The organism is Occallatibacter sp., from assembly GCF_049582745.1.
In the GTDB taxonomy this organism is placed as follows: Bacteria; Acidobacteriota; Terriglobia; order Terriglobales; family Acidobacteriaceae; genus Telmatobacter.
Map to the genome: position 1 here is coordinate 1 of NZ_JBAUUO010000019.1, position 56,943 is coordinate 56,943.

The 56,943-nt window shown below is 59.5% G+C and carries 52 protein-coding genes; 33 read left to right on the forward strand and 19 right to left on the reverse strand.

Annotated elements, in window-relative coordinates; genetic code table 11:
* Window positions 1-487: 487 nt before the first annotated feature.
* The 3 genes from lpxD to WCA10_RS02530 all read left to right on the forward strand — a co-directional run bounded on the left by lpxD (window position 488) and on the right by WCA10_RS02530 (window position 3,877).
* Complete coding sequence (lpxD, locus tag WCA10_RS02520) at window positions 488-1,540, forward strand: UDP-3-O-(3-hydroxymyristoyl)glucosamine N-acyltransferase (protein WP_472820911.1); 1,053 nt, start codon at window positions 488-490, stop codon at window positions 1,538-1,540.
* Complete coding sequence (locus tag WCA10_RS02525; protein ID WP_472820912.1) at window positions 1,537-1,917, forward strand: hypothetical protein; 381 nt, start codon at window positions 1,537-1,539, stop codon at window positions 1,915-1,917. The genes lpxD and WCA10_RS02525 overlap by 4 nt, the downstream gene beginning before the upstream one ends.
* Before the next feature lie 97 nt (window positions 1,918-2,014).
* The gene (locus WCA10_RS02530) at window positions 2,015-3,877 is read left to right on the forward strand and encodes a sensor domain-containing diguanylate cyclase (protein WP_472820913.1); all 1,863 of its coding nucleotides are present in this window, start codon (window positions 2,015-2,017) and stop codon (window positions 3,875-3,877) included.
* A 75-nt stretch (window positions 3,878-3,952) separates the two neighbouring features.
* Here WCA10_RS02530 and WCA10_RS02535 read toward each other — a convergent pair whose 3' ends face one another.
* The 4 genes from WCA10_RS02535 to WCA10_RS02550 form a co-directional block, all read right to left on the reverse strand.
* Window positions 3,953-4,906: a hypothetical protein gene (locus WCA10_RS02535; RefSeq protein ID WP_472820914.1), complete on the reverse strand. Its 954-nt coding sequence runs from the start codon at window positions 4,904-4,906 to the stop codon at window positions 3,953-3,955.
* A gap of 99 nt (window positions 4,907-5,005) precedes the next feature.
* The gene (ftcD, locus tag WCA10_RS02540) at window positions 5,006-5,956 is read right to left on the reverse strand and encodes a glutamate formimidoyltransferase (protein WP_472820915.1); all 951 of its coding nucleotides are present in this window, start codon (window positions 5,954-5,956) and stop codon (window positions 5,006-5,008) included.
* 56 nt (window positions 5,957-6,012) lie between these two features.
* Window positions 6,013-6,648: an acyloxyacyl hydrolase gene (locus tag WCA10_RS02545; RefSeq protein ID WP_472820916.1), complete on the reverse strand. Its 636-nt coding sequence runs from the start codon at window positions 6,646-6,648 to the stop codon at window positions 6,013-6,015.
* A gap of 216 nt (window positions 6,649-6,864) precedes the next feature.
* Window positions 6,865-7,611, reverse strand: a complete 747-nt coding sequence (locus tag WCA10_RS02550) for a YebC/PmpR family DNA-binding transcriptional regulator (protein ID WP_472820917.1) — start codon at window positions 7,609-7,611, stop codon at window positions 6,865-6,867.
* Between the two features lie 331 nt (window positions 7,612-7,942).
* Between WCA10_RS02550 and WCA10_RS02555 the strand changes: the two genes are divergently transcribed.
* Window positions 7,943-8,749 carry a hypothetical protein gene (locus WCA10_RS02555; protein ID WP_472820918.1) on the forward strand — a complete coding sequence of 269 codons (807 nt, stop codon included), beginning with the start codon at window positions 7,943-7,945 and terminating at the stop codon, window positions 8,747-8,749.
* Between the two features lie 72 nt (window positions 8,750-8,821).
* Here WCA10_RS02555 and WCA10_RS02560 read toward each other — a convergent pair whose 3' ends face one another.
* The 4 genes from WCA10_RS02560 to mazG form a co-directional block, all read right to left on the reverse strand.
* Window positions 8,822-9,274, reverse strand: coding sequence for a GNAT family N-acetyltransferase (locus WCA10_RS02560; RefSeq protein WP_472820919.1), 453 nt, complete (start codon window positions 9,272-9,274; stop codon window positions 8,822-8,824).
* Window positions 9,275-9,292: 18 nt separating this feature from the next.
* The gene (menC, locus tag WCA10_RS02565; protein ID WP_472820920.1) at window positions 9,293-10,423 is read right to left on the reverse strand and encodes an o-succinylbenzoate synthase; all 1,131 of its coding nucleotides are present in this window, start codon (window positions 10,421-10,423) and stop codon (window positions 9,293-9,295) included.
* Window positions 10,424-10,501: 78 nt separating this feature from the next.
* Window positions 10,502-11,302, reverse strand: a complete 801-nt coding sequence (locus WCA10_RS02570; protein ID WP_472820921.1) for a GNAT family N-acetyltransferase — start codon at window positions 11,300-11,302, stop codon at window positions 10,502-10,504.
* Window positions 11,299-12,195 (reverse strand): nucleoside triphosphate pyrophosphohydrolase, encoded by an 897-nt coding sequence (gene mazG / locus WCA10_RS02575; RefSeq protein WP_472820922.1) that lies wholly within the window; start codon window positions 12,193-12,195, stop codon window positions 11,299-11,301. The genes WCA10_RS02570 and mazG overlap by 4 nt, the downstream gene beginning before the upstream one ends.
* Window positions 12,196-12,355: 160 nt before the next feature.
* On the opposite strand from mazG, the gene WCA10_RS02580 reads away from it, so the two are divergent.
* On the forward strand, window positions 12,356-13,696 hold the full coding sequence (locus WCA10_RS02580) for a S41 family peptidase (RefSeq protein ID WP_472820923.1): 1,341 nt from the start codon (window positions 12,356-12,358) through the stop codon (window positions 13,694-13,696).
* A gap of 46 nt (window positions 13,697-13,742) precedes the next feature.
* Here WCA10_RS02580 and WCA10_RS02585 read toward each other — a convergent pair whose 3' ends face one another.
* Window positions 13,743-14,846 carry an SMP-30/gluconolactonase/LRE family protein gene (locus tag WCA10_RS02585; protein WP_472820924.1) on the reverse strand — a complete coding sequence of 368 codons (1,104 nt, stop codon included), beginning with the start codon at window positions 14,844-14,846 and terminating at the stop codon, window positions 13,743-13,745.
* Between the two features lie 134 nt (window positions 14,847-14,980).
* Here WCA10_RS02585 and WCA10_RS02590 point away from each other — a divergent pair, with 134 nt between their 5' ends.
* Window positions 14,981-15,889, forward strand: coding sequence for a prepilin peptidase (locus WCA10_RS02590; RefSeq protein ID WP_472820925.1), 909 nt, complete (start codon window positions 14,981-14,983; stop codon window positions 15,887-15,889).
* A gap of 134 nt (window positions 15,890-16,023) precedes the next feature.
* Here the strand turns inward: WCA10_RS02590 and WCA10_RS02595 are convergent, their stop codons facing one another.
* Entirely contained in the window at window positions 16,024-16,755 is a 732-nt protein-coding gene (locus WCA10_RS02595) for a tetratricopeptide repeat protein (RefSeq protein WP_472820926.1), read from the reverse strand.
* A gap of 50 nt (window positions 16,756-16,805) precedes the next feature.
* On the opposite strand from WCA10_RS02595, the gene WCA10_RS02600 reads away from it, so the two are divergent.
* From WCA10_RS02600 to recR, 6 genes are all read left to right on the forward strand, one after another.
* Entirely contained in the window at window positions 16,806-17,384 is a 579-nt protein-coding gene (locus WCA10_RS02600) for an SET domain-containing protein (RefSeq protein ID WP_472820927.1), read from the forward strand.
* Window positions 17,385-17,446: 62 nt separating this feature from the next.
* The gene (locus WCA10_RS02605) at window positions 17,447-17,842 is read left to right on the forward strand and encodes a hypothetical protein (RefSeq protein WP_472820928.1); all 396 of its coding nucleotides are present in this window, start codon (window positions 17,447-17,449) and stop codon (window positions 17,840-17,842) included.
* Between the two features lie 127 nt (window positions 17,843-17,969).
* Window positions 17,970-19,877 (forward strand): DNA polymerase III subunit gamma/tau, encoded by a 1,908-nt coding sequence (gene dnaX / locus WCA10_RS02610; protein WP_472820929.1) that lies wholly within the window; start codon window positions 17,970-17,972, stop codon window positions 19,875-19,877.
* 16 nt (window positions 19,878-19,893) lie between these two features.
* The gene (locus WCA10_RS02615; RefSeq protein WP_472820930.1) at window positions 19,894-20,226 is read left to right on the forward strand and encodes a YbaB/EbfC family nucleoid-associated protein; all 333 of its coding nucleotides are present in this window, start codon (window positions 19,894-19,896) and stop codon (window positions 20,224-20,226) included.
* Between the two features lie 77 nt (window positions 20,227-20,303).
* Window positions 20,304-21,248 (forward strand): MBL fold metallo-hydrolase, encoded by a 945-nt coding sequence (locus WCA10_RS02620; protein WP_472820931.1) that lies wholly within the window; start codon window positions 20,304-20,306, stop codon window positions 21,246-21,248.
* Between the two features lie 11 nt (window positions 21,249-21,259).
* Window positions 21,260-21,862, forward strand: coding sequence for a recombination mediator RecR (gene recR, locus WCA10_RS02625; RefSeq protein WP_472820932.1), 603 nt, complete (start codon window positions 21,260-21,262; stop codon window positions 21,860-21,862).
* 17 nt (window positions 21,863-21,879) lie between these two features.
* Here the strand turns inward: recR and WCA10_RS02630 are convergent, their stop codons facing one another.
* Window positions 21,880-22,251 (reverse strand): response regulator, encoded by a 372-nt coding sequence (locus WCA10_RS02630; RefSeq protein WP_472820933.1) that lies wholly within the window; start codon window positions 22,249-22,251, stop codon window positions 21,880-21,882.
* Window positions 22,252-22,703: 452 nt separating this feature from the next.
* Here WCA10_RS02630 and WCA10_RS02635 point away from each other — a divergent pair, with 452 nt between their 5' ends.
* The 3 genes from WCA10_RS02635 to WCA10_RS02645 are packed head-to-tail and all read left to right on the forward strand — an operon-like array spanning window position 22,704 to window position 26,968.
* Window positions 22,704-24,131 (forward strand): ABC transporter ATP-binding protein, encoded by a 1,428-nt coding sequence (locus WCA10_RS02635; protein WP_472820934.1) that lies wholly within the window; start codon window positions 22,704-22,706, stop codon window positions 24,129-24,131.
* Complete coding sequence (locus WCA10_RS02640; RefSeq protein ID WP_472820935.1) at window positions 24,128-25,873, forward strand: ABC transporter permease; 1,746 nt, start codon at window positions 24,128-24,130, stop codon at window positions 25,871-25,873. The genes WCA10_RS02635 and WCA10_RS02640 overlap by 4 nt, the downstream gene beginning before the upstream one ends.
* A 33-nt stretch (window positions 25,874-25,906) precedes the next feature.
* Entirely contained in the window at window positions 25,907-26,968 is a 1,062-nt protein-coding gene (locus tag WCA10_RS02645; RefSeq protein WP_472820936.1) for a Gfo/Idh/MocA family oxidoreductase, read from the forward strand.
* Here the strand turns inward: WCA10_RS02645 and WCA10_RS02650 are convergent, their stop codons facing one another.
* Window positions 26,969-27,196: an ATP-binding protein gene (locus WCA10_RS02650; RefSeq protein ID WP_472820962.1), complete on the reverse strand. Its 228-nt coding sequence runs from the start codon at window positions 27,194-27,196 to the stop codon at window positions 26,969-26,971. It lies immediately after the preceding gene.
* On the opposite strand from WCA10_RS02650, the gene WCA10_RS02655 reads away from it, so the two are divergent.
* From WCA10_RS02655 to WCA10_RS02685, 7 genes are all read left to right on the forward strand, one after another.
* Complete coding sequence (locus tag WCA10_RS02655) at window positions 27,086-27,346, forward strand: potassium-transporting ATPase subunit C (protein ID WP_472820937.1); 261 nt, start codon at window positions 27,086-27,088, stop codon at window positions 27,344-27,346. The two genes, WCA10_RS02650 and WCA10_RS02655, sit on opposite strands and share 111 nt — an antisense overlap.
* Window positions 27,347-27,430: 84 nt before the next feature.
* A complete protein-coding gene (locus WCA10_RS02660) occupies window positions 27,431-28,183 on the forward strand; it encodes a (Fe-S)-binding protein (protein ID WP_472820938.1) in 753 nt (250 codons plus the stop codon).
* Window positions 28,180-29,652, forward strand: a complete 1,473-nt coding sequence (locus tag WCA10_RS02665; protein WP_472820939.1) for a lactate utilization protein B — start codon at window positions 28,180-28,182, stop codon at window positions 29,650-29,652. The genes WCA10_RS02660 and WCA10_RS02665 overlap by 4 nt, the downstream gene beginning before the upstream one ends.
* A complete protein-coding gene (locus tag WCA10_RS02670) occupies window positions 29,649-30,287 on the forward strand; it encodes a LutC/YkgG family protein (protein WP_472820940.1) in 639 nt (212 codons plus the stop codon). Before WCA10_RS02665 ends, WCA10_RS02670 begins: the two co-directional genes overlap by 4 nt.
* A gap of 50 nt (window positions 30,288-30,337) precedes the next feature.
* Window positions 30,338-31,534: a sugar isomerase gene (locus WCA10_RS02675; protein WP_472820941.1), complete on the forward strand. Its 1,197-nt coding sequence runs from the start codon at window positions 30,338-30,340 to the stop codon at window positions 31,532-31,534.
* 65 nt (window positions 31,535-31,599) lie between these two features.
* Window positions 31,600-33,819 carry a bifunctional rhamnulose-1-phosphate aldolase/short-chain dehydrogenase gene (locus WCA10_RS02680; RefSeq protein ID WP_472820942.1) on the forward strand — a complete coding sequence of 740 codons (2,220 nt, stop codon included), beginning with the start codon at window positions 31,600-31,602 and terminating at the stop codon, window positions 33,817-33,819.
* Window positions 33,820-33,830: 11 nt separating this feature from the next.
* Entirely contained in the window at window positions 33,831-35,267 is a 1,437-nt protein-coding gene (locus WCA10_RS02685; RefSeq protein ID WP_472820943.1) for a rhamnulokinase, read from the forward strand.
* 157 nt (window positions 35,268-35,424) lie between these two features.
* Here WCA10_RS02685 and dnaE read toward each other — a convergent pair whose 3' ends face one another.
* Window positions 35,425-38,931, reverse strand: a complete 3,507-nt coding sequence (gene dnaE / locus WCA10_RS02690) for a DNA polymerase III subunit alpha (protein ID WP_472820944.1) — start codon at window positions 38,929-38,931, stop codon at window positions 35,425-35,427.
* 453 nt (window positions 38,932-39,384) lie between these two features.
* Complete coding sequence (locus tag WCA10_RS02695) at window positions 39,385-39,789, reverse strand: hypothetical protein (RefSeq protein WP_472820945.1); 405 nt, start codon at window positions 39,787-39,789, stop codon at window positions 39,385-39,387.
* Here WCA10_RS02695 and WCA10_RS02700 point away from each other — a divergent pair.
* The 3 genes from WCA10_RS02700 (at window position 39,739) to WCA10_RS02710 (ending at window position 41,069) form a co-directional block, all read left to right on the forward strand.
* A complete protein-coding gene (locus WCA10_RS02700) occupies window positions 39,739-40,134 on the forward strand; it encodes a hypothetical protein (protein ID WP_472820946.1) in 396 nt (131 codons plus the stop codon). The genes WCA10_RS02695 and WCA10_RS02700 overlap by 51 nt on opposite strands.
* 294 nt (window positions 40,135-40,428) lie before the next feature.
* Complete coding sequence (locus WCA10_RS02705) at window positions 40,429-40,776, forward strand: type II toxin-antitoxin system RelE/ParE family toxin (RefSeq protein ID WP_472820947.1); 348 nt, start codon at window positions 40,429-40,431, stop codon at window positions 40,774-40,776.
* Complete coding sequence (locus tag WCA10_RS02710; protein WP_472820948.1) at window positions 40,773-41,069, forward strand: helix-turn-helix domain-containing protein; 297 nt, start codon at window positions 40,773-40,775, stop codon at window positions 41,067-41,069. The genes WCA10_RS02705 and WCA10_RS02710 overlap by 4 nt, the downstream gene beginning before the upstream one ends.
* Window positions 41,070-41,087: 18 nt before the next feature.
* Here WCA10_RS02710 and WCA10_RS02715 read toward each other — a convergent pair whose 3' ends face one another.
* Window positions 41,088-41,786 (reverse strand): hypothetical protein, encoded by a 699-nt coding sequence (locus WCA10_RS02715; protein ID WP_472820949.1) that lies wholly within the window; start codon window positions 41,784-41,786, stop codon window positions 41,088-41,090.
* 260 nt (window positions 41,787-42,046) lie between these two features.
* Between WCA10_RS02715 and WCA10_RS02720 the strand changes: the two genes are divergently transcribed.
* From WCA10_RS02720 to WCA10_RS02730, 3 genes are all read left to right on the forward strand, one after another.
* Window positions 42,047-42,676 carry a hypothetical protein gene (locus WCA10_RS02720; protein WP_472820950.1) on the forward strand — a complete coding sequence of 210 codons (630 nt, stop codon included), beginning with the start codon at window positions 42,047-42,049 and terminating at the stop codon, window positions 42,674-42,676.
* A gap of 257 nt (window positions 42,677-42,933) precedes the next feature.
* The gene (locus WCA10_RS02725) at window positions 42,934-43,452 is read left to right on the forward strand and encodes a hypothetical protein (protein ID WP_472820951.1); all 519 of its coding nucleotides are present in this window, start codon (window positions 42,934-42,936) and stop codon (window positions 43,450-43,452) included.
* Between the two features lie 60 nt (window positions 43,453-43,512).
* Window positions 43,513-43,920 carry a VOC family protein gene (locus WCA10_RS02730; RefSeq protein ID WP_472820952.1) on the forward strand — a complete coding sequence of 136 codons (408 nt, stop codon included), beginning with the start codon at window positions 43,513-43,515 and terminating at the stop codon, window positions 43,918-43,920.
* 53 nt (window positions 43,921-43,973) lie between these two features.
* On the opposite strand, the gene WCA10_RS02735 is transcribed toward WCA10_RS02730, so the two are convergent.
* A complete protein-coding gene (locus WCA10_RS02735; RefSeq protein ID WP_472820953.1) occupies window positions 43,974-47,381 on the reverse strand; it encodes a WD40/YVTN/BNR-like repeat-containing protein in 3,408 nt (1,135 codons plus the stop codon).
* Between the two features lie 90 nt (window positions 47,382-47,471).
* A complete protein-coding gene (locus tag WCA10_RS02740) occupies window positions 47,472-49,019 on the reverse strand; it encodes a DUF5597 domain-containing protein (RefSeq protein ID WP_472820954.1) in 1,548 nt (515 codons plus the stop codon).
* Between the two features lie 219 nt (window positions 49,020-49,238).
* Here WCA10_RS02740 and murA point away from each other — a divergent pair, with 219 nt between their 5' ends.
* The 4 genes from murA to WCA10_RS02760 all read left to right on the forward strand — a co-directional run bounded on the left by murA (window position 49,239) and on the right by WCA10_RS02760 (window position 53,727).
* Window positions 49,239-50,516, forward strand: a complete 1,278-nt coding sequence (murA, locus tag WCA10_RS02745) for a UDP-N-acetylglucosamine 1-carboxyvinyltransferase (RefSeq protein ID WP_472820955.1) — start codon at window positions 49,239-49,241, stop codon at window positions 50,514-50,516.
* A gap of 75 nt (window positions 50,517-50,591) precedes the next feature.
* The gene (locus tag WCA10_RS02750) at window positions 50,592-51,239 is read left to right on the forward strand and encodes a DUF4097 family beta strand repeat-containing protein (RefSeq protein WP_472820956.1); all 648 of its coding nucleotides are present in this window, start codon (window positions 50,592-50,594) and stop codon (window positions 51,237-51,239) included.
* Between the two features lie 227 nt (window positions 51,240-51,466).
* Window positions 51,467-52,981 carry a phytoene desaturase family protein gene (locus tag WCA10_RS02755; RefSeq protein WP_472820957.1) on the forward strand — a complete coding sequence of 505 codons (1,515 nt, stop codon included), beginning with the start codon at window positions 51,467-51,469 and terminating at the stop codon, window positions 52,979-52,981.
* A gap of 53 nt (window positions 52,982-53,034) precedes the next feature.
* On the forward strand, window positions 53,035-53,727 hold the full coding sequence (locus WCA10_RS02760; protein ID WP_472820958.1) for an energy transducer TonB: 693 nt from the start codon (window positions 53,035-53,037) through the stop codon (window positions 53,725-53,727).
* A 123-nt stretch (window positions 53,728-53,850) separates the two neighbouring features.
* Here the strand turns inward: WCA10_RS02760 and WCA10_RS02765 are convergent, their stop codons facing one another.
* Window positions 53,851-54,261: a hypothetical protein gene (locus WCA10_RS02765; protein ID WP_472820959.1), complete on the reverse strand. Its 411-nt coding sequence runs from the start codon at window positions 54,259-54,261 to the stop codon at window positions 53,851-53,853.
* 209 nt (window positions 54,262-54,470) lie between these two features.
* Between WCA10_RS02765 and WCA10_RS02770 the strand changes: the two genes are divergently transcribed.
* Window positions 54,471-55,826: a diguanylate cyclase domain-containing protein gene (locus tag WCA10_RS02770; RefSeq protein ID WP_472820960.1), complete on the forward strand. Its 1,356-nt coding sequence runs from the start codon at window positions 54,471-54,473 to the stop codon at window positions 55,824-55,826.
* Window positions 55,827-55,899: 73 nt separating this feature from the next.
* Here WCA10_RS02770 and WCA10_RS02775 read toward each other — a convergent pair whose 3' ends face one another.
* Entirely contained in the window at window positions 55,900-56,916 is a 1,017-nt protein-coding gene (locus WCA10_RS02775) for a TIGR03435 family protein (protein ID WP_472820961.1), read from the reverse strand.
* Window positions 56,917-56,943 lie beyond the last annotated feature (27 nt).

Consider the following 56,943-nt stretch of genomic DNA (forward strand, 5'->3'; position numbering starts at 1 on the left):
CTCGTCATCTCGGTTCTTGTGCAACTGGCAGAACTGTGCAGACGTAAGGCCACGCCGAATTGATCCCGCACGAGAGTAGAATGACTGCCCATTCGATTGGAGAATAGGCATTGCGGTCGGATCACCGTCTATGCGGAAGTTTGGGTTGAAGCTTCCCTCAGGGGCTGAAGTCCGTCGTTTTTCGGTGCTTTGCGGCACGACTGAAAGTCGTGCTTTGACACAAAACCGATCTGGGCGTTGGATTACCGCCGATGCGGAAGTAACGAAGGGCAACGGCAGATCCTTCCGCTGCGCGTCAGGATGACAGCGCTAGAGAAATTCGAACCGAGCGAACGGCCGCTCAATCGGCAACAACGAAAAGTGTTCCGTCTGAGACCAACATCCAGCCTCCCCAGACCGCTTCGGCGCAAACTACTCTCGGGATTGCTGAATCGTCATCCCGCCGCACAATAGTTCCCTTCCAGCCCGCTCCGTTACAATCTCCTCGATGAAACTTGGCGAGCTGGCAAGTCGGCTGGGCGCGGAACTGCGCGGCGACGCGGAACTGGAAATCACTGGAGTGAAAGGGATTGAGGACGCTGGAGCCTCGGAAATCACCTTTGTCGCCAATCCAAAGTACGCCGGACTTGCGCGCAAGACAAGCGCCGCTGCGGTGCTGGTCGAGCCGGAGTTTCCTGAGATCGCCGCGGCGACCCTGCGAATCAAGAATCCTTACCACGCTTTTTCCCGCGCTCTTGCCCTCTTTTACCAGCCGCCCTCCTACCCAGCCGGCGTTCATGCCACCGCCGTCATCGACCCCACCGCGCAGATTGGCGAGGGAGCCCACATCGGCGCTTACGTCGTAATCGGTCCCAACGTGAAACTCGGGCCGCACGCCACTCTGCTGCCCCATGTCGTGCTGTATCCCGGCGTGAAGACGGGAAGCCATTTCTTTGCCCACGCGCATGCCGTCGTGCGCGAAGCCTGCGAACTGGGCGACAACGTCACGCTCGAAAATGGAGCGATCGTCGGCGCCGATGGCTTCGGCTTTTCAAAAAACGATCAAGGTCACTGGCAAAAAATTCCCCAATCCGGACCGGTGCGCATCGGCGACCGCGTCGATATCCAGGCCAACGCATGCGTGGACCGTGCCACCGTTGGCGCAACCGAGATTGGCGACGGCAGCAAGATCGACAACCTCGTGCAAGTCGGCCACGGCTCGCGCATCGGCAACGACACGCTGGTGTGCGCGCAGACCGGTCTGGCCGGCTCCTCCGTGGTTGGCAACAACGTGATTCTTGCCGGTCAGACCGGGATCGCCGGTCACTGCAGTGTCGGCGACGGCGTGATTCTCACCGCTCAGTCCGCCGTGAGCCACGATGTGCCCCCGGGCAAAACGATCTCGGGATCGCCCGGATTCGACAATCGCATCTGGCTGCGCGCCGTAGCCGTCTTTCAACGTCTGCCGGAATTGCTGAAGCGCCTGGACCGGCTTGAAAAACGCGTCGCGGCCTCAACTCCAGCCGACGAACCAGCCACCGAAGACAAGGACAAGGGATGAAGAGGAATGCGCGCCTGACGCAGAGGCTTGTCGCCGCATCGCTCGGCCTGCTTGGTCTAACCCTGATCAGCGGATGCCACTCGTATCACATCGAGGCTACCGTCGAAAATCACACCGGCGGCGCCATCACACTGCTTGAAGTTGACTACCCGAGCGCAAGCTTCGGAGCCGATACGCTGGCAGCGGACGCCGTATACCATCATCGAATTCAGATCCGCGACAGCGGTCCCATCAGCGTGCAATACACAGCCGCAGGCGGCCACCAGGTGTTGGTGAAGGGACCAACGCTCTACGAAAAGCAGGAGGGCAGCATTCAGATTGTTCTATTGCCCGATGGGAAAGCAGAGTTCTATCCGGCTCTCCAGCCTCGGAATTAATCCGGGAGATCCCTCCCACGTCGATCGAACCTGAGAGAAATGACGATTTCCTTGATTGTCAGGCGATTTGTGCCGATATATCTCACAAGGCACCGACATGGGGGACAGACCATCAGTTTGCGCGAAGGAACTAACGACAGGTCCGTCCCGACATTACAAACCGGCTCTGCGACTTGCCGGCTGTTTTGTGGGCATCCTGTCTGCCACATACTTCGTTGGGATTGAAGACGGTGCGGGCTTGGTCTGGATCGCCAACGGGCTGCTCCTCTCCTACCTGCTCCTTGCTCCGCGATGGCGCTGGAAGCACTACTTCGCAGTTGCTTTCTTCGCAATGCTCGCCGGCGGTCTCGCGGCGCATCCTCAACGGTGGCAAACCTGCCTCGCGCTGAGTGCGCTGAACATTCTGGAAGTAGCCATCGCCGCGTTCTTGCTGCGAGGACGCTCGGCACAGATGCCGCACTTTGCAGATTGGCGCTACCTTTTGCGCTTCTCTGCGTATGCGGTTCTGACTGCGCCGGTTATCGCGGGCCTGATATTCGGGCTGGTCTATTCGCGCTGGTCTGGCCTCTCGCCGTGGCATGTCATGACGGTTTGGACTACGACTGACTCGCTGGGGTACGCAGTGGTTGTTCCGACATTTATTTCTTTGCTCCAATCAGGGCTGAAGATGTGCTCCAACTCGAAAGCGCGTTGGATCTATATGGCGTCGATGGTCGCAGTGACCGTACTTTCATTCGCCCAGGTGCGGGTGCCCGTAGTCCTTCTCATCTATCCGCTGGTTGCCATAGGGTTGCTACGCTTTGGATTTGCATGCGCAAACATCAGTTCCCTCTTTGTGGCTGCGGTTGGCGGCTGGCTCACTCTGCAGGGAGAAGGTCCCTTCGCAAAGATCACTGCAATTACCCCCATCAGCCCGATGGTTCTCTTCCAGCTCTACCTGGCCTGCGGAATTTTCATGCTGTATGCGGCCTCGGCAGTGGTCGACACTCTTCGCTCCACTGAGGAGAAGTTGAGGGAGATTGTGACGCTTCACAATCTTGTCACCGAGAATTCGAGAGACGTCATCATCCTGGCCGATTTCAATGGACACCGCAGTTACGTATCTGCATCCGCGGCAATGTGGGGTGGATGGGGCCGAGAAGAATTACTCGGTATGAATAGTCTCTCGCTGGTGCATCCGGAGGATCGCAGCATGGCGGAGAGCCTGGTTCGCGATCTGCGATCGGGGGGTAACGGCGGCTTGCTGGAGTGCCGCGTAAGACACAAGGACGGAGATTTCGTCTGGGTCGAAGCGAATCTTCGTCCGGTGCGCGATCCTACCACGGGCGAACCGGTGGGGATCCTCAATATGGTGCGGGATATCGCCCGGCGCAAGAAAGCAGAACTGGAGTTGAAGGAGGCCAATGCCGCTCTCGAGGCGCTCTCGTTAACCGACGCCCTGACGCGTGTCGCCAACCGACGCAGATACGATCAGTGCCTCTTAAGCGAATGGCGGCGTGGCATACGTGAAAACCTGCCTCTGTCGCTGCTTGTGCTCGATGTGGACTGGTTCAAGTCGTACAACGACACGTACGGGCATCCAAGCGGGGACGGCTGTCTCAAGCAAATTGCCGAAGCTGCGCAAGTGGTTGTGAGCCGGACCAGCGACCTTGTTGCACGCATCGGGGGCGAGGAGTTCGCCATCATTCTTCCCAATACGCCTGCCGCCGGCGCGATCGAGGTCGCCGAACTAATCTGCTCGGCAGTACGCCACCGGAAACTCCTCCATAACACCAATCCGCTCGGTTGCGTCACGATCTCGGTCGGCTGCTCGACCATCATCCCTTCGCTTGGCCAGTCTCAATCCATTCTGATGAGTGGCTCCGATAAAGCTCTCTATGCAGCGAAACACGGTGGGCGCAACCGGGTTTGCAGCACCGACCTTGAAGTGCAACCTGAAGCCTCACTCAAGGCCAGATGACCAAGGTTGGTCAAAGCAAAACGGGAGCCGAGGCTCCCGTTTGCGAAACTGCTTTTCGCAGCGAAATTGTGAGGATCAGTGCACCATGCTCTGGAACAGCGAGGACTTCAGCAGGCTGTTGAAGTCGTTGTCCGAAGTGGCAAAGTGGACGCTCAGCTGTCCGGAACTCGAGCTGATATCCGTCGCCGCCAAGGCCGCCTTTTCCGTCTCGTCCCCGCTCATCTTCTTGTAGACGATGGCAGCCGAAAGCAGCGATGAAACCGTGGCCGCGGCAAACGAGTCGCCGGTAGAAATGGTCAAATCGAACTTCACGCCGTGTTGAAAATTCATGCCATACCACGATGAATCAAGGCGCTTGCGCACCGATTCGAAGTCCGCTACGGTCCCCGCTTCTCCCAGGACCGCCTTCATCATCGTCTGGGTTCCGGTCTTGTCGAGCACGCTCCACAATGGCGCGGAATCAACCGACTGCATCGCTTCCATGATGGGTCCGTTGGTCAGCAGTCCCGGCGCATATCCGTCGCGTACATCGAGAGCCGCCCTCACCGCCTCCATGCTTCCGAAAACCATGGTTGAAGGGTCGAAGAAGCACAGAACCATGCCGGTGTGCGCCAGGGGATACACGCGGTTGGTGCGAACAAGCTTGCCTTGCACTTTCTGTTTGCGGAAGTTGGCCATGATGCCCTGCACGTCAAACTGACCTTGAGCAATGCCCACTGTCTCCAGGCTGTCACTGGTGGGGCTGGTACGAAAAAGCGCAAACGCGAGTTCGTCAACGTCGTGATTGTCGTTCAGGCCGGACTTGCGGATTGCCTCGTCGAACTGTTTCAGTTCCGGAGGCATGACGCGATCGCGCAGTTCCATCGCCGTGTTGGAGTTCTGCATGGCGCGGTAGTCAATTACTACCAACTGCTGTACGTCGTGCGGAATGGCCGCGCGGGCATCACCGGAAAGCTGCGCCGCCTGTGCCGCAACTGTCACGGTTGCAAGCAGCGCGGAAACTGAAATCCTGACAATAAACTTGAGCACTCTAACCCTCCGGGAAGCCACGCGGCTCCCGTCTTTATCCGTTGTGGAAGCAGGAAAATATGCGTTGCCCTGCATTCTCATTTTACCTCTGCACAGTTTTTAGACGTTGACCAGTTTGGTATCGGTACTGTTACCTTCGCCAGGCCAGGACAACGGCGATTCAAGCCGGCGCTCCAGGATCCTGGTCTCGTCGTCGAACTCACTTAACTGACGCATCCACTCGCTTTCCCGCTCACAGGCGGCTTCTGGGATCAATCCCACGACCTCGCCCGCGATCGGCACAGTTTTGTGCTTTAAGGCCAGTCTTGATACCGTGCTGTACACCTGAGAGACGGGAGTCGCCTCAAAATCGGTGATGTTCAAAGTGAGCTGAGCGCGCCCGTGCGCCAGCACCCCGAGCGCCTTTACGCTTTGCAAACCGCCGAAGGCCGTCCGTACTTCGCGCGCAATTGCCCTCACCACCGCGACATCGGCGGAATCGAAATAAACGTTGTATGCCACCAGAAACCTGCGCGCCCCTACCGCGCAAGCCCCAGCCGTTGGGTGTAATCCCGGTCCGCCAAGATCCGGCCTTCGCGCGGGCTCTTTGCGCACAGCGTCGCGCAATCCTTCAAATTGCCCGCGGCGCACATCGTCGAGGTTCGCGCGATCAGGGCGCGAGGCGGCAGATTCGTAGAAGTAGACGGGAAGGCCGAACCGCCTCCAGATCTCAAGGCCGGCCTGCCGCGCAAGCATCACGCACTGCTCCAGCTTGATGCCGGAGACGGGAACAAACGGGACAACATCCGCAGCGCCGATGCGAGGGTGCAAGCCCTGCTGGCTGGTGAGATCGATCAGATCGACTGCCTTTCCGACTCCGCGCACCGCGGACTCAAGCACGGCAGCCGGTGCGCCGGCAATGGTGACGACCGAGCGATTGTGGTCCGCGTCCATCGACCAATCGAGCAGGCGCACGCCTTCCACCCGCATCGCAGCGACAATGGCTTCTACACGCCGGGCATCCCTGCCTTCAGAGAAGTTCGGAACGCACTCAACAACGGCATCTTTCATCTTTGTCTTTCAACTTGCGCGCGAACTTCTTTGTCTGATCGACGCACGGCTGCCTTTCACTTCCAGAATGTGTAACCGACTTGTACCTGGATGCTGGCGTTCACGCCCGGATTGTGGTCGCCGAGCGAAGCCGACGAAATGTGAACTGCGTTCACGCCGAGATCGATGGAACGCCTGGGGCGCGTGAAGTAGTGGACGCCGATTCCGCCCTGCGGTGAAAAATTCCAGACCGATGTCCCGCCTGGCGTTCCATGCGGCACCAGCACATCCGGCGGAAATTTGTGCGATGTGTAGATGAGTCCGCCTGCTCCTTGAAACCAGGGCTGCACCCGCTTCGAGTGCGTAAGGAAATTCCATCGGAAGATCACCGGCGTGAGGCTGGCGCCTGTGTAGGTTCCGCCTCCTACCGGCTCGTCGTACGTCACACCCTGAAAAACGAATGTCTGAGTGTGGGGAGCGGGCGTATACGCCTGCCAGAACGGCATGACATTCACCGCGAGTTGAAACTGCCCGCTCAGGATGCCGGCGTGAATCGTCGGCGTCAGTACTTTGCCTGCTTCAACACCGAGCGAGAGGAAATGATAGTTGGAGCGATCGCCGCCCATGCCGTTGCCGTAATTCACAAAGGGCGCATACTCCCAGCTCCGATTCTTGCGAACCTGGGCGACGGGGGACTCTTCATCGAGAGGCACTCTCTTAGCTGCATGGCTTTCAATAGCCACACCCGAAGAAGGGGATGACGACTGAGGGAAAGCTGTCATGGTTGTGCCGGTTATCGATAATGCCAAAATGAGAATCTTCGCAGTTGGGGTCAACGCTCTTCCCTTTTTTCCTATCTCTAGAATTCTGTATTCCATGAAAAAGGCCGCCATCTTCAGGCGGCCTTCGGATTGCCAGCCAGCCCGTTCTTATCCAGCCATCTGCGCCATTTGCTCGGCGTCCATATCGAAGTTCGAGTACACATTCTGCGTATCGTCGAAGTCCTCGAGCACCTCGAGCAATCGGAGCATCTGGTTGGCCGCCGGTCCTTCCAGCCTGGTGTAGGTTGAAGCCAGCATCGTAACTTCGCTCGAGGCCGGAGAGATGTTCGCGGCCTTGACCGCCTTCAACACGCTCTCGAAGCCATGCGGATCGGTCACGATCTCCCACACTTCGCCTTCGTCGCGCAGATCCTCGCCGCCGTGCTCCAGCACGATGTCCATCAGCTGTTCTTCGGTGGCGTTGGCCTTCTCGATGTCGATCACGCCCTTCTTTGAGAACATGTGCAGAACCGAACCTGTCGAGCCAAGGTTGCCGCCATTCTTTGAGAAGGCGTGGCGAATTTCGCTGACGGTACGGTTGCGATTGTCGGTCAGCGTTTCCACTACGATTGCCACGCCGCCGGGGCCGTAACCCTCGAAGGTGATCTCCTCGTAGCTCACGCCTTCCAGCTCGCCGGTACCGCGCTGGATGGCCCGCTTGATGTTTTCCTGCGGCATGTTTTCGGCCTTGGCCGCGGCAATGGCCGTGCGAAGCCGAGCGTTGCTGTCAGGGTTGCCGCCGCCCTTGGCAGCCATGGCGATTTCCCTGAGCAGACGGGTGAAGATCTTGCCGCGCTTGGCATCCAGCGCGCCCTTCTTGTGCTTGATTGTGGCCCATTTGGAATGCCCGGACATGGAAAACCTCAGTAAACGTGAAAATGCGGGTGCAGCAGGCGCACCCGCCCCTGCGAGTATACCACCGGGAAGGTACGGCGAAAACCGGCCCCGTAAGCCTGGGAACGGCCATTCCCGGGTTTTCCTAAGCCCTTTTCTCCGCCCCGGTCAATGCACTCCTTCACGGGCCGGTGCCCGCCCGCCGCCATATTCAAAAATGAAAAAGAGTTCACTTGCAGGGATTGTGCCGATCCCTGCCTCGCGACCGCTTACAATTTCGAGAGAATCGGAATCAAAGAAAGAAATCGCTCGCGTTCACCCGCCCCCAAACCTGCCCATCTCAGGAGACTGCTTGAAGCGCCTTCTTTCCGTCCTCTTTCTTGTCCTCGCCGCCGGAGCCGGTTTCGCACACGCCCAAGGCAACTACGAGATCCAAGTCTACGGCTCTGAAACGCAGGCTCGGCGCAGTACCATGGTCGAACTTCATTCGAACTTCACCGCGGTTGGCCAAAAGCGCTTCATCAATGGCGTCGATCCCACGAACCGCGCCGAGCACGAGACCATCGAAATCACGCAGGGATTGAACGACTGGGCCGAGGTCGGCTTCTATATCTTTACGAGCGAGCAGAGCGGCACCGGCGTGCAATGGGTCGGCGACCACATTCGTCCCCGTGTGCGCGTGCCCGAGGCGTGGCACTGGCCCGTGGGCGTCAGCCTCTCGATGGAAGCGGGATACCAGCGCGCCTTTTTCGACCGCGACACCTGGACGTGGGAGATCCGCCCGATCATCGACAAACAGCAGGGCCGCTTCTACTGGGCCGTCAACCCGGCACTCGAACGCACATGGCACGGTCCGGATGTAAATCTCGGTCTCGACTTCGCGCCAGCGGTCAAAGTGAGCTGGAACTTCACCAAGGCCGTCGCAGGCGGCGTGGAGTACTACGCCGACTACGGCAGCCTGACCGACATCGCCCCTCTGCACGATCAGCAGCAGCAGATCTTCCCTGCCATCGACCTGAACGTCTCGCCCAAGTGGGAGATCAACTTCGGCGTCGGTGTAGGACCCACTGCAGCAACCGATCACTGGATCGTCAAAGGCATCCTCGGCCGCCGCTTCGACTGGGGCCATCACGACCGAGGACCAATTGGGAACCATTAGCCCACTGCGCAGAGCCGTGCATCATGGAAATGGCGATTTCTAAAATCCGCCGCGCCGTCATCGAAACACACTCTACAGCCGATAGCGGCATTTGCGCGTCTTGTCCCCATACTTGCGGATGCCGCAGTCTTCCGGGATATCCACAATCTCAATCAATTCCGCTCCCGCAATCTCCAGGCTCCGCCGCGACGCCAAATTTTCCGGATCGCAGGTAATCCACAAAGGATCGATTCCCAGACTGCGCGCCACGGGCAGCAGCAGCTTGACCGAACGCGCCGCGTAACGATGGCCGCGAAACGCGGGATGAACTCCATAGCCGATGTGTCCCGCGTACCGCTCCAGATGCGGCGTTGAGCCGATGCGCAGATTCACGGTACCCATCTCTTCGGCGCGGTCGATGCTCATCATGCGGAAGAAATACGTGGGCACCCGGTGATACGCATGCACTGAGTAATCAGCCAGACGCAGTTCGAGGTCGCCGTGCCGCAACTCCAGCGACCGTACGACCTCGATGGCTTCGTTCATATCTGCCCGGATCGTTCTCTAGTTTTGACCCACCAGCTCGAAGGCGCGAATCTCCTCTTTGCGGACCGTGAGTTGTTCAACGAGGTCTGTGCGCACCTCGTACCCGCGTCCCGGCGCGTCCGAAACGAGAATCTCGCCCTCCGCAGTAACCGTGACCTCAGGCTCGATGATGTCCTCGTTCCAGTAGCGCGCTGACGCCGAGACATCGCCGGGCAGGCGGAAGTTCTCGAGAGTCGACAGCGCAATGTTGTGCGCGCGCCCCACACCCGACTCGAGCATCCCGCCGCACCACACCGGAATCCCGCGCTCCTGCGCCGCATTATGGACCGCAATCGCTTCGGAGAACCCTCCCACGCGACCCAGTTTGATGTTGATGATCTTGCACGACTCCATCTCGATCGCGGCCAGCGCGTCGCGCCGGTTGCGAATCGACTCGTCGAGACAGATCGGCGTATTCATGCGCTTTTGCAGCATCGAGTGATAGTAGAAATCGTCATGCCACAGCGGTTGCTCCACCATCAGCAAGTCAAAAGCGTCGAAGGTAACGAGGTGGTCGGCATCGCGCAGCTTGTACGCGGAGTTGGCGTCACAGCTCAGCATGATGTCGGGCCACTGCGTACGCACTTTCTCGAAGACTTCCACGTCCCAGCCCAGTTTGCATTTCAGCTTGATACGCTGGTAGCCAGAGGCCAGTTCCCTTTCGATAATGTCCATCAGTTCCGGAATCGATTTCTGAATTCCCAGCGACACGCCGCATGCGATGCGGTCACGCACGCCGCCAATCAACTGTGACAGCGAAATGCCGTCGCGCTGCGCCTCAAGATCCCAGATCGCATTTTCCAGCGCAGCTTTGGCCATGGGATTGCCGCGCACGACATTGAAAATCTTCGGGCAATCACCGCCGTGCTCCACCGTAGCACTTGCCAGCATTGGCCCCAGCTCGTTCACGATTACCTGCCACGCCGTATCCGTCGACTCGCCTGAAAAATGCGGCCGCTCGCCTGCCGTACACTCGCCCCAGCCTACGAGTCCTTCTGACCGGACCTCGGCCAGCAGAATTCTGCGGTTGCGGGTTACGCCAAAACTTGTCTCAAAGGGACGCACCAGCGGCAGGTGCAGCTCGCGGAGAACAATTCCATCAATTCTCATAAAATGTGGCTTCCTTCGGATGACAGCTTAAGAAGATGTTGGTACTTCCTTGAGCCGGCTCTGAAAACCCTTTCAGAGTTACGCCGGTTGGGCCCAGCGGCCCAGTTCGAAGACTCCGTTACCTTCCGCGTCCCGGCTAAACGAGACGACGGCTAATCCTTTGGAAAAGGCCTGTTGAAACTTCTGCCGATTCTGCAACTGGACAGCAAGCGCTTGCTCCCGGCCACCGGGGGAAGCCTTCCATTGGTAGATGGCGGCTGGGACCAGGATGCGTTCTTCAATCTCATAAACGACCGGGGGCCGGCCTTCCAGGATACCGTTGACTCGATCCGAGTCGAGATACCATTCCGCAACCAGACGGTCCGTGGGAAGTCCACCTTGGAGTCGAGAAGAGGATACACCATAAAAATTCACATAATAGCTGCGAACGATCGCGCCAAGCTTGTGTATGTTGAGATGCGCGTTCTTGATCTCCAGGGGATCGAAGGTCCATTCCATGTGCCGGATGCCGCGTGAAAGCGCCTCACGTCGTTGTTCCAGCTTGAGTTGCGCTCCAAGCCCCCGATTACGGTAGTGATCGCGCACCGCCAGCATATGCGAGTGGAGATAGGGCTGTGGATTTCCGTCTGTGGATTTCTTGCCCGTCTTCACGCCCGGCAAAGACATGGCGAAACCTATCATTGACTCCGGCGTTCCTTCGGGTCCTGCGCCCGGCAAATCGGTATCGAACGCGCCGAGAACCTGTCCGCCGATCTTCTGTGCCACCAGAAATGCCTTGCGCGGAATAATGTCGGTATCGTCGTAGCCCCACGTCTCAATCTGCATCTGGACGCAGGCTTCTAGCTCATCGTGCCCCGAACACGCGCGGATCAGGATCATCGTCCCATCTCCCGCGCGGCCGCCGCTTCCGCCAGTCTGCGTTTAGCCTCGGTCCAGAGAGCTTCAAGTTCCTCAGGTTTCAATTCTTCAAGTGGTTTCTTCGAATCCATTTCCATTTGTTTGAATCGACGTCTGAAACGCAGATTGCAGCCGCGCAGCGCCATCTCCGCATCGACGCCGAGATGCCGCCCGAGATTCACGACTGTAAACAGCAGATCGCCCAGCTCTGCCTCGACAGCAGATTTGATTGCGGGATCATTGGATACTTCTCCCGCCGCAGCCTCCGCTTCCAGCTCCGCCGTTTCCTCCGCCAGCTTGGGCAGCAGGTCGCGCCAGTGCGGCCAATCGAAGCCGGACTTCGCCGCTTTCGCGCCGATCTTCGCGGCCTCTGCGAGAGCCGGCATTGCTCGCTGCACAGAGTCGAGGCGCGACTTCGGTTCTTCTGTCGAAGACTTCGCGGCGTTTTCCGCGGCCTTGATCTCTTCCCAGTTGCGCAGCACCTTGGCCGACGATCCCTCAACTGCGGAATCAACAATCGCTTCATTACCGGCGGCACGGGAAGCTTCTTCGCCGAAGACGTGCGGGTGGCGCCGCACTAGCTTGCGGTTCAGGTGGTCGAGCACGTCTGCGATGGTGAAGTGGCCTTCGTTGGCAGCCATCTCCGCATAGAACAGCACTTGCAGCAGCAGGTCGCCCAGTTCTTCCGCCAGGTGCGGAAAGTCACGCCGTTCGATCGCGTCGAAGACCTCGTAGGCCTCTTCCAGCGTGTATTTGCGGATGGTGTCGAAGGATTGCTCGCGATCCCACGGGCAACCGCCTGGGGCACGTAGCCGAGCCATGATTGCGATCGACCGCTCAAATAGCGCTGCGGCCTGCGCCGGATCGGTCTGCATGATATCCGCGAGTGCTTTTGAATTTGGACTGGCAGGAGGGGCGTCCATGTGATTTCATTTTAACCGGCGGTCTCGCGGCGCCGTCTCATGATCAGAAGTACCGTCTCCCCCGCAGCACTTCCCTCTCCGCTTCGCAATTCAGCTCGCTGGAGGTTCTTCCATGCTTCACAAACTCCTTGGCCTTCTGCTCCTTTCTTCCGCATTCACCTTTGCGCAGGCGCCTGCCATTCCCGATACGCCCGCGGGGCACGCGCTGGCCGCATGGCTCGATGCCTTCAACAACGGTGATCGCGGGAAGATCGAAGCCTACATCAAGAAGTACGATCCATCGGAGAATGCCGACGGGATGATGGGCTTCCATAACCAGACTGGTGGATTCAATTTGCTCTCGATCGACAGCAGCCAGCCACTCGTCATCAAGTTTCATGTTCGCGAGAAAAATGGCACCACGGTTGCCCTGGGCTCCCTCAACATCAAGGAAGCGACCGCTGGCACCGTAGAAAACCTTGGACTGCGCGCCATCCCTCCAGGCGCCAAAGAGGAGGACATAACGCTGGATGCGGCGCGGCGCAAAGCTGTGATTGATGGAGCAATCGCGCAGCTGAAGGAGAACTACATCTATTCCGATGGCGCCCAGAAGATGGCCGACGCAGTGCTCGCGCATGAAAAGGCGGGAGACTACGACAAGATCACCGATGGCAGCACCTTCGCAACAAAGTTGACGGACGATATGCGGGCCGTGAGCCACGACAGGCATCTGCACGTGAATTATGCACCTTTCAAAATTCCACCGGAGCACGAGAGCGGTCCATCGCCCGAAGACGAGGCGCGGTTCCGCAAAGAGCTGGAGCACCAGAACTGCGGATGGGACAAAGTGGAAATCCTGCCGGGCAATATCGGCTATGTGAAGTTCGACGAGTTTGCACCGCCCGAGTGGTGCGGTTCGACGGTGGTCGCTGCCATGGGCTTCCTTGCACATACGGGTGCGATCATCTTCGATCTGCGCCAGAACGGCGGCGGCGACCCCAAGATGGTGGACATGGTGGTGTCGTACCTCTTCGACAAAGAGACCCACATTAACGATCTCTACTACCGTCACGGCGACAAGACAACGCAATACTGGACGCTGCCCTACGTGCCGGGAACGCGGCTGGCGACGCAGCCTGTCTACGTGCTGACGTCAAAGCGCACGTTTTCCGGAGGCGAGGAGTTCTGCTACGACCTGAAGACGCAGAAGCGCGCGACACTGGTGGGTGAAACGACGGGCGGCGGCGCGCACCCGGTGTCGGGACATCGCATTGACGACCATTTTCAAATAGGTGTGCCGGAAGGCCGGCCCATCAATCCGGTGACGCAGAAGGACTGGGAAGGGACTGGCGTGGAGCCGGATGTTGCGGTGAAGGCCGACGACGCCCTGACGACCGCCGAGAAGCTGGCCGGCGACAAGCTACGTGAAGCGCGGGAAAAGGAAAGCAAGAAAGAAGGCAAGAAGGACCAATAGCAGCCCGTTATACTGCAGGGACCGCAATCTTGAAGTGGACAAACGGTTACCGACCGCGGACCAGAGGAGCACCGGCGATCATGAGATGGATACGGTAGATACTGGTGCTCGCGGTGATGTACAACGTCTTGCGGTCAGGCCCGCCCCACGCGACATTCGCTGATTTTTCGGGCATGACGATTGTGCCCAGCGGCTTCCCTTCCGGTGAGAAGATCCAGACCCCTCCCGGTCCCGTGCTGTAGACATTTCCCTTCTCGTCCACCTTCATGCCGTCGGGAGCGCCCTGCCGCGTATCGGATGTCGCATCGTAGAAGAGCTTCGCGTCCGTGAGAGAACCGTCCGGCTGCACACGGTAGCGCATCCATATTTTTTTCGGCTCCGAATTGTCGACGTAGAGGACCTTTTCGTCAGGGGAGAACGCGATGCCGTTGGGACGGGGCAGGTCGGAAATAAGCAATTGAAGCTCGGAGCGCGTGGGCTCGGCGGACTTCTGATCGAATGCGTGCGGAATGCGGTAGACCCCGTTCACCTTGAGCTCTTTCTCCGGGTCGGTATCCTTTTGCGTGCGCAAGCCGTACGGCGGATCTGTGAAATAGAGCGAACCATCAGAGCGGTACACAAGGTCGTTAGGGCTGTTGAGCTTCTTGCCTTGATACGAGTCGGCAAGCATCGTCAACGGAAGGACTGTCCACGGACCTCTCATATAGGGCGAGTCAATCCGATAGACGTCGCGCCGCGCGTGTCCTGCGATGGTCAGCCGCCCCTCGACATCAAGGGTCATCCCGTTCGATCCCGGCTCCGGCCCGCCATAGGGGCGCATTCCTTGGTAGCCAGTCGATCCAAGAACCTTGCTTACACCGAAGCCCGGCGTCCACTTACGGATGGTATTGCTGGGGATCTCTGCGAAATAGAGCGAGCCCTCGATCCACACCGGCCCTTCGACCCATTTGAAGCCAGTCGCGATCCGTTCGAGCTTCGCGTCTTTGGGGACGATCTGGTCGATGGCAGGGTCGAGACGATCGAGCTTAACGGCAGTGGAGTCCAGCGGCACCCGCCCGGCCTTTTGCGCGGCCACCCTTTGCTGGCCGGCGATTGATCCGCCGCACGCGATCGTCAAAACAGCAAGCAACAGCAGCCTCGGCCAATTCACTCAATCCTTCCTTTCTGAACCAGCAGACAACGCTGTCCATTCTGAATGTCCGATGGGATGAACGGCAAGAACTTCCGCAACGTCTTACGCACACACCGTGTGGCCGTATACTCAACCTTCCCGGTGATTTTTAAATGATCCGCATTCTCGGCACGATATTGGCGGCGCTGCTGGGGCTGGCCTTCGGCAGCTTCCTGAACGTGTGCCTGAGTCGCTGGCCCGAAGGCGAAAGTGTCGTCAAGCCGCGCTCGCACTGCCGCAATTGCGGACGAACGCTCGCGTGGTGGGAGAACATCCCGCTCCTAAGCTGGATCGCGTTGCGCGGCCGCTGCCGCACGTGCAAGACGAAAATTAGCTGGCGGTATCCGCTGGTGGAGTTGGCTGTAGGAGCCTTATGGGCGGTTCCTGCCTGGCAGTTTATGCCAGAGCTTCTCAAGCCATCGATGCCAGTCACCATCCTCCTCTGGGATTTGGTGGTTGTCATCGCAATGTTCACGTTCTATTGGCTTCTCGTAGCGCTTGCAGCACTCGACTCCGAGCGTCTTTGGCTTCCTAACTGGATCACATTCCCGGGAATTGCTCTTGGGTTCCTGTTTGCAATCGCCAAAGCAACGCTCGATGCACTCTCTCCGTTTCACGACACCGTCAACAGATTTGAAGTGATTCGATATGAGATTGGACAGGCGATATTGAGCTCGATGGAAGGCGCCCTTGCCGCCGCTGGTCTGATCCTCCTCATCCGCTGGACCTACTGGCTCATTCGCCGCCGCGAGGGCATCGGCCTCGGCGATGCCAAGCTGATGGCGATGCTGGGGGCGTGGCTTGGGCTCTCAGGCGCGCTGCTGTCTTTCGCCATCGGCGTCATGCTCGGCGCAGTCTTTGCACTCGTCGTCCTCGCCATTCCCACGGCGCGACGTGAATCCGACACATGGCTTCTGTCGAAGATGCCCCTTGGCACCTTGCTATGCGTCGGCGGAGTCATCAGCGCCCTCTGGGGGCAGCCGCTGATCGCGGCTTACTTACGCCTTGTGGGATTGCGTTAAGTAAATCCAGCCCTCATCGTGTTCGTTGTGATGAAGATCAGCGCACGAGGCCCAGGCGAAAACAACTGCAGGTTCCTCCACTCCCTTCGGTCGGTTGGAATGACAGTGCTTTTGAAGGGTGTGCGGCTGGTCGATTACTGTGGCTGTTGGTTCACCGGCGCCGCCGGCGCATGCGCCAGATCCGGTTCCTTCAGCCACTTCTTCGCTTCCTTACTGTGTTTGCTGTCGGGATCGTACTCTATCACCTTGCGGTAGTTCGCCTTGGCATTCGCATAGTCGCCGATATTGCGCTGCGCCTCTGCCAGTCCCCAATACACATCAGGATTCTCAGCGTCGGTAATCACGGCTGACTGGTACCGCGACAGGGCGGCCCTCCAGTTCTTCCGGCTTAGCTCGAATGCGCCAACATCCTCATCTTCTTTCGCGGTTACCTGGTGGACCACCGGCTCGTCGCTCTTTTTCCCGTGCTTGCCCGGCCTGGGTTCATCCGGGATGTTCACATCGTTGGCTCCCGTCAGGCTCGAGCTGAATCCATCGCCGGAGTCCGATGCGCCGGGCGGTGGATCGTCGGGGCTGTGCACAGGATCGGTATCGTCATGCAGCAGGCTCGTCGTTCCCGCGCTTTCGCCGGTGCCCGGCACAGGCTGCGGAATCGCTGGCTCTTCGCTCATCGGCACCACCGGTACGTTGTTCGTATCTACCGGAAAAGGATTCGAATCGCCAGCCGGCTTCTGTGCGGGCTGCTGTTGCGTCGGGTTCGCCGGCGGCATCGGCTGCTGCTTGGGCGGTTTCGATTGCGCATATAGCGCCGTCGCCGCCATCAAGCCGCATCCAAACGCAAGCGCACTGTGAAATCTCAGATTCATTTCAATTCTTTTCGCGTCGCGCCATTATTTCTCATCACATCAATGGTACGATGCGATGCATACAGGACTTCAACCCACTCCAGGAAAAAGCCGCATTCCCCATGGCGCTCATCATTCGTTCTTCTGCCATCCATGCCGCCGGCTGCTATAGCACCACTGCGGTTCGCAAAGGCACGCGCGTTGCCGAGTACACCGGGCCACGTCTCAGTAAAGACCAAGCCGACTCGGCCAACGAAGACTCGCCCATTACCTACTTATTTGGACTCGGCGACGGCTCCATCGTCATCGACGGTCATTGCATGGCCATGTTCATTAATCACAGTTGCCGGCCAAATTGTGAGACCGAGGAGGTTCGGGGCCGCGTCTGGATCAAGGCCATCCGCAGCATCGTGCCGGGAGAAGAAATTACCTACGACTACTGCCTCTACGACGGGGGCGAAGACGAGGCCATCTGCAACTGTGGGGCAAAACGCTGCCGCGGCACCATGTACTCTCCCCAGGAGATACGCCGCCGCAAAGCCGCAGCCCGCAGAGCCGAAAAGAAGAAAGCGGCAAAACGCCGGTCCCGCGCCACCGAGATCCCCATTCCCCGCCAGCCCGCCGTCGTGGAAGAGGAAGACGCGGCCTGACGAAATGCGTCCCCGCGAAAGCCGATACACATTGAGGCGCTCGGGGGATAGCATAGGGCAGGATGACGCAAGAGCCAGAGCAGCCGCCCCTCACCGATGTGCAACTCGACCTATTGCGCCGCTTTGCCCTTTTCGAGGTCGGCCGGGACGAAATGCTGCAGGCTCTTGCAGGAGCCTTCGACATCAACTTCGATCCCAGGGAAGAGACCTCCAAAGGCATCACCCAGCGCCGTTCTGCCAATAACCGATTTCCCATCCCCGAGCCCGGCATCGTCATCACCCGCGAACACATCTCAAACGCCCTTGAGCACAAGCGTTTCGAGATGATCTCAGAACGCGACCTCGTCTACTGGGCCACGATTCTCCTGCTTAACGATGCCTACGTCTTCGATCCCGGAGACGAAGACCTGATCGCCGAATGGCTCAACGACATCAGCTTCAACCTCGACGCGAACTGAGCCGTTTCCCACATTCTGAAAGCTCCTGCGGCGACATTTTCCACCTCCGCCGTCGCTCGCCCCGGAACGATACAATCCCATCTAGCGCCCGCATCAAAAATCGTCGGGCTGGGGAGTCTTCGCTCGCATGGGTTACCAGGTTCTGGCTCGCAAGTATCGGCCACAAAAGTTTGCCGACGTCGTCGGCCAGGATCACGTTACGCGCACCCTGCTGAACGCGCTTACCCAGAATCGCATCGCCCACGGCTACATTTTTTCCGGCCATCGCGGCATCGGCAAAACCACCATCGCCCGCATCCTTGCCCAGGCGCTGAACTGCCGCACTGAGATTGGCTCCGCGCAGCGGCCAACGCCGGAACCCTGCGGCGTCTGCGACTCCTGCGTCGAAATCCGCCAGGGCAACGCCGTCGACGTGATCGAGATCGACGCGGCTACCAACCGCGGCATCGACGAAATTCGCGAACTGCGCGATGCAGCCCGCTACGCGCCCGCCCGCGACCGCTACAAGATTTACATTCTCGACGAGGCTCACCAGATCACCGAAGCCGCCTTTAACGCGCTGCTCAAAACGCTCGAAGAGCCGCCCTCGCACGTCATCTTCATGATGGCAACGACGGAGCCCGAGAACATTCCGCAAACCATTCGCTCCCGCTGCCAGCACTTCAGCTTTCACGCGGTCAAGTTCGATGACATCCTCGCGCAGCTCAAGATGATCGCCGCGGAGGAGAAGGTCGAGGCCGAAGAGGGAGCGCTCGCGTTACTGGCCGAAGCCGGCGACGGATCGATGCGCGACGCGCTCAGCATTATGGATCAGGCCATTGCTTCCGCCCCAGTCGACGCAGAAAGTCGCCCGGTCCTGTCTACAGCCCAGATTCGCGAGCTGATGGGATCTGTTCCCAACACCGTCTTTGAGCATCTGCTTGAGTCGGTCGCGGCGGGCGAAAGCGCACCCGTCATGACGCAGTTGAACGACCTGCTCAACTCAGGACACAGCGCGCAATCCCTGGCCCGGCAGATTGTTCGCTACCTGCGCAATACCCTGATGGCCAAGCTTGGCGGCGAGCAAACCGAGCTGCTGCAGATCTCTTCCGACGAGCGCGCCCGCGCTGCGCGCACCGCTTTGCTCTTCGGCGAAGAGGAGATCACGCGCAACCTGCAGATCATGCTGCGGACCTTCGACGATTTGAACTATCGGCAGGAGCAGCGCTTTCACCTTGAGCTAGGCCTGATGAAACTGGTCCATGCACAGCGCCTGCTTCCGCTCGAAGAACTGCTCAGTTCCGTGTCGAGTGGCAAGCCGGTTAGCCGCGGAGCATCTTCCCCGCGCACATCCACCGCGCCCGCACGAAGCGCATCGCCCGTATCTCATTCTTCGCCAGCGTCCAGCGCTCCGCCACCGCGCTCACCGTTCGGTTCCGGCCCCGTGATGCAGTCCGTACCCATCGCAGAAAGTCATGCGGTAAGCGGCTCGGTAGCGTTGGCAGCGGCTCTTCCCGAAGCCGCGCATGCCGGGTCGGTCATTCCGTTTCGCACTCCTCAGCCACGACCCAGCGATCTTGAACCGCTCGAGACAGCAAGCGATCCTGACAGCGTGCCTGATCCTGAGCCTCTCGCACCGGTATCAGCGCCGGCTGAAAATACCCCTTCCTCTCTTACTCCCGAATCCGTTCAACGCGCCATCGTTGCGGGCCTGGCCCAGAACGGACACGCATCCGCATCGCAACTGCTCTCCACGGCGCGTCTCACGCTCGAAGCCAGCAGCCTGCGTATCGAAGTTCCGGGAATCGGCAAGAAGATGCTGGCCCTCACTGTCAATGCCGCCGCCGAAAAAATTATCAAGCAGGAGTTGCAGCGCGTTGGTGCGCCCACTCGATTCATGGTGATCCCCGGCGAGGGCGTGGCCGCCACATCTTCCGTTGCCGCACCCGTCCAGGGCAGCATTCAGCAGGCCGCGCTCGAACATCCCATGGTGCAGCGTGCGAAGGAAATCTTCAAAGCCGAAGTGCGCAGCGTGGTCGACCTGCGCAGCAAATAGATCCGAGGAGGCCGCAATGGTAAACCCACTCAAGATCGCCGAAATGCTCTCCCAGGCCAACAAAATGCAGGAGGAGATGCAGCGCAAGCTGGCGGAAACGGTGGTCGAAGGATCGACCGGCGGCGGAGCCGTCACAGTGACCATGAACGGCAAAAGAGAGCTCCTTAAGATCAAGATCGACCCTTCGGCCGTCGCCAGCTTCAGTGGTCCCAGCCCCGATGTGGAAATGCTCGAGGCGCTGATCGTGGGCGCCGTAAACGATGCCGGCCACAAGGCCGACGAAGCTATCCAGTCCAGCGTGAAGGGCGCACTCGGCGGGCTGAACCTCAACATTCCCGGGCTCGGTTAGACTCGAATTCTTCGCTGCTTGTGCTGAGATTTTCCCCCATCGATTTGTAGGACCTGGAGGTCAGGATGTCAGGCGAGATGAATCGCAGAAGCTTTCTCTATCTTGGTACGGCAGGCGCAGCAGCAACGCTCGCGCCGCGTTGGATTTTTGCGCAAGCTGCGCCACCCGCGCCCCCAGCCGATCGTCTCGCGCAGATGCGCGCAACGGGCGCGTCGACGCCGATCAAGACCACCAAGCTCTACGACAACCTGTGGCTGCTGCAGGGCGCCGGCGGCAACATGGCCATCCAAAGCGGAAAAGACGGCAACATCCTCATCGATTCCAGTTTCGCCACCGCCGTTCCCCACATCCGCGAGGCCATCGCCGCAATCAGCACCGATGCACCTCATGCGCTGGTCAACACGCACTGGCACGTCGACCACGTCGACGGCAATGAAGGCATGCACGCTGCCGGGTTTCACGTAATTGCCCACGAGAAGACAAAGGTCCGCATGGCGCAGCCCGCCGAGATGAAGCTCTTTCACATGTCTCTGCCTGCATACCCTGAGAGCGCTCTTCCAGCAACCACCTTTGCAACCTCGATGCACAACAACCACAACGGCGACAGCATCGATCTTGTCCACTACGACCCTGCGCATACCGACACCGACATCTACATCCATTTCCACAATGCCGACGTGCTCCACTGCGGCGACATCTTTTTCAATAAGAGCTACCCGTTTATCGATGAAGGAAGCGGTGGTTCCATCGGGGGCACCATCGACGCGGCACAAAAGTCGCTCACACTCGCGGGCGACTCTACCAAGATCATCCCCGGCCACGGTCCGCTGGGCAACAAAGCCGATTTGAAGAAGTACGTCGACATGCTCTCAGCGGTGCGCGATAACATTGCCGCCCTCAAGAAGGCTGGCGCGAGCGAGCAGGAAGTAGTCGCTAAGAAACCGACGGCTTCATTCGATTCCGACTGGCTTCGTGGCGGCTCGCCCGACATGTTCGTGGGTATTGTCTACCGTACCGTTTAGGAGGGGTTGCTGTGGCACGCTATGCCGAGCCCATGGCCCGGCTCATCGACGAATTGAAGAAGCTCCCCGGGGTGGGAACCAAGACTGCCCAGCGCTTCGCCTTTCACATCCTGCGCTCCAGCGACGACGACGCCTCGGCTTTGGCCGAGGCCGTGCGCGGGCTCAAGGCCAGCCTGCGGCTGTGTTCGGTTTGCAATAACATTACCGATGTCGATCCCTGCGCCTACTGTGCCAGTCCCACGCGCAACCAGCGGCTGATCTGCGTTGTGGAGGAGCCAACCAACATCGATGCAATCGAACGGTCACGCTACAGCGGCGTCTACCATGTGCTGCACGGAACGCTGTCTCCGCTTCATGGCGTGGGCCCCGATCAGTTGCGCGGCCGCGGCCTCGTGGAGCGCGTGGAGCGCGGCGAAGTGGATGAAGTGATCGTCGCCACCAGCCCCACCCTCGAAGGCGAAGCCACGGCGAGCTGGCTGGCCGGCGCGCTACGCGAATTCAAGGTGCGCATTACGCGGATCGCCATGGGTGTCCCAGCCGGAAGCGACATTGAATATGCAGACGAGGTCACCATGACGCACGCCATTGAAGGCCGCCACGAGATGAAACCCTGATCGACTGAGGTTTTTGGTTAGCTGCGTAGCCGGGTCAACAGGTCCTGCGGGTGCACCGGCTTGGCCAGAATCTCAAATTCATAGCCCTGCGCGCGTGCCTTCTCCAGCAGATCGGCCGTCGCGGCCTGCCCTGAGAACAGCAGAATCTTGATCTTCGGCAGCAGTGCTCGAATCTTGATTGCGGCATCGATGCCGTTGAGATCGGCCATGATCACATCGGCGATCAGCATATCCGGCTCGTAGCTTGAGGCGGTTTCAAGCGCGGTCTCTCCGGAATAAACGGCCCTCGCCTGAAAACCGCTCTGATTGAGAATCATTGCCAGCGTATCGGCAATGACGCGCTCGTCATCTACCACTAGAACTTTGGGTTTAACGTGATTATCGGGCATATACTCCTGGTCGCCATAGGGAATGGCGCAAAAGCCTTTCAGTCGAGCGCGCCGCACAGCGAAGCCGAAAAGCACCGCTTACGGTACGATCAGCTCGGTAAACACCTGGTTAGGATAACACCTGCGGAAAAGACAACGAGCAACCCCCTGGGGCCCGGCTCTCCAGTTTACGGATGCTTCCGGGCTTGCGCAAGATGGATGCTATTTCTCAAGATTTGCACTATCCCTTTGACGCTCCCCGGACGGGGGTAGTGCCCGATTCGATCCGATTTGCTTTGGAAAACCGTCACCTCGCGGCATGCCACAGGTTCCATAGGACTGCGTTACTCTAAATCGGCGGATACTTCCCCTCCCGGCAGAAATTCATCGGGAAGCAACGCGAGCGTCATAAGCTTCTGAAACACCAGTCCCCCGCCTGATTTCCCGGCGAATCTTAAGGCGAAGAGGCACGCATGCAGCCTGCAGGCATCCAGAACGAGGCCCTGAACCCTGCCCCAGACGCGGCGAGTCGTCCCAATGGCGAATCCACTCCCCGCGCCGGGGAAGCAATCATTCGCGCGGAAAAGATCGAGAAGTATTATGCGCAGCCCAGCCAGAATCGCATCCAGGTTATTTCGCCCACCGACCTGACCATCGTTCCCGGAGAGATCGTAGCCCTGCTCGGCCCCTCCGGTTCGGGCAAGTCCACCATGCTGCGCATGCTTTCCGGCCTGTCGCGCCCTTCGGCCGGCCAGGTTTACTGGCACGAAAAACCGATCGCCGAGGCCGAGATCAACGTATCCATCGTTTTCCAGAGCTTCGCCCTCTTCCCCTGGCTCACCGTGCTTGAAAACGTCGAAGCCCCCCTCCAGGCGCGCGGTGCAGACCCGGAAGAGCGGCGCACGCGGAGCATGCGCATGCTCGACACCGTCGGTCTCGATGGCTTCGAATCCGCCTATCCCAAGGAGCTCTCCGGCGGCATGAAGCAGCGCGTCGGCTTTGCGCGCGCCCTCGTCGTCGAGCCCGAGGTTCTTTTCATGGACGAACCCTTCAGCGCTCTCGACGTCCTGACCGCCGAGAACCTGCGCAGCGAACTACTCGAGCTCTGGGCGAAGAAGACGATGCCCACGCGGTGCGTCTTCATCGTGACGCACAACATCGAAGAAGCCGTCCTGCTCGCCGACCGCATCATCGTTCTCGGCCGCAACCCCGGACACATCCGCACCGATTTTCGCAACCAGCTTCCGCAGCCGCGCGACCGCAAATCCGAGGCCTTCACCCAACTGGTGGACTACATCTACAAGGTGCTCACCCGGCCCGACGTCGCTCCCACCGAGGCGCCGGAACATCAGCATCCCGGCCCCCGCATCCGCGACCAGCGCCAGATGAAGTACCAGATGCTGCCCCACGCACGCCCCGGCGGCGTGGCCGGACTGCTCGAGCTCCTGCTCGACAAAGGCGGCCGCGACGACATCTATCGCCTGGCAGACGACCTTGCCTTCGAGATCGACGACCTGCTACCCATCGTCGACGCCGCGCAGTTGCTTGGCTTCCTCAAGGTGGAGGAAGGCGACGCCTCGATCACCGAGACCGGCACCGAGTTCGCCAACTCTGAAATCCTCCGGCAAAAGGAACTCTTCCGCGATGCGGCGCTCGCAAATATTCTCCTTTTGCGCCAGATTCGCCGCGCCCTCGACGCGAAGAGCGACCACACCGTCCCCGATGAATTCTTCCTCGACATGCTCGATGAACAGTTTAGCGACGAAGAGTCGCGCCGTCAGATAGAAACCGCCGTCAACTGGGGCCGCTACGCCGAGCTGTTCGATTTCGATGCCGCGCAACGCCGCTTCGTGATGCCCGATGCCCTTGAAGAAGCAGCCGATGCCGGAGGCGGTGAGTGACCCTGGAGCGCACCTTCGCGCGGTCGCTCGTCACCGTGCGCACCTGGCCCTTTGTCATCGACATGGGGGTAGGCCTTTGCGCCCTCGCGCTCTTCATGGCCATCGTGCACATGGCCGCCTATTGGATGGGCACCGCTGTCCCCACCTCTCCCATCTCTGAAAATGCGCGCTCGCTCCCGTTGTATGCCCTCTACTCCGTGATGCGCATCGCCATCGCATATGTCCTCAGCCTGGTCTTTGCCGTCGCCTACGGTTACATCGCGGCCCGCAACGCCCGCGTTGAAGCATGGATGATCGCGGTTCTCGACATCCTTCAGTCGATCCCCGTTCTCAGCTTTCTGCCGCCCGTATTGCTGGCCATGATTGCCCTGGTCCCGCATCATCAGCTCGGCATCGAACTCGGGGTCATCCTGCTCATCTTCACCGGCCAGGTCTGGAACCTTGCCTTCAGCTTCTACTCCTCAATGAAGGCCATTCCGCGCGAGATGATCGAGGCCTCGCGCATCTACCGCTACTCGGCGTGGCAGCGCTTCTGGCAGCTTGAAATGCCCTACGCCGCCATCGGCCTGGTGTGGAACTCCATCGTCTCGGTTGCCAACGGCTGGTTTGCGCTGATGGCCTGCGAGATGTTTCCACTGAACGGCATCAACTTTCAGCTTCCCGGCATCGGCAGCTACATCCAGACCGCAACCTACTCCGGAGACGTCCGCGCTTTACTCAGCGGAATTGCCGCGATCGTTCTCATCGTCGTAGCCACCGACCAGCTCATCTGGCGCCCGCTGATTGCCTGGAGCGAGAAATTCAAATTCGAGCAGACGGAGTCATCGGACCACGTCACATCGCCGATTCTCGCGCTCCTGCAACGCTCAGCCATCATCAGCACCTTGTCCGGCCGCATCTGGTCCGCCATTGAAGAGCCGATCTATCGCCGCATGGCCCGCACCCGTGAGTGCCGCGTGATACAGCCTATCGATCAGGATTCAAAGCAAGGCAAGCCTTCGATTGGTTATTGGGCCGCGGGCATCGCATTTGCGCTTGCCGTCACATGGGGAGCGATGCAGTGCGCTCTGATGCTGCGCCACATCACGCTGGCAGATCTGAAGGGATTGTTCGAGGGCGCCGCGGCAACGTTTCTTCGAGTGAATGCCGCCCTGCTGATCTCGGCGCTATGGACGGTCCCCGTGGGAGTGGCGATCGGCTTCAACCCGAAGTTGGCTAGAGTGGTGCAACCGGTGGCGCAGGTGATGGCGTCGGTTCCCGCAACGGCCTTCTACCCTATTCTGCTGATCGCGCTTTTGCGAATCGGGCAAGGCGTCGGTCTGGGATCCATGGCCCTGATGCTCCTGGGCACGCAGTGGTACATCCTGTTCAATGTGATTGCCGGAGCCATGTCCATTCCGTCGGACCTGCGCGAAGCCGCTTCACTCTACAAGTTCACTCGCTGGCAGCGCTGGACCACCCTCATTCTGCCCGGCATCTTCCCCTACCTGATCACCGGAATGGTGACGGCTTCGGGCGGCGCCTGGAACGCCTCTGTCTTCGCCGAGTACGCCAATATCCAGAACCGCACTATTCAGACGATCGGACTTGGCGCCCAGATTGACGCCGCCACCGCCGACGGCCGCTTCCCCATCCTGCTCCTCGCCACCATCATGATTTCCCTCATGGTCGTTACTATGAATCGACTCATCTGGCGCCGGCTCTATCGCCTTGCCGAAACCCGGTATAAACTTGAGGGCTAAAGAATCCACATACAGTCGCGATCGGGGGACGAAATGATTCGCGTTGGACTGATTGGTTTCGGCATGGCGGGACGCGTGTTCCATGCGCCCCTCATCTCCTCCGTCGAAGGCCTCGAACTCGCCGCCGTCGTCGAGCGCACGACAAACAAGGCCGCCGAACGCTACCCCGGCATCATCACCTATCGCTCCGTCGAAGAGTTGCTGGCCGACGCAAGCATCAAGCTGGTCGTCGTCGCCACCCCCAACAGCACCCATTTCTCCATCGCGATGCAGGCGCTTGAGGCGGCCAAAAGCGTTGTCGTTGACAAGCCTGTTGCCCTCAGCGCCGCCGAAGTCGGTCAACTCTCCGAACTGGCCGGGGGCATCGGCCTGCATTTCTTCCCATTTCATAACCGTCGTTTTGACAATGACTTCCTGACGATTCACAAACTGATACATGAACACACCCTCGGCCGCCTCGTTCACCTTGAATCGAACTTCGACCGCTGGCGTCCCGGACTCTCCACCCGCGCCTGGAAAGAAGATACCGACGAAGGCGGCATTCTCTACGATCTCGGCACGCACATCGTCGACCAGGCGCTCACACTCTTCGGCCAGCCGGCATCCGTGGGTGCAGAGATCCTTCGCGAACGCGATGGCGAAGGCTCGAACGACGCCATCACCATCCGCCTCCATTACTTGACCGGCTTCTCCGTCACCCTCGGTGCCAACTGCCTTTCCTCGCTGGCCCGTCCGCGTTTCCACCTGCGCGGCACGCGCGGCAACTTCTGGAAGTGGGGACTCGACCCGCAGGAAGACGCGTTGAATGCCATCACGAAAATCACAGACGCCAACTGGGGACAGGAGCCAGCCGATCGATGGGGCACGCTCAGCATCGACACCGACGGCAATCTGGTAACTCGGCCGGAACCCTCAGCGACCGGGGACTACCGTCTCTTCTATGCTGGCGTCCGCGACGTCCTGCTCGGCAATGCGACCGCGCCGCCCATCACTCCCACCGAGGCCTGGCGCGTGGCGCGCATTCTCGAAATGGCAAAGCAAAGCTCCAATGAATCCCGCGACATCGAGTGCGACTGGAACGGAGAGCCGGCCTGATCACCGAGGCGCTTCGGCCGCCTGCTTCTCCTCCAGCGGCACCCAGAATCGAAAGATGCTGCCATGCTCCGGATGGCTCTCGACCGCGATCCCGCCGCCGTGCACCAGCATAATCGCATGTGCAATGGCAAGCTCCATGCCTGTTCCTTTGCCCAGCCTCGCGCCTTTCTTGCCACGATCGCCAAAGTGCGCGCATTGACCGAGGCGCAGGTCAACCAGCTCATTCAGCCGCACACCGCCGCTTGCACCCTTAGCCTGCTCGGCGAACCGCGCGTCAATGTCCTAGAGCCGATCTCGCTCTCGACAATCTCTCCAAATACGTTTCCCTGGAAATGGGGGGAGGAGCAATTTCTTCCCCGCCTTTTTCCCGCTTTGTAAAAACTCTGCAGCGCGCGATTCGACAAGCCTCTCCCCGCGAAATATCATCGACTTTCACACGCTCTTACTCGATGGGTCTCGCGGATGCGCGCATCGCTCTTCATTACCTGCTACAACGACACACTCTTTCCCGAAACCGGACGCGCCGTGGTGCGTCTGCTCGAGCGGCTCGGCATCGAGCTCGACTTTCTGCCGGCGCAGACCTGCTGCGGTCAGATGCACGCCAATACCGGTTTTCGCGGCGAAGCTTTTTCGCAAGCCAAACGCTTTGTCCAGCTTTATCGCGATACGGAATGTGTCGTGATTCCCTCCTCCTCCTGCGTCGCCATGATCCGCGACCAGTACCCCGGCTTGCTTGAAGAGTTGGGAAGTGAGCAATTGCAGGAAGAATTCACGGCACTCCTGCCGCGCGTCTTCGAGTTGAGCGAGTTCCTCACCGACAAGCTCGGGCTGGACGACGTCGGCGCATATTTCCCGCATCGCGTTACCTATCACGCCAGTTGCCACGGCCTTCGCGGGCTGCATGTGGGCGATCGGCCCTTTCGCCTGCTCAGCAAAGTCGGCGAACTCGAATTGCTCCCCCTCGCCAACCTTGAACGCTGCTGCGGTTTCGGCGGAACCTTCTCCGTGAAGAACGCCGAAGTCTCCACCGCCATGCTCGATGCCAAGCTGGTCGACGTGCTCGCCACCGGCGCGGACTATTGCACCGCCCTCGACAACAGTTGCCTAATGCACCTCGGCGGCGCGCTGCATCGGCAAAAGAAAAGTATTCAGACCATCCACATTGCGGGAATTCTCGCCAGCACGGCGCAGCATCCGCACGAGGCCGGCCAGTGAGGACGTCCACGCACAATCACCCCATCATGGACCCGTGCATTGCGCCTCCGTTTCCCACTGCGGCGCTTCCGATCCTTCAGAACACCCAACTCCGCGCCAACGTCGCCCACGCCACCGACATTATTCAGGCCAAGCGCGACAAACTTGTTCGCGAAAAGACCGACTGGCAGCAACTGCGGACATCGGCTTCTGCCATCCGCGCCCATGTGCTTGCGAACCTCGGCCACTATCTCGAGCAGTTCGAATCGAGCTGCACCGCAGCAGGTGGGACCGTTCACTGGGCAACCGACGCCGCAGAAGCGCGTGCCATCCTTCTTCGAATCCTGCGTGAAGAGAACGCCAGTGAGGTCATCAAAATCAAGACTATGACCTCCGCTGAAATCCAGCTCAACCCCGCGCTCCAGGCCGCAGGCATTGCGGCTATCGAGACTGACCTCGCGGAACTGATTCTGCAACTCGGCGACGACGAACCCTCGCACATCGTGGTGCCCGCGCTGCACGTCAATCGCCGCCAAGTGCGCGAAATCTTTGCCGAGCGCATGGGCCTGCCCCAGCTTTCCGACGATCCCCAGGCCCTCACCGCGGCGGCCCGCACTTATCTGCGCAGGAAGTTCCTCAGCGTCCCCACAGCCATCAGCGGCGCAAACTTCCTCGTCGCTGAAAACGGTTCGGTCGCAATCGTCGAATCCGAAGGCAACGGCCGCATGTGCCTCACCTTGCCCCGCACGCTCATCGCGCTTGCCGGCATTGAAAAACTTTTGCCGCGATTCGCCGATCTTGAAGTGATGTTGCAGGTCCTGGCGCGTTCCGCCACCGGCGAGCGCATGAACCCGTACACATCGCTCTGGTCGGGTGTGGTGCCCGGGGATGGACCGCAACGCTTTCACGTCGTACTCCTCGATAACGGCCGCTCCCGCATTCTCGGGCGGAAAGTGGAGCGGCAAACCCTGCAATGCATTCGCTGCGCCGCCTGCCTCAACACCTGCCCCGTCTATCGTCAAACTGGCGGACACGCCTATGGCTCCCCCTATGCCGGCCCCATTGGCGCAATTCTCACTCCCCAGCTTCAGCAGATGCAGCACGCGCAATCTCTGCCTTACGCGTCGTCGCTCTGCGGAGCCTGCTACGAGGTTTGCCCCGTCAAAATCAACATCCCTGAAGTTCTCATCGAACTCCGCGCGCAAGTCGTAAACCAGCAGCGCGCGCAGAGCGGCCGCTGGTTCGATCCAATGTTCCTCGGCATGAAGGGCGCGGATTTCGCTTTTGGCAACGCATCGCGTTTCCAGTTCGCACAGCGCCTCGGACGCATCAGCCTGCGCGTATTCACCGCTCGCGATGGCTGGATCCATCACCTTCCCTCTCTCGGTGCCCGCTGGACCCTCTCGCGCGATCTCCGCGCACTTCCGAAACAGACCTTCCGCGAATGGTGGGCAGCACGCGAGCCCGTCCGAAAGCAGGCCGGCCAATGACCACGCCCTCTGCGCGCCAGGCAATCCTCGATCGCGTTCGCGCCGCCACACGCGCCGATGCGAACGCCTACGCCGACATTCCGCGAAACTACACGCGCCGCGGCACGCTCGATACGTCAGCCCGTCTCCGCCTGATGACCGAGCGCCTGCTCGAATATGGTGCCGAAGTCGTCGAATCCTCTACCGCCGATCTTTCCGCGATCATCGCAAGTCAACTTCAGTCCAGTGGCCGCCAAACCTTCGTAGCGCCAATCGCCACTCCCTCCGATTGGCTGGCTCCCAACATCCACTGGAAACTCGACAACGATCTCTCCTTCGACCAGATCGAGCGCTGTGACGGCGTTCTCACAGCCTCCTTCGCGGGTGTCGCAGATTCAGGCACGATTGTCCTCCACCACTTGTCCACTGAAGGTCGCCGCGTTCTCACCCTGCTACCCGACTTCCACCTCTGCATCCTCCGCGCCTCCGACGTCGTCGAAACCTTGCCCGAATACTTCGCCCGGTTCACCGTCGCACCGCGTCTCGCCACCTACATTTCCGGTCCCAGCGCCACCGCCGACATCGAGATGACCCGTATCAAGGGCGTTCACGGACCCCGCTTCCTCAGCGTGATCATCGTCCGCGACGATCTCTAGCCGCGCCGCCTGCCCGGTTCCAGCGCTACACTTGCAAAGCAGAGGCAGCCATGAGTCCATCCGATTCCGCTCTCTTCGAAACTGCGGCACACATCCTCGACCGCTTCCAAATTGAAATCCCTTCCTGGGGATTCGCCAACACCGGCACGCGCTTCGGCAAGTTTGTTCAGGCTGGCGCCGCATCCACGCTTGAAGAGAAATTCAAGGATGCCGCCGAAGTGCATCGCCTCACGGGAGCCACTCCCACGCTGGCCCTCCACGTGTTGTGGGATCTGCCCGGCGGACTTGCGGATGTGGAGCAGGTTCAGGCGCTCGAGCGCCCCACCGGCATCCGCGCAGGTTCCATCAATCCCAACCTCTTTCAGGATCAGCAATACAAGTTCGGCTCGCTCTGCAATCCCTCTGAAGAAGTCCGCGCAAACGCACTGCGTCACATTCTCGATTCCATCGAAATTGCACGCCACCTGCATGCGCGCGATATTTCCCTCTGGCTCGCCGACGGCTCCAACTACCCCGGCACGCAGTCCATCTGGCGCCGCATCGAGTGGCTCCAGGAAGCTCTTTGCGCCGCGCACCAGCATCTCGATCCCGATCAGCGTCTTCTCATCGAATACAAACCCTTCGAGCCCGCCTTTTACCACACCGACATTGCCGACTGGGGCATGTCGTCGCACCTCTGCCGCACCGCTGGGCCGCAGGCTTTCGTGCTTGTCGATACAGGCCACCACTACCTCTCGCAGAACATCGAGCAGATTGTTGCCTGGCTCCTGCATCTGAATCTTCTGGGCGGATTCCACTTCAACGACCGCCGCTACGCAGACGACGATCTTACCCTCGGCTCCATCGACCCTTACCAGGTCTTCCGCATCTTTCATGAGTTGCATTACAGCCAGTCCGAAACGCCAGACCGCGGAGCGGCCGCGTTCATGATCGACCAGAGCCATAACCTCAAAGGCAAGATCGAGGCCATGGTGCAGACCGTCGCCACCGCGCAGGAATTGTGGCTCAAGGCGGCGCTCATCGATCGCGAACAACTTGAAGCCCTGCAACAGTCCTGCGACCTTGTCGCGGCAGAGGAACTCTTCCGCGGCGCATTCTGGCGTGACGTTCGCCCCCTGCTTGCTTTATGGCGCGAGTCCCGCGGGCTCGCCGCCGACCCGCTCACCGCGCTCCGCGAAGACGGTTATGTCGAACGCATCACGCGCGAGCGCGCCTGCAGGCAGTCGACTGTCGGCAGCTACGCATGACCTCGTACGTTCGGCGGTAAAATTGAACCCGGGCAGTTCGATGAATTCCCGTATGGTGGTGCACTATGTCGCAGGCAACTCTCGCAACCGCAACTCTCCGCTTCCTCGAAGACCGCTGGGACGCCGCCGTCGCCGCTTCGCTGGACGAGCCCGAACTTCTGCGCTATCGCTCGAACCTGCTCGGCGCGGACCTGCGCATCACCAACTTCGCCGGCGGCAACACCAGTTCCAAGGTCACTGAGACCGACCCCCTCACGGGCGAACCGGTTGAAGTCATCTGGGTCAAGGGCTCGGGCGGCGACCTCGGCAGCATCAAGCGCACCGGCTTCGCCACCCTCTACCAGGAAAAGCTGCTTGCGCTCGAGCGCAGCTACAAAGGCGTCGACACCGAAGACGACATGGTGGCGATGTATCCCATGTGCGCCTTTCGCAACAACCCCGTCGCTGCGTCCATCGATACGCCGCTGCATGGCTTCCTTCCCTTCCCGCACGTCGATCACCTTCATCCAGACTGGGGCATCGCACTTGCCGCGTCTGCCAACGGCAAGACAAAGATGGAGGAGTTCAATCGCGAGTTCAACCACACGCTGATCTGGATTCCGTGGCAGCGCCCCGGCTTTGAGCTTGGCCTCATGATGCGTGATGCCCTCCGCGCCAATCCCGGCTGCGATGGCATCGTCCTCGGCGGCCACGGCCTCTTCACCTGGGGCCAGACGCAACGCGAGTGCTACCTGAACACCCTCACCATCATCGATCAGATCGGCCAGTTCATCGCGCGCCACGGGGAGACGAAAGGGTCAGTTCGATTTGGTGGCGAAGCCGTTCCCTCGCGCAACGATCGCCACGCACTCGCCATCGAGGTTGCGCCGTATCTTCGCGGTCGCGTGAGCTCACAGCATTGCTGGATTTCCAGCTTCACCGACGCGCCCGACGCCCTCCAGTTCGTCAATTCGGCAGAAGCCGAAGAGCTCGCCTACCTCGGCACCAGTTGCCCCGACCACTTCATTCGCACCAAGATTCGACCCATGTTCGTCCCCTGGCCGAAGAACGGCAGCGTAGCCGATCTCAAGGCGCAGATCGATCGTTCGCTTACCGAATATCGCGAACAGTACTGCACCTACTACCACTACTTCGCTACGCCCGATTCGCCCTCGCTTCGCGATCCCAGCCCCACCGTCGTCCTCATCCCTGGCCTCGGCATGTTCAGCTTCGGAAAAAACAAAACCGAAGCCCGCATCGTCGGCGAGTTCTACACCAACGCCATTCACGTCATTGAGGGGGCAACTCTCCTCTCCGAAGGCGCTTTCTCCGGCACTCTTCCCCAATGTGGTGAAGGCATGGAGCCATCGAGCTTCAAGACCTTCAGCAACTATGTCGCGCTCCCGCCCATCGAAGCTTTCCGCATCGAATACTGGGCCATGGAAGAGGCTAAGCTGCGCCGCCAGCCTCCCGAGAAAGAACTCAGCCGGCGCATCGCTCTGATCGTTGGCGCAGGCAGCGGCATCGGCCGCGAAGTTGCGCACCTGGCCGCCGCGCGCGGCGCGCACGTCATGATCGCCGACTACGATGGTGCCGCCGCCACCCGCGTCGCAGACGAGCTCGCGCACATCACGCAGAAGGAATTTGTCGCCATCACCGCGGTCGACATCCGCAGCCGCGATGCCATCCACGACGCGATCCGCGCCACCATCGCCGCCTTCGGCGGCATCGACATCCTCATCAACACCGCGGCGCTGTTCCCGTCATCGCCCGATGGGAAAATCGGAGACGATCTCTGGTCCGCGACGCTGAACATCAACGTCACCGCCAACTACATCCTTGCCGACGAGGCGGCTAAAATCTTCGCCGAGCAGAATCTCGACGGCTCTATCGTGCTCACTAGTTCGGCAAACGCCGTGGTGCCCAAGCGAGGCAGCGAAGCCTATGACGTCAGCAAGGCCGCTCTCTCGCATCTTGTTCGCGAACTCGCCGTATCGCTTGCCCCCAAAGTTCGCGTGAATGCCGTCAGTCCCGCGACCGTTGTCAAAAGCAGCACCATGTTTCCGCGCGACCGCGTCCGCGCTTCGCTCACCAAGTACAACATTCACTTCGATGATTCCAAATCCGACGATGAATTGCGTGCGCTGCTCGCGGGCTACTATGCTCAGCGAACACTTACCCATCGACCCATCGATCCGGCTGACTGCGCCGAAGCCATTCTTTTCCTCGCCGGCCCCAAGTCACATTGCACCACTGGACACATCTTTCCCGTCGACGGTGGTTTGGCCGAGGCATTTCTGCGGTGATCTCGGGCGAAATGCCGCGCATCGATGACCGCCGCGCCCGCATCGCCATCGACCTCGGTGCGGAAAGCTGCCGCGTCTCACTCCTTCGTTGGATCGATGACCGTCCCGAGATCAGCGAAGTCCATCGCATCCCCAACGGCCCGGTCCCCCACGGCTCGTCACTCGACTGGCCTCTCGGCAATATTCTCTCTGGAATCGAAGGAGGACTGCGCAAAGCCGCGACCGAGGCCCCGGAAGGTGTTGCCTCCATCGCCGTCGATGGCTGGGCCGTCGACTACGTTCGCCTCGATCCCGCCGGACATCCGCTCCACGATCCATTCTGTTATCGCGATGAGCGAACCGTAGCAGAAAAACAGAAGGCGGACGCCGTTCTACCACCCGCGGAAGCCTTTCGCCGCACCGGCGCGCAGCCGCTCCGCATCAACACCATCTACCAGCTTCTCGCCGATCCCGTAAGCGAACAGCATGCTCCCTGGCTCTGCCTGCCCGAGTATGTCCTGCACTGGCTTGGCGCGCCGCGCGTTGCGGAATACACCAACGCCACCCATAGCGGCCTGGTCGATCTCGCCACCGGCAACTGGGCGCGCGACATCTTCGCCATGCTCGGTCTGCCCGTCGAAGCCGCGCCTCGCATCGTTCATCCCGGCACGCGACTCTGTCGCCTGCAGGGTCCGCTGTCTACGCTAGCGGCCTTCCGCGATACCGAACTCATCGCTCCCGCATGCCACGACACCGCGTCCGCCATCGCCGGCATTCCTGCGGAGTTGGATTCAACCGCATACATCTGTTCCGGAACTTGGTCGCTGATCGGCACGCTTGTTTCCGAACCCATCGCTACCCCTCAGGCCCTCGCTGCCCGCTACACCAACCAGGGCGCGGCCGCCGGGGGATTCTGCTTCCACACGAATGTCAATGGCATGTGGCTCCTCAAGCAGTGCATGGAGCATTGGGCAAGCGCCGGCCGCAATCTCACCATCGCCGATCTCGTCGCACAAGCCGCTGCCTGCGCGCCCACTCAAATCATCAATGTCGATGCCGAGCCACTGCTCCTCGCTGAAGAAATGCCTGCGCGCATCAACGAACAACTAGCTGCTGCCGGCCATCCTCCCATCCCGGACGTTCCCGGCAACGAGCCGCTGTTTGCGTGTCTTATCTTTGAAAGCCTCGCCGCGCGCTACGCCAGGGCAATCGCCGACCTCGAACAGATGCTCCAGCGAAAACTCACCCGCATCCACATCATCGGAGGCGCCAGCCGCAACCGCCTTCTCGCCGATCTCACAGCGCGGCGCACCGGCCTTCCTGTCGATTGCGGACATCCCGAGAGCTCCACCGTCGGCAACTTCGCCGTGCAGTTGGCCTCAAGCGAGACGCCGGGCAGCCCGATCACACCAGACAAGCTCCGCCACTGGGCACGCCTGCTCTCAAGCGCTGAAATGCCAACTCAATAAACTAAGCCATAACTGGAAGTCAGGTATCTGGCCCTGACTTTAAAACTTTAGTGGTATTTGCGTTCTCCAGAATCCGTACTAACTTCAGTACACAAATCCTTTCTTGCGAACCAAAGCAGGCCAGATTCGGGGAGGCCCCGCAGTGCTGCGGCCGCACTCAACCCAGGGGCTGCACAGTCCCTTTTCCCGTCAATTCCTCCACACGCTCCACCCAGCACCGATCCGCCGCTACGCTCATCTGCTCCGGTTCAAGTATCACTTGAAATTCTCCCTTCTTCTCAAGGAAAATCATGACCTTGCCGGGGCCGGGTGCAGCGTCGGCGGCGCTCTTCACGCTTGCCATAAGCTCCTCTGTCGCCCGGTCGAGACTGATGCGGATCCGTACTCCCGTGGGCAGCTTCACCTGCACTGCTTCCAGCGATTGGATGTTGCTCACTGAAATCTTCGGAGCCGAATCCTCGTCGCCCATCAGCGTGCCGCGCACCAGCACCGGCGCCTCAATCCTCCACTGCTCCGAGAGTCGCTCATAATCACGGGAGAAAGAAATCAATTCGATCTTCCCGGTTGCGTCTTCAAGCGATCCGACAGCATAGAGTTTTCCATCCCGCTTGCCCTTCTGCACCCTGATGCCCTGAATGATGCCCGCCACCTGGATATCGTCTGCCGGGTCCGCATCCTTGCCCCAACGCCGCTCGGCAGGCCTGCGCTCCAGTGCTTCCGCGGTCGAAATCACGCCGGTAAGATTCTTGATCTTGTCTGCATACTTGTCCAGCGGGTGGCCGGAGACAAAGAACCCCAGCACTTCCTTTTCGTTCGCGAGCCGCTCACCCTCTTCCCAGTCCGGCACGTTGGGCAGATCGTCGCCGCGCCTCCCATGCGCGGGTTCCTCGTTGAACAATCCGAACAGGCCCGCCTGCCCCTGCGCTGCATCCTTCTGCGCTTTCTGCGCGCGCTCCATGGCCTTGTCGATCGCGGCAAACAGCGGCGCACGCTTGCCCAGCGAATCCAGCGCGCCGGCCTTGATGAGCGACTCGATCACCCGCTTGTTCATCACGCGCAGGTCAACCTTCTCGCAAAACTCCCAGAATGTCTTGAAGCGCCCCCCGGCCTCCGCGCGCGCCTTCGTGATCGATTCAATCGCATTGCCGCCGACGTTCTTCACCGCCGCCAGTCCAAACCGAATCGCCGCCTCCCCATGGGGCGTAAACTGCGCGCCGCTGACCTGCACATCCGGCGGCTCGACGCTGATGTTCATTTCCCTGCACTCGCCGATGTACTTTACGATGTTTTCCGGCTTCGATGTTTCGCTCGTCAGCAGCGCCGCCATAAACTCCACCGGATAATGCGTCTTCAAATACGCCGTCTGGTACGCCACCAGCGCATACGCCGCCGAGTGAGATTTGTTGAATCCGTACTCTGAGAACTTCGCCATCTTCTCAAACAAATCTTCTAACAGATTCTTCGGATGTCCCAGCTTCGCCGCGCCATTCATAAAGCGATCGCGCATCTCCGCCATCTGTTTCTGATCCTTCTTCCCCATCGCGCGCCGCAGCAGGTCGGCCTCGCCCAGGCTGAAGCTCGCCAAGACCTGCGCAATCCGCATCACCTGCTCCTGGTAGACGATCACACCCAGCGAGTCCTTCAGAATTTCCTCGAGTTCCGGCAGCAGAAACTCCACCTCGCGCCGTCCCCACTTGCGCTCGATAAAGTCGTCGATCATGTTCATCGGGCCCGGCCGGTACAGCGCATTCAACGCCGTCAGTTCTTCCACCGTGTCCGGCTTGTAACGCCGCAGAATGTCGCGCATCCCACTTGACTCAAACTGGAAGATCCCCGACGTCAGCGCGGTGTGAAACACACGCTTGAAGGTTTCGGGATCATCCCCCGGAACCATATCGATGTCGATCTTCTCCCCGCGATTCAGTTCGATCAGCTTCAGGCAATCGGTAATCACCGTTAGCGTTGCGAGACCCAGGAAGTCCATCTTCAGCAGGCCCATTTTCTCGACAGACTTCATGTCGTAGGCCGTCACGATTTCATCGTTCTTGGTGCGGTTCAGCGGCACCAGTTCCGTCAGCGGACGCGGCGCAATCACCACCGCCGAAGCATGCACGCCGGCCCCGCGCACCAACCCCTCCAGCTTCTTCGCCGTATCAATCAGTTCGCGCACCTGCTTGTCGTTGTCATACGCCTTGCGCAGATCGGGCGACTCCTCCAGCGCCCTCTCCAGCGTCATTCCCACGGTCGGCGGAACCAGCTTCGCAATCCGATCCACGTCGCCATACGGCATATCCATCGCGCGCCCGCAGTCCTTGATCGAAGCCTTCGCCGCCATGGTGTTGAACGTGATGATCTGCGCCACCTGCTCGCGTCCATACTTCCGCGTCACATAATCGATTACCTCGCCGCGCCGGTTCTGGCAGAAGTCCACGTCAATATCCGGCATCGTCACGCGCTCCGGATTCAGGAAGCGCTCGAACAGCAGCACGTTCTGCATGGGATCGATGTTCGTAATCTCCATCGCATACGCCACCAGCGATCCGGTTGCCGAGCCGCGCCCCGGGCCGACGGGAATGCCGTTGTCGCGCGCGTACTTGATGAAGTCCCACACGATCAGGAAGTACCCCGAGTACTTCATCTGCTTGATAATGTCGATCTCGAAATTCAGGCGCGCTTTATACTCGTGCGTGGGCGAACGGCGCACCCCGCGCAACTCCAGTTGGCGAACGGCCGTCTCCAGCCGCTTCTTTAAGCCCTCGCGGCACACTTCTTCGAAATAGCTATCGATGGTGTGTTCCGCCGGAACCGCAAACTCGGGAAACGGATTGTCCACGGCGTGCAGTTTGAAGTTGCACCGCTCCGCAATCTCCATCGTTGTCGCGGTCACGCCGGGCGAGTCGGGAAAAATGCGCCCCATCTCGTCCGCGGACTTCACGAAGAATTGATCGGAATCGAAGCGAAAGCGCTCGGCATCATGAATCTTCGAGCCGGTCTGAACGCAGAGCATCACGTCGTGCGCATGCGAGTCTTCCCCGCACAGATAGTGCGAGTCATTCGTGAGCACCAGCGGGATGTCCAGTTCCTTTTCAAGCCGAAACAGATCCGCCTGAATCTTCTTCTCCTGCTCCAGCCCCTGGTCCTGGATCTCAAGATAGAAGTTCCCGCGTCCGAAGATGTCCTGGTACTGCATGGCCGTGCCCTTGGCCTTCTCGTAGTGACCGGCCATCAGCTCTTCGCACAGCTCGCCGCTGAGGCAACCGGAGAAGCCGATCAGCCCCTTGGAATTGTCCGCAAGGAACTTCTTGCTGACGCGCGGCTTGCGATAGAACCCATGCAGGCTGGCCTCGCTCGTCAGCCGGATCAGATTGCGATACCCCTCTTCGCTCTCCGCCAGCACCAGCAGGTGGTTGTTGGTGTCATTCGGGGTATCGGCGCGATGGTCGGCCGCCTTGCACACGTACAATTCGCATCCCAGGATCGGCTTAATCCCCTTCGCCTTGGCCGCGTTGAAAAAATGAACCGCGCCGTAAATATTTCCGTGGTCCGTCATCGCGACAGACTTCTGCCCCAGCGCCGCCACTCGGTCAATCAGCTTGTGAATGTCGCAAGCCCCGTCCAGCAGCGAATACTCCGTGTGCAAATGAAGGTGAGTGAATTCAGACATGGCCTGCCTTTGATTTTAGTCGGCCTATGTAAATGGGAAAACGCCACTGGCGGCTGGAGCCATATCTACTGAGGAAAAGCCGTACAAAAATCGGAATCAACCACGAAATCTTGGGAATGAATGAAGGGATTGTTTCCACTAAGGCACGGCCTCGCTTAGTCATCGCCAGGACATAATGAGCAAAAGTGGACAGTATCCCTCTGGCAGAGGGTTCAGAGTAGACAAGAGAAGTCGCCCGTGCGCTCTCGCAGAATCCGTCTGCCTCGTCCGGAGAACATCATGCCACGGCAGACCGCTTGCCGGCCCGAATCGAATACGGCAGAGCAAAGTCCTCCATCGTCGCTCAACACCGTCGGAGTAGCAGGCAATTTCGAAGGTTGTCGTTGATTTGAAGTCTGCAGGAAGGTAACACCCATGAAACGAGTTGGGTTCGTTTTTCCAATATTCATTTTGTCAGCGGCTCTCGCGGTCGGTAGCTTTGGCTACGCCCAGGAGAAGCAGGACAAGAAGCAAGAGCCGAACAAGGGTCAGCAACAAAAGCAGCAGGTTCAGCGCGAGCAGCAAAACCAGAACAGGCAGCAGCAAGTTCAGCGCGATCAACAGAACCAGAACAAGCAGCAGCAGGTTCAGCGCGATCAACAGAACCAGAACAGACAGCAGCAGGTTCAGCGCGATCAGCAAAACCAGAACAGGCAGCAGCAGGTTCAACGCGACCAGCAGAACCAGAACAGACAGCAGCAGGTTCAGCGCGACCAGCAGAACCAGAACAGGCAGCAGCAGGCGCAGCACCAGCAGCGTGGGCAACAGATGCAGCGTTCGCAGCAACAGCAGCGCGAACAACAGGTCCAGCAGCAGCAAGTCTGGCAGCAGCACCGTTCAAACAACTGGGATAACGATCACCGCACCTGGCAGCAACGCGGCGGCTACAATGGCTACCGAATTCCCGACAATGATTTTCGCGGCCACTACGGCAGGGGTCACTCGTTCCGCATCTTCAGCCTTCCCTTCATGTTTCAGGGCGGCTATCCGCGCTTTCAGTACGACGGATATTGGTTCACGGTGTTGGATCCCTATCCCGACTATTGGGGCAATGACTGGTATGAAACAGACGATGTTTACGTGGATTACTACGGTGACGGATACTACCTTTTCAACCGCAGATATCCCAACCGTCCCGGGATTGCGATCAGCATCTCGTTCTGAACGGATACTACGAATCAAGACGGCGGGCATCAAGCCCGCCTTCTTCATTTCCGCCGGAGTACGCTCACTTGCAGCGAGCGGCCCATCGGGAACCAATGCTCCCAGCACTCCCCATTTTGCTCCGAACGCTTGACAGGTGTTGTCAAATTTGACTACGATAAAAAATGAATCCGGTCGATCCGCGTTCTGATGGAACTATGTTCTGAGGGTGTTTTGGCCCGTTGCGTGACGCCAAGCTGCGCCCAATGAAGACGCCTACGGGGGTCAGTCAAGATCCGACAGGAGGCTGCTGCAATGGCTCAGGTTACCCGGCCCATTTCCTGGCTCAAGGTCGCGCGAAAGGATTTCGAGAAATTTCCAGCCGATGCACAAACGATCTGCCTCAACGCTTTGATAATCGCCGCTGAGGGCGCGAAAGCGGATCTCGCGAAGCCGCTCGCGGGGTTTGGTTCAGGAGTATTCGAGATTGCGTTACCGTTTCGGGGAAACGCATTTCGGGTCGTCTATGCCGTCCAGATTGGGGATGAGATTTGGGTAGTTCATGCATTTCAGAAGAAGTCGACGCAAGGCACCAGGACGCCGCGACATGAAATTGAACTGATCAAGAACCGCTTGAAGCAACTCAAGGAGATGCTCAGATGAAAAGGGACAAGGTCGAAACCGTTCGCGGTAGCGGGAACGTCTTCCGCGATTTCGGTCACGTCGATTCGGACATCATGCAACTCAAAGCGATTCTCGCTGCTGAGATCATCAAGATGATGGATCGGAAAGGCCTCAGCGTCCGAGCGGCTCATGCTCAGACCGGGATCGCCGCTGCCGACTTTTCCCGGATCCGCAATGCCAATCTGAGCCGCTTTACTTTGGACCGGCTGATGTCGATCATCAACCGACTAGGCTCCAGAATCGAAGTTAAGGTGAGACTTCGCTCACCCTAACAAGGCCGAAGCTTAACGCTACTTGTATAAATTCTTCTCAGGCACCCCAAAGTGCGGCGCCGACGGCACGCAATCATCAATCGACTTCAACACGATATTGTTCTCATCCCCCACGTTCATTCCGGAAATGATGTACGGGCGGTACTTTTCTCTGGGCGTGTGGTTGTCCACGTATCCCTTGATCCAGCGCGGGCAGCCCATGAACCCCGCACCTTTTTGGTCCGTCCACCAAACAACGTGAATCCGAAACGCTCGCCCGCTCTCGGCCACTCCTGAGATCACGGAGTAGGAGGTATCCGCGCTGTTCGTAATCGACTTAAACTCATCAATTTTGAAGACCAGCCAGCTGCCTTTCTTGCTGCCGTCGAAAAGCTTACAGGCCTCGGCATCGCAGGTCCGTTCCACGAGAAACACGTCAATCGTCACTGGCTCCTGCGAAACGTTCTTGTATTCCACCACGAGTTTTCCGTTCGTCGGCGTGTACTTCCCCGTCGCCCCCATCGCCGCCAAGAAGGGCTGGTGCCAGGTGCCGCTCATCAGGGTCATCTGCACGCAATCCATGGTGCACTTCTTCGCCTGAACGGCCGTCCATTCAATCTCCACGGGCTTCTGGCTTGTCACTTGTGCCGTGTACACCTCGCCCGGTTTCAACACCACTCCCGATCGGATGGGGATATGCTTCACGGCGCCATAGACAGTGCCGGTGCAGAGAATCATCAAAAACGTCATCCATCGGAACATGCGCGCAATTATATCGCTGGGTTCTCTGCGACGTGCAGGCATAGTGGATGGCCCACATCCCTAAAGTCCAAACGCCGCGGAACTTTGGATTTGGCTCACGCAAGACAAACCGACGCGTCCCTCCCAATGCGCGTAGCATGGACTGCAGCAACTGTTCCCGGACGGCCACTCAATGCTGTCGGCGAGGCAAGCCTGCGACAACGAGAGCATTCGGAAACCGCACAGAGGGAGCACGCATGACACGCTTTCGCATCGCCGCTTCCGTCTCCATCCTGTTCCTCACTCTCGGCGCCTCCGCTTTTGGACACGCCCAGGACAATCAGGACAAGAACAAAGACAAACGGCAGACTCAGGACAAACTCGCCGGGGCCGGCAACCATCCGAAGCGGCAGACTGACCAGCGTGGGCCTCAGAGTGTGCGCCCGCAGAACCCCGGCGATCATGGCCTGCATCCTGGGCAACAGAAACAACTGGAACGCTCCCAGGATCAGGAACGCGATCAGCAAAGGACGCAGGAACGTGCCTGGCAGGAGCGGCGCGCGAATCATTGGGAATACGAACATCGCAATTGGCAGCAGCGAGGCGGTTATAACGGCTACCGGGTTCCCGATGATTATTTCCGCGACCATTACGGCAATGGACACGCGTTTCGCATCTATGGCCTCCCTTTCATATATGAAGGTGGTAATCCGCGCTTTCAATACGGCGGCTACTGGTTCACGTTGCTGGATCCATGTCCTGAGATGTGGGGTGGAAGATGGTACGAGACCGATGATGTCTACGTCGCCTACCAGGGTGATGGGTACTATCTGTTCAACCGCAGATATCCCAGTCCTCTCGGAATTGCGCTCAGCGTTTCCCTCTGAATTGCCGGCTTAGCGAGACTATCCGCCCCCTGTCGCCGGGTTCGCATGTCTTGCCTTTGAGAACTGGGAAAACGCGAACCCGCCTCTTAACCGCCTTTGGCGGCTTTCGGAAGAATTCCGATGTCTCCGCCACAAACAGTGAGGGGGAGGAAGCTCTTCTGTCACGTTACCTGCGAGTGACAAACCGTGCAGTCGCGCCGCCATTCGACTCGCTCGGCCCATACACTCTGAGAAACACTTGGATAGAGGTCCTGAAGATGAGCAAGGCCCACTGGATGGGTTTCGGGATGGCGTTTCTTTTGGCGGCGACAAGCGTGCAGTCGGTCTGTGCGCAAAAACTGGACGCAACCGTGCTCTACCGCCAGACCAGCGACTCAAACTATTTCGCCGTGATCCCCGGATACACCAGCACCCCCGACGAAGGCGGCACCGACTGCTCCCTCGAACCGCTTTCCGAGGCCTGCTCCGCGCCCACGCGCGCCAATGGAGCAATCGCCTCGCAGAACCAGGTTGCCTATAACCTCGTCGGCACCACGCTTTCGCTGCTGCTGCCCGATGGAAGGGTCGCGCTCGTCAACTGCGTCAACAAGTATTCGCCCAAGGGCAACTACATCAGCCGCCGCATCTGCCAGATGCCTCTCGTTCCGCAAGTTGAGGCTGAGTTAAATGGCAAGACCGCAAAGCTCAAGTGGCCCGTCGGCGCCGAGGGTAAAACCGCTGCGGAAACCTACCGCATCGTCGCCATTCTCGACAAGCAGCTCATCGCCTCGCGCTGATCCCGTCGAACTTCGGCTGAAGACTTTACGCCAACTCCAGGACTGCTCTACATTGAGTGCATGCTGACCAACCGCTCCGTCCCGCCCTGCACCGTCATTCCCGTCCTCATCTATCCTGACCCCTCGGTCGCGGCAGACTGGCTGACCAAGGCGTTTGGGTTCTCGGTGCGTCTGCGCATCGCCAACCATCGCATCCAGATGCGTGCCGGCGAAGGCTGCTTCACCATTGCCGAGGGCGATATCGAGCCCAATCGCTCGCACATCATCCAGGTCCGCATAGAAGACGCACGGGCACACTGCGAGCGCGCCCGCCAGGCCGGCGCCGTCATTCTCACCGAGCCCACCGATCACATGTACGGCGAGCGTCAATATAACGCGCGGGACTTCCACGGCCACCACTGGGATTTTACGCAGACGCTCGCCGACATCGACCCGGAAAGCTGGGGCGGAATCTCGGTCGCCCTCTAACGAACAACCGTCTCCTCGGCCCCGTCACTCTCTGATCGCTGTCTGCGTGGTACCTATGGCTCCAGCGCTTCTCCCGTCACAATGCCGGTAAGCTTCCGTGCCGCCATTGCGCTGTTGAAGGCTTTCGCGTCATCGGCGAGAAACTGGTTGAATTTGCGGATCGCCGCCTCGTACTCCGTCTCCACCTGCTTCTTGTCGTCCATTACGGCTGCCGTCGGAGCCGTATCGTCGCCTTCCAACAGACCATCCAGCCCTGACAACTTCTCGTGGATCTGGTCGGGCGTGCGCAGCGTTGATTCGCCGGCGCCCGCATTGCTGGTCAGCACGCCCTGCGCCGCCTTCATCTTCTTTGCAAAGGCGTCGATCTCCGCCTTCACTTTCTCCTCATCCGGCATGCCTTTGGTAGCCTCGCCCAATGCCACCAGCTGCGCATTCATCGCGTCAATGCGGTTCAGCGCTCGATCAACCTGTGAAAGCTCATGCAGCACGGACTCACTCGCTTGATACCGCTCCTTCATCCCCGCCAGGTCAGCATGCGATGTGGGATCCTGCATCACCGCAAGCTTCTGCGAACCGCTCTGCCCCGCCACCGTCATCGTCACGGTGTACTCTCCTGGAGGAACCAGTGCGCCCGACCGCGGCCCCTTGTTGAAGTCCTTGCCGCCCTCCCAGCGCACCGGCCCATCTGCGCGCAAATCCCACGTCATTCGCTGCAACCCCGCCTTCGCGGGAACCCACGGCACTTCCTTCGGCTTTTCCGATGAAGCCTCTTCTTCGCCCGGCTTTTCCGCCGTCAGTTGCCGCTGCGTCTGCGATGAGGCCGGCGCCGTCGAAGCTTTTGCCTCCTGCTGTTCAGGACGACTCGCGTGCGAAGTCGACGGCGGCTGGGCTTGCGCCGCGGGCGGCAGGTCTTCATCCTCGGGCGGCGCTTCATCCGGATCAAGCGTATGCGTTCCCTTCATCGTCCGCACAACGTGCCCTGCCGCGTCCTTGATCACCAGTTCGCCCGGCTCCTTCGATTCCCGCGCGAGATAGTAGCTCAATTGCGCGCCGTACGGTGGATTCTTCCCGTAGAAAGCCCCTTCCCCCAGCGCCTCCACCTGCGACGAGGGCCAGAAGCGAAGTGCCTTCTCCGGTGGAAAGAGCGCAAAGTTCTGCGGCTTGTACTCCTGGAATGGAGCAAGGTCGTCGAGTATCCAAACCGAACGTCCATGCGTTGCCACCACCAGGCTGTTGTTCGCGCCATTCAGCGCCGCATCGTAAACCGCGGCATCCGGCAAGCCGAGTCCCAGCAAAAACCAGTGTTCCCCCGCATCCCAACTCACGTACAGACCATTCTCGAGACCCGCATAATACATGCGCGGATTGTGCAGGTCGCGCCGCACCACGTGCGCATAGATCTGCGGCAGATCGCCAATGATCGATTGCCACGTCGCTCCGTAATCGGTGGTGCGAAACAGATATGGCTTGAAGTCTCCGCTAAAGTGCCGGTCTACAGCGATCAGCGCCGTGCCGGCATCGTCCGGCGACAAGTCGATCGATTCAATGCGTCCCCATTGCGGAAGCCCTGCAATGTGCTCCGTTACATTTGTCCAGGTCCCGCCGCCATCCCGCGTCACCTGCGCTTCGCCGTCATCTGTCCCCGCCCAGATCACCTTGCCATCCTTCGCTGATGGCGCAATCACCAGAAGCGTGTCGTATACCTCCGCACCGGAGTTGTCCTTGACAATCGGACCACCCGATGACTGCTGCTTCTCCTTCTCATTGCGCGTCAAATCCGGGCTGATCGGCTTCCACGTGTGTCCACGGTCCTCGCTCTTGAACACGACGTTGCCGCCTGCATACAAGACCTTCGGATCCTGCGGCGAAACTGCAAATGCCGCGTTCCAATTGAAGCGATATTTCAGATCTGCCACTCCCCCGCCATTAAAGTCGCGCGGATATGGCTCCATGTCGTGCACCTGCTGAGCCGCGCGATCGAAGGTCATCAGCACCTGGTTCTGCGTGCTGTTGTATACCAGGTTTGGATCGTCCGGCGCCGGAATCGCAAAAATTCCGTCTCCTCCGTTGAGCGCGGACCAATGCCGATCGAGAATGCCACTCGGGTCCTTGTTGAGGCCGGGCCCGCACCATGCACTGTTGTCCTGCAGGCCGCCACAGATCCGGGTCCACGCATCACCGCTCGCGCTCACGTGATAGAGCTGCCCGATCGCGACGTTGTGCACGAATTCCCAGTGCGCGGCATTATCGCGCGAGATCACAATGCCCCCGTCGTTGCCTTCGATCATCCGCCCGCTGCCCGCCGGGTCTATCCAGATGGCGTGATGATCCCCATGGATCTGCTTCGCAATCGAATTGAAATTGTGCCCGCCATCTTTCGATTCCATCAGGAGGTTCGACAGCGCGATTACGTGATCCGGATTCTTCGCATCCACCGAAATGTGCGAAAAATAAAATGGTCGCGAATCTACCTCCTCGTTCTTGCTCACCAGGCTCCAGTGATCGCCGGAGTCATCGCTGCGCCACAGCACGCCTTCCGTCGAACCCATCACCGCATACACTCGATCGGGCTGGCTCGGTGCAATGGCGAGTCCGGTGCGTGCCACCGGCTTAGCCGGCAGCCCATGACCGCCAAGCCGCTGCCACGTCGAGCCCCCGTCAATCGATCGATAGATCGCATCCTCCGGCCCGCCATCGGAGTAGCTCCAGGGCGTCCGCCGAAAACGATAGGCAGCCGCAAACAGCACCTGCGGGTTCTCCGGATTCATGGCCAGGTCAGAGATGCCCACACTCGGGCCCACGTACAGCACCTTCTGCCACGTCGCGCCGCCGTCCGTGGTGCGAAAAACTCCACGGTCCTCATCGTCGGCATAAGGGCTGCCCATCGTAGCCACCACCACAGTCCCCGCATGGTGAGGATCGACAGCGATTTTCGATATCTGAAAGCTGTGCTCCAGCCCTATCCGCTTCCAGTGCGACCCGCCGTCCGTCGATTTGTAAATCCCGTCGCCAAACGATACATCGTTCCGCACGTTGGCCTCGCCCGTTCCCGCCCACACGATTTGCGGATTCAAGGGATCGACAGCAAGCGCACCAATCGACGCAACACTCTCATACTGAAACAGCGCCTTCCACGTTGTGCCGCCGTTATCGGTGCGAAACATCCCGCCATCGGCCGCGCCCACATAAAATACTTCGCTGTTCCCCGCGACGCCTGCAACCGCAGTCACGCGTCCGCCGGAGATAGCCGGTCCAATCTCCCTGAAGCTCACGCTTTTGCGCACCACCATCGGCAACTCAGTGCGGCCTTCGTCGTTCGCCTTCTGCGGCCCAGCGACGCCGGCAAACGGTACGGCAGTCGATTGTGAGGATGCGATCAAAGCCGGAAAACCGAGAACCAGGCAAAGTCCCGCGCGCGCCCATGGGAGTGGGCAAAAATCTTTCAATCCTAAGTGACACATTTTCGACCTCGTAAGCCTCGCAGTTTATCACGCGGCCTGCGCCCCGGAGAGCCCCGTCTCAAAGGGCAAATCATCTCCGCGCGCTCTTCATCAGAACGTCGTCAGCCGCACACGCAGCAACACATTCTCGTCCGCCTTCAAATTCAATCCATAATCCGTCTGATCCCCGTTCCAGATCCGCGCCATCTTCCAGTTCCCTCCCGCGTCGAAGCTGCCCTCTTCCACCTTCAGGAACAGCCGCTTCTTCCCCGGCGCAAACGTCGGCTTGAAATCCACGCGCACATGATGACCCGCCACCAGGTACTCATCCTGCCCAAGCTCGATTACCACCGCTCCGCCATCCGCGGGAGTGTTTCCCTTCGGCTGCATCCAGTTCCCGAACGACGGCATGCCGTACTTCACCACCACGTCCCACCGGCCAAGCGGAATCTCGTTCGTATGGAGGTCGGGATTTTCACTCACCCCCACAACCTTTCCTTCCAGGTTCGCCTTTGCAATCCGACGCGCGATAGGCGCCAGCAGGGCGTACTGTTCCGCGACCGGCTTCAACGCGCTCGCTTCCATCGCCTGCGGCCCCGCCGGTTCATTGCTGTAACGCGTCAGGTCCAGCCCAAAGGGCGCCCACCCGATCGCTCCCTCCCCGATCGCCACATACACGTACCGCGGATACGCTGGAGAATTGCCCGTCTCCGGAATCAGCAGTGGATTGTTCTGCCCATAGAATCCAATTACCTTCATGTACTTCGCATACTCCGACATGTAAATGTCCGGCGCGATTGCATCAATCAACGGCGCGGCAATCTTCCACAAGCCGATGTTGTTATCCGTCGGCGCGCCTGATTCATAACTTGGCGCCCTGCCCGGATTCATCGGGTCTCGCAGCGCGGCATTCACATACAAGGGCAGCCGATACTCAGCCTTCCCCGCCGCCGCCACCTGCTCGATATATGTCGCCGTATACCATGCCTCGAAGGTCTCATCGGCATCCTCGCCGAAGGCTTCCTTCCATGTCCCCGGTTGCTTGCCCAGCCCCTTGACCAGCGCCACCGGAACCGGCCCGGCAAACGCCTTCTGTGCCGCCGCCCCGTAATCGCGTACGCCGCCCCACACGCCCGCTTCGTTCTCCACCTGCACCAGCAAAACCGTCCGCTGCGCATCGGCATCTTTCAAATGCCGCATCATCGCGCGAAATGCAGTCTTGTCCGCTTCGAGAAACGCCGCCGAAAACGGCGAGGGCGAATCTACCGTCTCTCCCTTTTCATTTTTCAGAAACGGATACTTCTCCTGGTTCTGCTTGATCCACTCCGGCGTGTAATGCGAACTGCCGTTCTTCCACGTCCCAAACCACAACAGCACCAGGCGCAGATGATGTTCCCGCGCCTGCTTCAAAATCAAATCGACAACACTGAAGTCGAACTTCCCCTGCACCGGCTCCAGTTGCTCCCAATAAATCGGAAGTTCCACCGTATTCGCGTGCAATGTCTCCGCCGCTGGCCATACCTTGTCGAGATACGCCGGCCACGCGCTCGAATTATTCGCCTGCACACCCAGCATCAGATACGGTTCACCGTCCACCATCAATGCGTAGTGTCCATCTTTCTCCACGATCGTTGGAATCGGCCTGGCCGGTGCCGCCATAGGACGGGATTCCTGCGCCCAAATCAGCAGACTCCCTGCAAACGTTTCCAAAAGCATCACAATAAAAGCCGATCTTCTCGCTTTCATCCACGCGCTTGTACCTGTCATCTCCACGCCCTCAAAAGTTGAACGTTAAAACACGCCAAGTATATCCCTCGCCAACTGCATCATCACGCCACAGAATTACACTGGGAACAGCACGGAGCCACACACAACTTCATGGACAAGTTCGTCATTCGCGGCGGAAATCCGCTGGTTGGAACAGTACGCATCTCGGGTGCAAAGAACTCCGCACTCCCCTGCATGGCCGCTGCCATCCTCACTGAAGAAGAAGTCACGCTCGAAAACATTCCCCAGGTCCGCGACATCGAGACCGAGCGCAAACTTCTCGTCGCCATGGGCGCGGAAGTCGAGCTGGGCACTGGGACAACCGACCACAGCACGCGCATCAACTTCCGCACCCTTTCGAGCCCAGAGGCAAAATACGAAATCGTCAAAACCATGCGGGCCAGTTCTCTGGTTCTCGGCCCGCTCGTCGCCCGCGCAGGAATGGCGCGCGTGGCCATGCCCGGCGGTTGCGCCATCGGCGGCCGGCCTATCGATCTCCACATCAAGGGCCTCGAGAAAATGGGCGCCGAAATCCTTCAGGAACACGGCTACCTCGAAGCTCGCGCCGCCAAACTCAAAGGCGCCCACATCGTCTTCGACAAAATCACCGTCACCGGGACTGAAGATCTCCTCATGGCCGCCGTTCTCGCCGAAGGCGAAACGCTGATGGAAAACTGCGCGCGAGAGCCAGCGGTTTGCGATCTTTCCGACTTGCTCAGTGCCATGGGCGCAAAGATCGAAGGCGCTGGAACCTCCACCATCCGCGTGCAGGGCGTCACCAGCCTCACGGGCGCGCATTACCGCATCAATCCTGACCGCATCGAAGCCGGCACCTTCCTTATCGCCGGTGCAATCACTGCGGGCGACCTCACCGTCGCGAATTGCAACCCCGACCACCTGGGCGCCGTCATCGCCAAGCTTCAGGAAGCCGGCGCCACCATCGACGTCCCAAGCGCCACCTCTGTCCGTGTCCGCAGCGATGGCAAGCTCCGCGCCGCCGACATCTCCACCGAAGAGTATCCAGGCTTCCCCACCGACATGCAGGCCCAGTACATGGCCCTCGCCACCCAGGCCGAGGGCGTTAGCATGGTCACTGAAAACATCTTCGAAAACCGCTTCATGCACGTCCAGGAACTCGTGCGCATGGGCGCAAACATCAAGGTCGACGGACGCACCGCCACGGTTCGCGGCCCCGCGCCACTTTCCGCCGCCGCTGTCATGTGTTCCGACCTGCGCGCTTCCGCGTCGCTGGTCCTCGCCGCCCTCGTCGCCGACGGCGAATCCATCCTCGATCGTGTCTACCACATGGACCGCGGCTACGAACGCATCGAACAGAAACTCGAAAGCGTAGGCGCCCAGATCCGCCGCATGGGCAATGTCTTCAGCTGAGTCTCCAATTCCACCATTTGCGCGGCAAGCTGCCGTTTCGGGAACTATTGTTGCGAAATCACCGTAGGGTACATCATGAGATTTGTCTGTGCCGTCGCAGGCGCGGCCTTGTTTGCCTGCAATCTTGCCGGGCTCGCGGAAACGAAAGTCTCGTGCGATCAGACGCTCACTGCCCCACTGCGTTCGAGCGCCGTGCTCACCATCGACTCACGCCCCGCGGGTCTCGAAATCGTTGGAACGGACCAGGAAGCAATCCACGTCACCTGTCACAGCGGCGACAACGAGGACGCTCCTCGCCATATCCTTCTTCGATTCTCTCCAAGCTCCGATGGCGGCAGGCTCTCGATCGAGGGTAACCATCTAAGGCACGGCGATGGTATTCAGATCCGCATCGAAGTGCCGTGGAAGACGAACCTCAGCGTGCGCATGCCCGCAGGAGAAGTAAAGGTCGAGGAAATCAAGGGCGATAAGGACATCGACATCTACGCCGGTCAGATAACGATTTCGTCATTCCACGAATGGAACTACCGCAATGTCAATGCATCGGTGATGATCGGCGAAGTCAGAGCGCCCATGTACAACGCTGACAAAGGCGGCTTTTTCCGCAGCATCACAAAGAAATCAACGGAAGGCGAATATCGGCTGCACGCACACATCATGACCGGCCAAATTGACCTGGAAGGCAGCAAGAACCGCTCCGACGGAACCCGCCAGCCCGACTGACCCACTTCTCCTCACCCCGACCTGTGACTCGGGTCACCGCCTCCCCATCGCCCCGGCGCTATCCTCGCCCTGAATCACGGGCCTGTTCGCGAAGAGGGCCGATTCGTGTGCCGCTCCCCTGTTCAAGCACATCGGATTCCTCTCGATTGCAGCTCTCACGGGTTGCACACTCCGTCAACGCAGCATTGCTCGACCCAGACCCGAGCGCCGCGAAGGGAGACCTCGTCATGAAACCCAATGGCCATAAAATCGTCATCGTCGGCGGTGGCATCGCCGGGCTTTGCGCAGCCGTGTACGCGCTCCGTTGCGGCTACCAGGTCCTGGTGCTCGAAATGCACGACATGGCCGGCGGTCTCGCCATGAGCTGGCGCCGGGGTCCGTACACCTTCGAAACTTGCCTTCACTGGCTCATCGGCTCCAACCCTCATGGTGAATTTCACGAGCAATGGCAAGAGGTCTTCGATATCGACCGGCTCCATTTCGTCAATCCCCACGAGTTTGTGCGCATTGAAACTGAAGATGGCGACCAGCTTCGAATCTACACAAATGCGGACATGCTTGAAGCAGAGCTCATGCGTCGCGCATGGTTCGACGCGACCGCCATTCACGACTTCATCAATTCCGTGCGTAGCCTCGGTAAATTCAAAATGCTCGATCCCGCTGCCGGTCTCGGAGAAAACTGGCTGCACCTCCTCCAGGATGTGCCGATTCTTCCCCTGCTGCGGAAATTGGGAAAGATGAGCGGCGAAGAATATGGCGCCCGCTTCGCCGATCCCCTCCTGCAGCGCTTCTTCTCTGTCGGCGATGTCGGCAAGCTCTCCGCCACTGCCATGGTTATCTCTCTCGGCTGGATGAACGAAAACAATGCCGGCTACTGCATCGGCGGTTCCCAGGCCATGATCCGCCTGATCGAGGAAAAGATCGGCAGCCTCGGTGGCTCGATACGTTACAAAGCGCGCGTCGAGCGGATCCTTGTCGAGCACGATACCGCCGTCGGCGTCGTGCTGGCTGATGGTGAAGCCATCAAGGCCGATTGGGTGATCTCCGCAGCCGATGGTCATGCCACTATCTTCGACATGCTCTCCGCCAGATATATCGACGCAGACATCCTCGAGACCTATCAGAAGCGCAATACCTTTGCGTCTTATCTCCAGGTCTCGCTCGGCGTGGCGATGGACCTCAGCGATCAGCCGCCAATGCTGACGCGCCTCCTCCAACAGCCCATCCAAGTGGACCCTGAAACTGAACTGGGCCAAATCGGATTTCGCTTCTTCAACTTCGATCCAACCTTCGCGCCGCCAGGCAAGACCGCAGTTACCTGCATCCTGCCCACCCGCAATCATCGCTACTGGACAGATCTGCGCCAGCGCGATTCCGCGCGCTATCGCCTCGAAAAGCAGCGCGTCGCCGATTCTGTCATCGATGTGCTCGAGAAGCGCTTGCCAGGCCTCCGCGAGGCGATCGAGGTGGTCGACGTATCCACTCCCGCATCTGTTATCCGCTACACGGGCAATTGGAAAGGCTCACAGGAGGGATGGCTCGTCGAACCCGGCGCCGGCTTCAAAATGCTGCCCAATACCCTCCCCGGACTGCATCGCTTCCTGATGGTTGGCCAGTGGGTAATGCCCGGCGGAGGACTGCCCTCCGGCCCCATGACCGCGAAGCCCGCTATCAAGGCCGTTTGCAGGGAGGATCATGTGCCGTTTGTCCTTCATCCCGAACCCGAACCGGCCGCCGTCTAAAGCCGGAACCGATGCACTCAGAGGATCAAGTAAACATGACGACAAGAATGAGAATGGCACTATTGCTCTCGGCCTTTTTTGCGTTTGGCGCGGTTGGTGTGGGCCAGGTTGGAAAGCCGCAGCCAGACGAGAATGGGGTCTACGCGGGGTGGAACGGCGTATGGACGGCGACTCTAGTCCATCCCGTCCCGGCGATCGCATCCGATGATCCGCGGTTGAAAGGATCGAAGCGCGTGTGCGGTCTACTTGTCGAAGCCGGAGCGGACGGCGTACCGAAAACGGTCGCCGTGGCAAATAGAGTTGCAAGCCCTTTTGATGATGTGGCGATCACGGCAGTTCTACAGTCACAATTTGAGCCGGGCACTTTAAAGGGAAAACCTGTGCCCACGCGATTCATGATGTGGGTGCCATTCATTGACGGCCATCCTGCTGTGCCAGTGGGCGGAGGCTCGCCACCTTGGAAAAAGCCTGCAGGTCTGAAAACGTTGACGAACCCGGTGCCGATTTACACACCGCCTGTGGAACTTTCAGACGAGGCACGCCGGGATCATTACGCCGGGTATGTGGTGATTCAGGTCCTAATCGACGAAGACGGTTCGCCAACGCACGCGAGACTCCTTGTTCGTGCTGGAAAAGGGATGGACGACAACGCGCTTGCAGCGGTGAGCAAATGGAGATTCAAACCGGCAACTCTTGAGGAAGTACCAGTGCCGTTTCTAATGATTGCCGAGGCCGCTTTTCGATAGTGACGAATTAGCTCTTTTTGCGACACAAAGAACCTTTTCATGCATTCATTCCCGAGCCGCGAACAAACTGGACATTGACTACTCAATTGCGCGTTTTGTCCAATCGGAACCCGGCGCCTCGCCCTATCGCCAGCTAACCGCCAGGTGCCAGCGCAGCTTGTATTGCGCCGTCTTCTCCAGCACCCGCTCGTACTCGCGCAGTTCGCCCAATATCGGCAGCGTCTCCGATCCAAACGCCACCGGCGTATCCGCAAGAAAGCGAATCAGCGCTCGTACGCTCAGAAGTCCATCCGCAGGGTTGAACCACTGTGGTTCCGGCAGGTTGCGCGCCCACTCCGGGTCGCCTGCGCCCTGGTCCAGCAGCAGGCACATCGAGTTCTCGTCCGCGGAGAAGAACTGCAGCAGAGGCGCAACGTTCAGCGACTCCGCCAGCCGTTCCAGGGCATCTTCATTCCGGGCCAAAGCGTGCCCGTTGACAAAGATGTCAAAGCCGGGGTCTTCACCTTCTACAACGATGTATAGGCTGGTAGCCATCGTTTTGAGCATAGTTGAGGAGAAACTGAAGCAAACACTCAATTTCCCCCAGGTAATCCACAGTGTTAATGGTTTGCGCCTGAGCGCAAGATTACGCAAGTTTCATATCCACTGGTGGACCCATACAACAAAAGCGTGATCCGGCTCATTCTCAATACAAGACCGCATCTAAAATTGGTGCAGAACGGACTGTGAACTGAGGACCCCGGGTGGATTGGACTAAACTCCCCGACCTTGCAGCGGTGGCTGCGCTCACGTGCGCATTTGCGTCGGTGGCGCGGCGTGGCCAAACCACGGCCTCGCGGCATTGGCTCACCGGCTGGGTCCTCATTGCTGTCCACTTCGCCGCCTTCATCTTCTCTTCCGCTCCCCGCGTCTGGGGGATGATCGCAACCGACATCGGCTTGATCTCGCTGATCTCTGCCGGCGTGCTTTTCATGTGGGCCTCCGTTCCCTACCGCACTGAGCGCTCCAGCGAATGGATGTTGATCTCGGTGCTCACCTCCAATGCGGTCTACGTCGTGCTGCTGGAACTCGATCACCCCTGGCCGTGGGCGCTCGATACGGCGGCAATCTTTTTTGGAGCAGCGCCTCTGACCATCGCGCTCACCGCGCGGCGCGACTTTACCCACCTTTTGCGCTGGTTGCTCGTCGGTCTCTACTGCGTGCTCGCCGTCTTCCTCCTCGCCGTCCAGAACCGCCCGGGAGACGGACTCTACATTGCATCCAATGCCGTCCTGTTCACGGTTTATTTCGGTTGTTGCGTGCACGTCTGGTACAGCTATCGCGATCGCGTGAGTGCCGGCTCGTTGATCACGATTGTCGGATTTCTTGGTTGGGCGATGGTCTTCGTCCTGGCGCCGCTTGCCGGATTTCTTGTGCCCAACGCGCAAATTGAAAGCGAGGTCTGGAACCTCCCCAAATACGTCGTCGCCGTCGGCATGATCCTGCTCCTCCTCGAAGACCAGATCGAACACAACAAGTACCTCGCCCTGCACGACGAACTCACCGGCCTGCCCAACCGCCGCCTCTTTCTTGACCGCCTCGCGATCTCGCTTGAGCGCGCCCGTCGCATGGAATCCAAGGCCGCCCTGCTGGTCATCGACTTGAACCACTTCAAGCAGGTGAACGATACGCTCGGTCATCATGCCGGCGATCTGCTGCTCAAGAAAGTCAGCTCGATCTTTCAGGGCCGCGTGCGCCGCTCCGATACCGTGGCCCGCACCGGTGGCGATGAGTTCTCTCTCATCCTCGAAGAGCCCACTAACCGCTCCAACGCTAACTGGGTCGCAAAGTCACTGATGGAGATGCTCGATGAGCCCCTGCAGGTCGGCGATCACACACTCAAGGTCGGCGCCAGCATCGGCGTCGCCGTATATCCCGATGATGCAGCCGATATTGAAGCTCTCTGCATTGCCGCCGATCTCCGCATGTACGACGACAAGAATGTATCGCGAGAGACCAGTGCCGACCGCCTCCCCGTCAAGTCCGAGCCCCTGCCCGAGTTTCGCGGCAAAGAAAACGAAGGCTTCAAAATGATCGCCAGCGTACCGAAGTTCAGATAGGAAAACAGCCATTGGCCGATGGATCGGCCCCCGCATCCGCACGGCCTCACGTGCTTTCTCTCAAAGTCCGTTTTTAGTTCGCCGTCTGCCGCTCCACATGATCGATCACGAGTACCTGTACCGATCCTTTTGCTCGTTCCAGCTTCAGCCCCAACTGATTCTTCAGCGCTTCGCGAAACGTGCCGCCCGTCTCGCCGTTATCCACTTCGCTCAAGTCTTCCGGCGTCCACTCCAGCCAGAAGTCGAATCCACCCTTCAGTCCCGTCTCGTCGAGCACCGGTCGCGGCAGCGTCAGGAGGCCCGTCTGCGTCGGCATCGAGGTGCCCAGCAATGCGAGCGTCACGTTGCGACCTCCAAAACGATTTGCGCCTGGAGAGCCAGGCAACAAATGCGCGATCTGGCCACAGGGGATCGGAAGCGCCGAGAGGGATTGCGCCGGGGCTGCGCCTTTACCGGAGCCCTCAGGAAACGCCGTAGCATTGCAGTCGTCATCCGCCTTATGTTGCTCGAGTTGCGGTCCCAGTTTCCCTGGCTTCTCTAGAACGAGCGCAAACACTGGAGCCTCCCGCGTCTCGTTGTGCACCTTCAGCTTGAAGCGTTCGGCCAGCAGACTCTGCATCATCAGCCGCAACTGGTCCTTGGTCGCAGGCTCCGGAGCCCTCGCCTCGATGTCGTAGCGATCATCTTTCACCCACTGTGGCACGTGCAATTGGAGGCCCTCAAAGTAGTCGAACCGGAGCGCAAGTTCCTGCGTTCCACTCAACTTGTAGGCAAAGATGATGTAACGCATCAGTGTCTGGTTCTTCGCTGAAAAAAGGGTGCCGTTCAGATCAAGCTTGTCATTCTTCTTGATGATGAAATACGCATTCCCATTGTCCAGCGAGAAATTACTGTACGAAGGGCCGCCACTCTTGTTCTCCCGCACGCTCGCTACTTCAAATTGCTGTTTGCCGCCTGCCGCTTTCTCCCAATCCTGCTTGGTGCTTTGCGCACGAACTGAAAATCCAAGGCAATCGAAAACGCCTGACACCAGAACAAGAACCCAGATCGTGGCCAGGAAGCGGCGTTTCTTATTCAGCCTGTCCGTCATCTCTCTGCCTCGCGAGAACCCCTATGT

Coding starts and splice junctions, on each gene's coding strand:
- WCA10_RS02530 (WP_472820913.1), top strand. CDS start 2,015: ATGGGGGACAGACCATCAGTTTGCGCGAAGGAACTAACGACAGGTCCG.
- WCA10_RS02765 (WP_472820959.1), bottom strand. CDS start 54,261: ATGGCTACCAGCCTATACATCGTTGTAGAAGGTGAAGACCCCGGCTTT.
- WCA10_RS02645 (WP_472820936.1), top strand. CDS start 25,907: ATGATTCGCGTTGGACTGATTGGTTTCGGCATGGCGGGACGCGTGTTC.
- WCA10_RS02685 (WP_472820943.1), top strand. CDS start 33,831: ATGCCGCGCATCGATGACCGCCGCGCCCGCATCGCCATCGACCTCGGT.
- ftcD (WP_472820915.1), bottom strand. CDS start 5,956: ATGAAAGATGCCGTTGTTGAGTGCGTTCCGAACTTCTCTGAAGGCAGG.
- WCA10_RS02675 (WP_472820941.1), top strand. CDS start 30,338: ATGAGTCCATCCGATTCCGCTCTCTTCGAAACTGCGGCACACATCCTC.
- dnaE (WP_472820944.1), bottom strand. CDS start 38,931: ATGTCTGAATTCACTCACCTTCATTTGCACACGGAGTATTCGCTGCTG.
- WCA10_RS02660 (WP_472820938.1), top strand. CDS start 27,431: ATGCGCGCATCGCTCTTCATTACCTGCTACAACGACACACTCTTTCCC.
- WCA10_RS02735 (WP_472820953.1), bottom strand. CDS start 47,381: ATGTGTCACTTAGGATTGAAAGATTTTTGCCCACTCCCATGGGCGCGC.
- WCA10_RS02605 (WP_472820928.1), top strand. CDS start 17,447: ATGACGCAAGAGCCAGAGCAGCCGCCCCTCACCGATGTGCAACTCGAC.
- WCA10_RS02715 (WP_472820949.1), bottom strand. CDS start 41,786: ATGATTCTCTGCACCGGCACTGTCTATGGCGCCGTGAAGCATATCCCC.
- WCA10_RS02525 (WP_472820912.1), top strand. CDS start 1,537: ATGAAGAGGAATGCGCGCCTGACGCAGAGGCTTGTCGCCGCATCGCTC.
- WCA10_RS02710 (WP_472820948.1), top strand. CDS start 40,773: ATGAAAAGGGACAAGGTCGAAACCGTTCGCGGTAGCGGGAACGTCTTC.
- WCA10_RS02590 (WP_472820925.1), top strand. CDS start 14,981: ATGATCCGCATTCTCGGCACGATATTGGCGGCGCTGCTGGGGCTGGCC.
- WCA10_RS02595 (WP_472820926.1), bottom strand. CDS start 16,755: ATGAATCTGAGATTTCACAGTGCGCTTGCGTTTGGATGCGGCTTGATG.
- WCA10_RS02775 (WP_472820961.1), bottom strand. CDS start 56,916: ATGACGGACAGGCTGAATAAGAAACGCCGCTTCCTGGCCACGATCTGG.
- WCA10_RS02570 (WP_472820921.1), bottom strand. CDS start 11,302: ATGATCCTGATCCGCGCGTGTTCGGGGCACGATGAGCTAGAAGCCTGC.
- WCA10_RS02740 (WP_472820954.1), bottom strand. CDS start 49,019: ATGGCGGCACCGGCCAGGCCGATTCCAACGATCGTGGAGAAAGATGGA.
- WCA10_RS02720 (WP_472820950.1), top strand. CDS start 42,047: ATGACACGCTTTCGCATCGCCGCTTCCGTCTCCATCCTGTTCCTCACT.
- murA (WP_472820955.1), top strand. CDS start 49,239: ATGGACAAGTTCGTCATTCGCGGCGGAAATCCGCTGGTTGGAACAGTA.
- WCA10_RS02615 (WP_472820930.1), top strand. CDS start 19,894: ATGGTAAACCCACTCAAGATCGCCGAAATGCTCTCCCAGGCCAACAAA.
- WCA10_RS02705 (WP_472820947.1), top strand. CDS start 40,429: ATGGCTCAGGTTACCCGGCCCATTTCCTGGCTCAAGGTCGCGCGAAAG.
- WCA10_RS02760 (WP_472820958.1), top strand. CDS start 53,035: ATGGCACTATTGCTCTCGGCCTTTTTTGCGTTTGGCGCGGTTGGTGTG.
- mazG (WP_472820922.1), bottom strand. CDS start 12,195: ATGCAGACCGATCCGGCGCAGGCCGCAGCGCTATTTGAGCGGTCGATC.
- WCA10_RS02635 (WP_472820934.1), top strand. CDS start 22,704: ATGCAGCCTGCAGGCATCCAGAACGAGGCCCTGAACCCTGCCCCAGAC.
- WCA10_RS02560 (WP_472820919.1), bottom strand. CDS start 9,274: ATGAACGAAGCCATCGAGGTCGTACGGTCGCTGGAGTTGCGGCACGGC.
- WCA10_RS02680 (WP_472820942.1), top strand. CDS start 31,600: ATGTCGCAGGCAACTCTCGCAACCGCAACTCTCCGCTTCCTCGAAGAC.
- WCA10_RS02700 (WP_472820946.1), top strand. CDS start 39,739: ATGCAGCGTTCGCAGCAACAGCAGCGCGAACAACAGGTCCAGCAGCAG.
- WCA10_RS02725 (WP_472820951.1), top strand. CDS start 42,934: ATGAGCAAGGCCCACTGGATGGGTTTCGGGATGGCGTTTCTTTTGGCG.
- WCA10_RS02580 (WP_472820923.1), top strand. CDS start 12,356: ATGCTTCACAAACTCCTTGGCCTTCTGCTCCTTTCTTCCGCATTCACC.
- WCA10_RS02755 (WP_472820957.1), top strand. CDS start 51,467: ATGAAACCCAATGGCCATAAAATCGTCATCGTCGGCGGTGGCATCGCC.
- WCA10_RS02600 (WP_472820927.1), top strand. CDS start 16,806: ATGCGATGCATACAGGACTTCAACCCACTCCAGGAAAAAGCCGCATTC.
- lpxD (WP_472820911.1), top strand. CDS start 488: ATGAAACTTGGCGAGCTGGCAAGTCGGCTGGGCGCGGAACTGCGCGGC.
- WCA10_RS02620 (WP_472820931.1), top strand. CDS start 20,304: ATGAATCGCAGAAGCTTTCTCTATCTTGGTACGGCAGGCGCAGCAGCA.
- WCA10_RS02750 (WP_472820956.1), top strand. CDS start 50,592: ATGAGATTTGTCTGTGCCGTCGCAGGCGCGGCCTTGTTTGCCTGCAAT.
- WCA10_RS02670 (WP_472820940.1), top strand. CDS start 29,649: ATGACCACGCCCTCTGCGCGCCAGGCAATCCTCGATCGCGTTCGCGCC.
- WCA10_RS02630 (WP_472820933.1), bottom strand. CDS start 22,251: ATGCCCGATAATCACGTTAAACCCAAAGTTCTAGTGGTAGATGACGAG.
- WCA10_RS02655 (WP_472820937.1), top strand. CDS start 27,086: ATGTGCAATGGCAAGCTCCATGCCTGTTCCTTTGCCCAGCCTCGCGCC.
- dnaX (WP_472820929.1), top strand. CDS start 17,970: ATGGGTTACCAGGTTCTGGCTCGCAAGTATCGGCCACAAAAGTTTGCC.
- WCA10_RS02730 (WP_472820952.1), top strand. CDS start 43,513: ATGCTGACCAACCGCTCCGTCCCGCCCTGCACCGTCATTCCCGTCCTC.
- WCA10_RS02550 (WP_472820917.1), bottom strand. CDS start 7,611: ATGTCCGGGCATTCCAAATGGGCCACAATCAAGCACAAGAAGGGCGCG.
- menC (WP_472820920.1), bottom strand. CDS start 10,423: ATGAGAATTGATGGAATTGTTCTCCGCGAGCTGCACCTGCCGCTGGTG.